Below are 42007 nucleotides of genomic sequence, written 5' to 3' on the forward strand. Positions count from 1 at the left end.
CGCCGCCTGACAACTACTGGAGAACACGATATGTTCAAGAACCTCCTTATTCCCACCGACGGTTCGGCCGTTTCGCGCCAGGCCATCAAGGCCGGCATCCAATTGGCGCAGGCGCTCGGAGCCAAAGTCACCGGCTACTACGGGATCGTCATGTTGGCGCCCTCTGTTTTCGGCGATGGCGATCTCATTGAAAAAAGCTTGGTGCGCAAGCTCGACCGGTTGGCGCGGGATACGGGAGAGAAGTATCTCGACGAGATCTCCCGGGCCGCTGCCGCCGCCGGGGTCGACTATTCAGGGGTCATCAGCAAGCCGGCATCGGCTTACGAAGGGATCATCGAGGTTACGAAGAAGAAGCGCTGCGACGCCATCTTCATCGCCTCACGGGGCCGCAGCGAGATCAAGAAGCTGCTGCTTGGCAGCGTCACGCAGAAGGTCCTGTCGCACGCGCAAGTGCCGGTGATCGTCTACCGATAACAGCGACGACTCTCCGGATTAGCCGTTGCACCCCCCAATGCCGATGGCAACCTCCGTGGCCCCCGCCTGCGTCGCCGGCGGTTCTGCCTAGCCGGCGACCCAGAGTATCCACGGGGTGCCGATGACCAGAAACACCAGGGTGCAAAAACCCGTCGTCGCCAGTCCCAGGCGATATAGTTCCCCCTGCTTGAGATAGCCGCTGGCGACGAAGATGATGTTCTGGCTGCCACCCTGCGGTGTAATGACCGAAAAGTAGCTGCTGGCAAACAGGAGCGCATAAGCCATCAAGGCGACGGGAACCCCGGACTTGACGCCGACATCGAGAAACACGCCGAGCAAGGCCAGCACCTGCGCGTTCTGGCTGACGAAACCAAAGTGCAGCAAGACATAGATGACCAGCAAGGCGACATAGGCGACCGGCCAGGCGAGCCCTTCGAGCCCCACCGCCAGTCGTTCCCCGACGTAGCCCATGAAGCCCATTTCGTTGAGCTGGCCACTCATGCCAAAAAGTACCGCCAGCCAGATGAACGTCACCAGCGTGCCGCCCTGCTTACTCATGTCGTCGAGTGTCAGAACGCCGGTGACCAGCAAGGTGGCAAGGCCGGCGAGTGCGATTGACGTCAGGTTCAGCTTGTAGGGAGCGGCGAGTATCCAGCCGGTGATCATGATGGCGAAGGTCACTGCCGTAATCCACTCGTTGCGCGACATCGGCCCCATTGTTCGCAACTCTTTGCGGGCGTGCTCCGGCGCATCCGGGGTGTTGGTGATTCCGGGGGGAAAAAGACGATAGAGCAGCAATGGCAGCAGGGCGATCACCACCAGACACGGTACCGAGGAGGCGAGCAGCCACGAGCCGAAATCGACCTTCAGCCCCTGCGCGGCGGCCAGCGATGCGCCGACCGGATTGCCCGAGGTGGCAGTGAACCACAGCGCCGACGAGATGGCCAGGCTGGACATGCCGCAAAACATCAGATAACCGCCGAGGCGCCGCTTGCTCTCGTCGTCGGGCGTCGAACCGCTGCTCTGCGCCAGTGACAGGATAATCGGGAAGAGCACGCCACCGCGCGCGGTATTGCTCGGGAAGCCAGGGGCGATCAGGGTATCGGTGATAAAGATGCTGTACGCCAGGCCGAGCGTCGATTTCCCGAATACCGAGACTACATAAAGGCTGATCCGCTTGCCTAGCCCGCTCTTGACCACCGCTTGCGAGACCAGGAAGGCGGTGACCACCAGGAGCACGATGGCATTGGCGAACGCGCCGTAGGCCTTGGCTGGGGTCAGCGTATTGGTGAGCACCACGATCGCGCAGGCGAGCAGCGCCGAAGTGAATAGCGGGAAGACATTGAGCACCACCGAGGCAATCGCTGACGCGAAGACGGCGAAGAGGTGCCAGGCCTCGATGGTCAGCCCCGCGGGAACCGGCGCAAACCAGAGGCCGAAGAACACCAGCAGGAGGCCCACCAACTTGACGATTCTTGCCGTTCCGAAAGCGCTTGCACTCATTGCTGACCTCCTGAAACGCTGGGAGCAACTACATCGGGTGAGGCCAGGCGCGCCCAGCCGTTCAGGCCGACGACTCGCCCGGTTAATTCCTCGCCGCCGAGATCACCGATGCGCTGCCATCTGAAGCTGTATTCGCCGACGATTCCGGCATAGCGACCGGTGCCGCCGGTAAACTTGCCTTCGATCAGCTTGCCGGGGCCAACTGCCTCACCGCGCAGGATGCTGAACGCCTGGTCACCATGCTCATCGGTCCACACACTGCGCCCCAGTAGTCCGGTAGTAGGGTCGGAGAAGCCGATCACTTCCGCCCTGAAAGCCAGATCCAGTCGCTGTTTGCCGCTCAGCATCATCGATCCGCTGAGCTTGAAAATACCTGACTGCTGTCCCGGCCCGACATCCAGGATTTGCCGGTTCCCTATGGCCGTCCAGTTGCCCGTGAACGGTCGTATCCCGTCGCTGGGCACCATCGGTGCAGGCGGCGTCTCCGGCTCGCCGCAGGCTGTCACCAACAGCACGCCGAACAGGGCGATGGCGCGCACGCAATGGCGTCTGCATGATTCGCTTGATGAACGCATGGTCATGCCTCCAGGCAGGCAAAGAAGGGGCAAGAAGCTAGCGTCGGCCTCGCCGCTATCTCGGCAGGTGGTCGCGATGGCCCTCAAGCGGCAGACTAGCACCTTGTTTTCGGCAAGGCCAAGATTTTTGCTACGACATTGACAACTTCCCTGCCGGTTGCCAATGTCGTAGCTAGTATTGACGGATCTTCCCTCGAAACAGGGCGTAGGTCGGTAGTCAGGACGATTCGGCATTCCACGCTTTCGTGGGCGAGTGCGTCGCAGGCACTATTTGCCGGTCATAGTCTTTGCGAAGTCACTATCATCACATCGATCCCAATGCCAATGGCGAGGATGGCTGCGCCGAGCGATAGGCCCCGATGAAGCCAGTAGGTGCCTCTGCCTGCGGCCATGCTCAGCGGCCACGCTGCCAGGGCGGACAAGGCCGCCATGCCCGTGATGGAGCCGATTCCGAAGACTGCGACGTAGGCCACGGCAATCAGCGGTTCCCGCGTCGCTGCGACGGCGAGTGCCAGCAGGCCCGCGGAGCCGGCGGCACCATGGACCAGGCCGACCACCAAGGCACGCAGCGGAAACGCGTCGGGGTGGCGGTGGGCGTGTGGATCTCGGGCGTGGGGCACGGTGGCGCGCTGGTGGCCGTGCGCGTGGATGTGCGGGTGGCCAACATCGTGCGTGTGAGCATGGAAATGCACCCGCTGCGCCCGCATCCGGCGCAGCGCATCCAGACCAAGCAGAACCAGCATCACTCCGACCGCGAACTCCAGGGCCGCGGCCATGGTGTCAGTCAGCGTCAGCCCGAACAGAATCACCACTGTGCAAATTGCAAACAGCGTGCAGGCGTGGCCGATACCCCAGACTGCTCCGCGCAGTATTGCACCGCGTGCGCCAGCCTGCCGGTCGACGGCCATTGCGCCCACCGCTGCCAGGTGGTCGGCCTCCAGGGCATGGAGCACCCCGATCAGAAACCCGAGCAGTAAAAAGCTCCCCATACTGTTCTGTCCTCCACGGCCAACCGGGTTCTCGACGAGCCTGGCGCCGATGGAAATCCCGGCTTTGCGGAGCCAAGCCGGTTCCCCGCAAGAAAACCGGCCAGCCAGCAGTGCTTTAGAACACTTCCGGGACGTACTTTACGGGATGGTCACTTTCCTGGTGCTTGCCGGCGCTTTGCCGCTTGGGCAGGGTGATTTTCGGTGCCGTCGGCACTTCGTAGGGGATGCTCTTCAGGATGTGCCTGATGATGTTCAGCCGCACCCGCTTCTTGTCGTCTGATCGCGCCGCGAACCACGGCGCCCATTCGGAATCGGTGGCCTCGAACATGGCGTCGCGGGCCCGCGAGTAGTCGTACCAGCGGCTGTAGGACTTGAGGTCCATCGGTGACAGCTTCCATTGCTTGCGCGGGTCGGTGATGCGCGCCTCGAGGCGGCGTGTCTGCTCGTCCATGTCGACTTCGAGCCAGTACTTGAGCAGGATGATGTCGTTCTTGCTGACCATGAGTTTTTCGAACAGCGGCGCTCCCTTGAGGAAGTCCTGCACCTGCTCGTCGCTGGCGAAACCCATGACGCGCTCGACACCGGCGCGGTTATACCAGCTGCGGTCGAAGATCACCACTTCGCCGGCTGCCGGAAAGTGCGGCAGATAGCGTTGCAGGTACATCTGGGTCTTCTCGCGGTCAGTTGGCGCAGGCAGGGCGACGGTCCTGAAGACGCGCGGACTGACGCGGCCGGTAATCGCCTTGATGGTGCCGCCCTTGCCGGCGCCATCACGGCCTTCAAAGACGATGATTACCTTGAGGCCCTTGCTGACCACCCATCGCTGCAGGTGCACCAGCTCGGCCTCGAGTTTTTCGAGTTCCTTCAGGTAGGCCTTGTTGGACATTTTCTTCGCTGGCACCGAGGTGTCACTGACGGCTGATGGTTCCCGCGTATCGGGGCTGGAGATGTGCTCGCGCTTGGCCTTCTTACCTCGCTTGGCTTTCTTGCTCATCTGTTTCTCCTGGTGATTGAAGGTGACGTGCTGTTGTGGGAGCCTGTGCGGTGAGCATCGCCGATTCTGGTTTCGCTCGCTGATCGGGAGGTTTGAGACGTCGCTGGAGCGGGGCCATGATCGCAACGGGCAGGATTAGCGTGTGGGGCCTGGATCCTGCGTGGCATCCTTGTCGGGCTTGCTGCTGGACATTTCCGCGGCCTCGTTCACCCAGCCGCCGCCCATCGCCAGGTAGAGGTTGATCATCGCCTGCAACTGCGTCTGCTGCGTCTGCGTGTATTGCAGTTGAACGTTGAACAGGCTGCGCTCGGCATCTAGGACTTCGATGTAGCTGGTATAGCCGTTGTCGTAGCGCAGTCGCGCGGTCGCTGAATACTGCTGCAGCGCCTGCACCTGCTGCCTTTGAGCGCGCAGTTGCTCGCGTGTCCGGTCCTGATTGATCAGGGCATCATTGACTTCGCGGAAGGCTTCCTGGATCGCTCGCTGATAGGCGAACAGCGCTTGCTGCTGCGCGGCCTCGGCTTCCTGCACCTGACCGGCGATGGCGCCGGCGGTGAAGATCGGCATGCTGATCGGTGCCGCGTATTGCCAGACCTTCGATTGGCTGTTGAACAGGTTGCTCAGGCCGTTGCTGGCGTAGCCGAGCAGGCCGGTCAGCGAGATGGTCGGAAAGTAGGCCGCTTTGGCCGCACCGATCAGCGCGTTGGCGGCGATCAGGTTCTGCTCGGCCAACTGGATGTCGGGCCGGCGTTCGAGGAGATCGGATGGCAGTCCGGCGGGGATGGTTGGCAGCTTGAGCTGGTCGATGTTCTTGCCGCGGGCGATCGGTCCTGGATTGCGACCGAGCAACAGGCTTAGGCCATTCTCCTGCTGGGCGATCGCTTTTTCGATCGGCGGGATGCTGGCCAGCGCCTCGTCGTACTGCGACTTGTTCTGGCTCAGTTCGAGCACCGAGATGACACCGCCCAGGTAGCGATCCTTGAAGACGTCGTACGACTCGCCGCGGCTTCTGGCCGTCGACTGCGCGATTTCCAGCTGACGATCGAGGTCGCGAAGATTGATGTAGGCGCCTGCGACGCGGCCGACCAGCGACAGGACAACCGCTCGGCGCGCATCTTCGCTGGCCAGCAGTTGCGCCTTGGCGGCTTCGTTCAAGCGGCGGATACGCCCCCAGATGTCGATCTCCCAACTGGCGGCGATCATGGCCTGGTAGCTGTTGTAGGTGGAAGGGCTGCTTGCTCCCGGAAGCGTACTGCGCTGCCGGCTGGCCTCGTAACTGGCACCCACCTGCGGGAAGAGTTCGGCGCGAACGATGCCATAGCGGCCGGCGAACTCCTCGATACGGGCGCTGGCGATCAGCAGATCGTGGTTGTTGCGCAGCGCGGTGGTCACCAGTTCGTCGAGGACCGGATCGTCGAACTGCTTCCACCAGGGGGTGTTGGCGAGGTCGTTGGCGGTCTGTTCGGTGAGGCGCCAGGCCGGTGGCGTCTCGACCTGGGGGCGAAGGTAGTCGGGGCCGATCATGCAGCCACTGGCGAGCAGGGCCAGCAGTGCCGCTAGCAAGGACTTACGCATGGCCGCCCCCTTCCGCTGTGGCAACCTTCTCGGCTGGCTGGGCGCTGCTGTCGCCGTCGCCATCGTCGTCAGGGTGACGATAGGGACCCGTATAGCCTTTGTGCGCCAGTTTCTCGACGACGTAGAAAGATACCGGGATGATGAAAACGGCGATACAGGTCGCCGCCAGCATGCCGCCGATGACCACGCCGCCCATCACCTGGCGTGAGATGGCGCCGGCACCGGTGGACAGGGCCAGCGGCACCAGACCGAAGATAAAGGCAAAGGAAGTCATCAGGATCGGCCGCAGGCGGAGCTGGGCACCCTTGAGCGTTGCCTCGGCCAGCGAGAGTTTGCCTTTCTCGTACTCCAGTTTGGCGAACTCGACGATCAGGATGGCGTTCTTGGCGGCCAGACCAATCAGCATCACCAGCCCGATCTGCGCATAGATGTTGTTTTCCTGGCCACGCAGCAGCAGTGCGGCGAAAGCGCCGGCAACGGCGATCGGGGTTCCCAAAAGGACCGAAAACGGCAGTGACCAGCTCTCGTATTGCGCGGCGAGAATCAGGAACACGCAGAGCAGAGAAAAGGCGAAGATGACCATTGGCGAAACGCCCTGCTGGGCGCGCTTTTCCTGATACGACATGCCCATGTAGTCGTAGCCCATTTCCTTCGGCATGGTCTCGGCGAATACGTCTTCGAGTGCCTTCATGACCTGGTCCGAGCTGTAGCCGGGCGCCGCCGAGGCATTGATCTGGGCGCTGCGGTAGAGGTTGTAGCGCATGGTGAACTCCGGCCCGGCGATGTTGCGAATCGACGTCAGCGCCGAAAGCGGCACCGTTTCACCTTTGGCATTGCGCACCGAGAACTGAGCGATATTCTCGATGTTGGTGCGGTAGTCCCCCTCGGCCTGAACGTAGACCTGCCACTGGCGTCCGAAGCGGTTGAAGTAATTGATGAAGCCGCTGCCCAGGAAACTCTGCAGCGTCTTGTAAACATCATCGATGTTGACCCCCTGTTTGAGCACCTTGTCGCGGTCTACGTCGATGAAGAGTTGCGGCACCGTGGGCCGGAAGGTGGTCGACACGCCAGCCAATTCGGGGCGCTTTTTCGCCGCTTCGACGAACTTGTTGGTCTGCTCGGAGAGAAAGGCGATGTCCTTGCCGGCGCGATCCTGGAGAATGAAGGTCGCGCCGCCCGAGGTGCCAACGCCGGGGATCGCCGGTGGTGGAAACGAGAAGCCAATGGCGGCGCTGACGCCGCTGAGCCGCTTGTTCAATTCGGCCTTGATCGCTTCGTACTGCTCTTCGGGTGCCTTGCGCTCGGCCCAGTCTTTGAGGGTGATGAAGAAGAATGCGCTGTAGGTGTTCTGAACCTGGCTCAGCATGTTGTAGCCGATCACCGTGGTCGTGTACTGGACGCCCGGCACCCCCATGATCAGCTCTTCTGCCTGCTTGGCGACCTCCCGTGTGCGTTGCAGTGAGGCTGCATCGGGGAGCTGTATGCCGGCGTAGACGTAGCCCTGGTCCTCGTCCGGCAAAAAGCCACTGGGCGTGATCTTGCCCAGGAACCCGGCGGCGACGGTAAGGCCGAGCAGGAAGAAGAGGCTGAGCACGCTCTTGCGGATGGCCATCCGGCAGGTGCCAACGTAGCCGCCGGTGAGCCGGTTGAAGCCCTTGTTGAACCAGTCGTAGAACTTCTGGAGCGGACCGGTTCCTCTGACCTTGGGCTTGAGCAGCAGGGCGCAGAGGGCAGGGCTGAGGGTCAACGCGTTGACCGCGGAGATGATCACCGACAGGGCGATGGTGACCGCGAACTGCTGGTAGAGCTGCCCGGTGATGCCCGGAATCATGGCCGTCGGCACGAACACCGCAGTCAGGATGACGGCGATGGCGATCACCGGGCCGGTGACCTCGTCCATCGCCTTCATGGTTGCCGCCTTGGCCGACAAGCCTTGCTCGATGTGGTGCTCTACCGCCTCTACAACGACGATGGCGTCATCGACCACCAGGCCGATGGCCAGCACCAGTCCGAACAGCGACAGCGTATTGATCGAGAAACCGAAAACCGGGAAGAGCATGAAGGTGCCGACCAGCGAGACCGGTACGGCCAGCAGCGGGATCAGCGTTGCGCGCCAACCTTGCAGGAAGGCGAAGACGACGATGATCACCAGGGCGATCGCCTCGAGTAGCGTGTGCTGGATGGCCTTGATTCCCTCGGTGACCGACAGGGTGGTGTCGAGGGCGACGACGTATTCGAGATCTGGCGGGAAACTCTCCTTGATGGTTTTCATCAGTGCCTTGGCACCATCGGCTGCCTCGAGGGCATTGGCGCCGGGCATCTGATAGATGGCAATCAGCGTGGCGGCCTTGCCATCGAGCCTGCCTTCCATGTTGTAGGTTTGGGCACCGAGTTCGATGCGTGCCACGTCGCGAACGCGAACGATCGAGCCGTCCGGGTTGGCGCGCAGCACGATGTTGCCGAATTGCTCTTCACTCTCCAGCCGACCCTGCGCGCGCACCGCGTAGGTAAATTCCTGCCCCTGCGGCACCGGTTCGGCACCTACCGTTCCCGCCGGATTGACCGTGTTTTGCGCCTTGACCGCGTTGACGATTTCCGGAATGGTGATGTTCAGCTTGGCCAGTTGATCGGGCTTGACCCACAGCCGCATGGCGTACTGGCCGGCGCCGAAAACGGTGACGCTGGCGACGCCCTTGACCCGCGTCATCTGATCGTTGATGTTGATGTAGGCGTAGTTGGAGAGAAAGACGCCGTCATAGGTGTTGTTCGGTGAGTAGAGCGCGAACATGACAAGGGGCGACGCGGTCGACTTCTGTACCGTGACGCCGAAGTTGCGTACGTCGGCCGGGAGCTGCGAATCAGCCTGGCCTTGCCGCATCTGGGTGAGGATTTGATCGGTGTTGGGGTCGGTGGCAATATCGAAGTTGACCGTCAGCGTCGACTGGCCGTTGTTGGCATTGATCGAATACATGTAGTTCATGTTGTCCACGCCCGACATCTGCTGTTCGATCGGGGTGGACACCGCCTGTTCAACGGTCAGCGCGTCAGCGCCGGTGTAAGAACTGTTGACCTTGATCTCTGGCGGGACGATGTTCGGGAACTGGGCGATCGGCAGTCCCGCCATCGCCACCAGGCCGATCAGCGTCATCAGGATCGAGAGGACCATGGCGACGATCGGCCGATTGATGAAGAACTTGGCCATGGCCGCTTACCCCTTGCTTTCGGACGCGGGGGCCGCGGGTTTTTCCCCGGCTTTGGCCGGTTTGGTTGCGGTGGCCGGTGCTGATGGCGCGAAGGGCTTCGGATTGACCGTGCTCCCTTGCCGGGCCTTCTGGGTTCCTTCGGCGATGACTTTTTCGCCAGGCTGCAGGCCGCTGGCGATGATCCAGTCCGAACCGATCCGCTCGCCGACGGTGACCGGACGGATGTCCACCTTGTTGTCGGCGCCGACCACGGCCAGCAGGTACTTGCCCTGGATTTCCGTGACCGCGCGCTGCGGTACCAGCAGCGCCCCCTCGTTGACCGACATCGTTGCCCGGACCCGGCCGTACTGGCCGGGGCGGAGCAGGTGGTCGGGATTCGGGAAAAGGGCGGCGGCCTTGAAGGTGCCGGTGGTCGGGTCTACCTGCCGATTGAGTACCGAGAACTTGCCCTGTTCGGGGTAGACTGAGCCGTCTACCAGGATCAACTCGAGCGGAACCTTACCGCGCTCGTGTGTGGGGCCTTCGGCGAGAATTGCCCGGGCCAGGGGGAGGTACTCGCTCTCGCTGAGGTTGAAGTAGACCTTGATCGGATCGACTGTGGACACCGTGGTCAGTTCCGTCGGCATGCTCGGGCTCAAGAGGTCGCCGATCTGGGCCTTGGCGATGCCGGCGATGCCGTCGATGGGCGAGGTGATGCGGGTGAAGCCGAGGTTGAGTTTCGCGGTCTGCAGGGACGCTTCGGCGGCGTCGAGCGATGCCTTTGCCGACAATTCGGCACCGGTACTGTCATCCAGATCTTTCTGGCTAACCGCATTTTTCGCCGCCAGAGGCTTGACCCGCGCCAGGGTGGCGCGGGTCGTTTCGTACAGAGCGCGCTGCTGGGCGCGCAGCCCCTTGGCCTGGTCAACAGCGGCCTCGAACGTGCGTGGATCGATCTCGAAGAGCAGCTGCCCCTTTTTCACCAGATCGCCTTCCCGATACTTCTGTTTGATCAGATAGCCGGTCACTTGCGGACGGATGACGGCGTTGACGTCCCCGTCCAGCGAGCCGATCCACTCAGCATAGATCGGCACATCCTTTTGTGCCACGGTCACCACTTCGACGATCGGTGGTGCGGGCGCTGCGGCTTTCTCCTTGCTGTCACAGCCTGTCGTGAGCAACAGGGCCACGCCGGCCAAGCCCGCGGCCGTGCAGCCGAGAGCATGGCGCACGCATGAAGAAGAAAATGTCTTGGAGGTCATGACGGCTCCTGCTTTGGGACTGTGGGAGTGGTGTGTTGCTGCTCGGAGAGTTCGCGAAGTGGACGAGAATAATCGGGCGCAGGGACGCCTCGCGCTCTCCGCTCGTTCGGGGAAAGTGAAGTTCCCGATTGCATAGGCGACGATTATGCCGGATGTGAGGTCGCGAATCCAGCCCGACAAGGTCGCCCAAGCGAACGGCCGGACAGGGGGGCTGCCGGCGAGGCGGGCCTTCCCGGCTGGTTGATGCCCGCCGGGAAGGCCCGTTCCTCACGCAAGGAAGAACTGCGGACTTACTTGCGCGTTTCGACCATCACCATCGGTTCATCCGCGACCACTGCCGTTTCGCGCTTGCGGCGGGGTTGAGGCGCCGGCTCAGTGCTTTCCGGTTGCCGCGCTTGAACCTTGTCTTTGCTCGTTTCAACCATCACCATGCCGCTGCTTTCGATCGCGGTCGGGATACCCGGTGACGCCGCTGCAGTCTCGACGCGTTCGATTACTGTGGCGACTACCTCCACCGCTGGGGCTTCGATGGCCTTCCGAACCGCGGCGCTGGTCGGCTCTTCAACTGCGGCGGGCTCTTCGACCACCGTCGGCGTGTCGACTGCTGCCGGGACCTCGTGGGCTACGGGAGCTTCGACGACCAGCGCTGCCAGGCCTTCCTCGGCCATGACTTGAGCTTCGCCAGAAACGGCAGTTGTTCCATCGGCATCGACAGTCGCAGCCGGTGTGGTGTCGATGGTTGGCGCTGGCGTTGCTGCTGGCGCCGTATCAGCCGCCATGCTGACCTGATCGGCCGTGTCCGCGAGCGGGGTGGCGCTTGTGGCTTGCTCTGGCGTGTAGACGGCAGTGGCCGCAGTTGCTGCCGCGACTCCGCTCTGCAGCAGGTCAAGTTGTTTCTCGGGGCTCTCCAGGGTCTCGGGGCTCTCGGTTTTCTCGCCGCGATCCCGGCGACCACCGCGACGGCCGCGGCGACGTGGGGCAGTGCCGGTTTCGTCGCCTGTCCGCCCGGGCGCGGGGCCATTGCCCGGGGACGGGGCCGGCGGCTGAACGTCGGCTGTTGCCTCGGCGACTGGCGCCGCGTTCTGGTCCTTGCGTTCGCCGCGCGGTTCGCCGCGCGGGCGACGGGGTGGACGCGGCTCGCGAGGTTTCTGTGGCTCGTTCCGGGCGTGCGCTGATGCCTGTGCCTGTTCCTGCTGCGGCGGCGTTTCTTTCTGCTCGCGGTTGACACCGTCGGCAGGTGCGTCACGCGTTTCGTCGCGGCGATTGTTGCGAGGGTTGCTCCGGCGGGGCTCGCGCCTCGCCTCACGCGGCGGGCTGCTGGCGCGAGCTGGCTTGGCGGCTTCCGGAGCGGCTGCGGGTTCGGGCTTGTGCTGGAACCAGGACAATATCCTGTTCAGGAAGCCGCCCGTCTGCACTCCAGGTTTCTCGACATCGCTTGCTGGCGTTTCGCTGCGCATCGGCGCTGGCTGGGACGGCGTGATGCCTTTGATCGCTGCTTCCGGCCGCGGCGCTTTCGCGTCACCGCCGGCTGCCGTCTCGCTGCCATCGGCTACCGTAGGCATTTCGACCATGCGGTAGGATGGCTGCTGCAGCTCGTCCTGGACCAGTTCGTCCTGGCGAACACGAACGATGGTGTGTTGCGGTGTTTCCAGGTGCATGTTCGGAATCAGCAGGACGGCGACCTTGTGCCGCAGCTCGACGGCCTGGACGTCGGTACGCTTCTCGTTGAGCAGGAAAGTGGCGACGTCTACCGGTACCTGTGCATGCACTGCCGCCGTGTTGTCTTTCATCGCCTCCTCTTCGAGGATGCGCAGGATGTGCAGGGCAGCCGACTCGGTGCTGCGGATGTGGCCCGTTCCCGAACAACGGGGGCAGGCGATGTAGCTGGTTTCAGCGAGTGCCGGGCGCAGGCGCTGGCGTGACAACTCGAGCAGGCCGAAGCGGCTGATCTTGCCGGTCTGCACGCGTGCGCGGTCGAAGCGCAGGGACTCGCGGACGCGATTCTCGACGTCACGCTGGCTGCGCGCGCTCTCCATGTCGATGAAGTCGATGACGATCAGGCCACCGAGATCGCGCAGACGCAACTGGCGGGCGACTTCTTCCGCGGCTTCGAGGTTGGTCTTCAGCGCCGTTTCTTCAATATCGGCGCCGCGTGTCGAGCGACCCGAGTTCACGTCGACCGATACCAGAGCCTCGGTATGGTCGATGACGATGGCGCCACCCGACGGCAGACTGACCTGGCGTGAATAGGCGGACTCGATCTGATGCTCGATCTGAAAGCGCGAGAACAAGGGCACATCGTCGCGATAGCGCTTGATACGATTGACTGTCCCTGGCATCACGTGTGCCATGAACTGTCCGGCCTGTTCAAAGACGTCATCGGTGTCGATCAGGATCTCGCCAATATCCGGTTGGAAATAGTCGCGGATGGCGCGGATGACCAGACTTCCTTCCTGATAGATCAGGAAGGCGCCCTTCTGCTCCTGTGCAGCGGCTTCGATCGCTTTCCACAACTGCAAAAGGTAGTTGAGATCCCATTGCAGTTCTTCGGCGTTACGTCCGATCGCCGCCGTGCGGGCGATCAGGCTCATCCCTTGCGGGACCTCCAACTGATCCATCACGTCGCGCAGTTCGGTGCGCTCACTGCCCTCGACGCGGCGCGAGACACCGCCGCCGCGCGGGTTGTTCGGCATCAGTACCAGATAGCGACCGGCCAGACTGACGAAGGTCGTCAGTGCGGCTCCCTTGTTGCCACGTTCGTCTTTGTCGACCTGGACAATCAGTTCCTGGCCTTCGCGCAGTGCTTCCTTGATGGTTGCACGACCCGCTTCGACACCAGGTTGAAAGAAGGCGCGGGAGACCTCCTTGAACGACAGGAAACCATGCCGTTCGGAGCCGTAATCGACAAATGCCGCTTCCAGGCTGGGTTCGATACGGGTAATGACCGCTTTATAAATGTTGCTCTTTTTCTGTTCCTTGGCGGCCGATTCAATGTCCAGATCAATGAGTTTCTGACCGTCGACAATGGCGACACGCAGTTCCTCGGCCTGTGTCGCGTTAAAAAGCATGCGTTTCATAATAAATTGGGCTCCCACGCGCTCTCACGGGGGAATTGCCTGCTCCAGGCAGCGACGGATTAGTTGTTTGGTGGGTTGCTTGAGAGGCTCTCCGATAGGGCAACTAATAGGGCTAGCTCGCCGACTTGATCAGTCGTCTGGCCTTTAAATTCAAGGACTCCGGAATCTGCCTGGGGCGGTCCGCAGGTGCTGGGCGCGCGCAGTTCAAGTAGTATCGCTACTTAGTGGTGAGCGTACTTAACCAGGTGAATTGCGTTGAGTGATCTTGCGCAGGTTGGCGCAAGCGAGGCGGCTGAGGCCTGCCGGAAAGTGCGTCGCAATTGCTTTAGAATTGGCGCCGCTCGACGGTCTCACGGGTCAGCGCCTCTTTCAACTCCAGACGCAAAACGAGCAAAGTATATTCAATATGGCCGAAGTTAGCAAAAACTCCGTGATCCATGAACTGATCACCGAGAACGAACACGGGCAGCGATTGGACAATTTGCTGCTGAAGAAGTGCAAAGGCGTGCCAAAGAGCCATGTTTACAGCGTGGTGCGTAGCGGCCAGGTGCGAGTGAATGGGCGGCGGGCAGCGGTTTCCTACCGTTTGCAGACTGGCGACGTGGTGCGCATTCCGCCGATGCGTACGGCCCGCGTCGAGCAGGAGGTGGTGGACGGGGCGGCACTGAAGGTGCAACTGCCCGTGGTCTACGAAGACGATGGCTTGCTGATCGTCGACAAACCGGCCGGCATTGCCGTGCACGGCGGCAGTGGTGAGAGCTTCGGCGTCGTCGAGGCGCTGCGCCGGCAGCGGCCGCAGGCTCGTTTTCTTGAACTTGCGCACCGGCTTGACCGCGAGACTTCCGGCCTGCTGCTGCTCGGCAAGAAGCGTTCGGTGTTGCTTGCCCTGCACGAGATGTTCCGCGCGGGTGCCCGCGGTGGTAGCGAACGCGGCGCGGACAAACGCTATCAGGTACTGGTGCTTGGGCGCTGGATGGACCCACTACGCAATGTCAGGCTGCCTTTGCACAAGTATCTGCTGGAGTCGGGCGAACGCCGCGTTCGTGTGGCGGAGGAGGGCAAGGCGGCACATACGGTGTTTCGGCTTTTGGCGCGCTGGGAGCGTTACAGTCTGCTGGAAGCGGAACTAAAAACGGGCCGAACCCACCAGATTCGCGTCCATCTTGCACACCTCGGTTATCCGATTGCCGGCGACGAAAAGTACGGTGATTTTGCGCTCAATCGGGCGCTCGCCCGGGAGGGGTTGAAGCGGATGTTCCTGCATGCCGGAAAGATCAGCCTGCCGCATCCGCAGGATGGTCGGGAGCTGGTGGTGGAAGCTGCCTTGCCGGGTGCCTTGGCGCAGTTCCTGCAAAAGCTTTCGACGAAGGAGAAACAGGACTATGGCGGCACGGTTTGATCTGTTGGTCTTCGATTGGGACGGCACCCTGCTGGATTCGGCCGAGGCCATCGTCGGCGCCATCAATGCCGCTTCCCGCGACCTGGGTTTGCCCCCACCCCCGGAGCAGCGAGCCCGCCATGTGATCGGGCTTGGTCTGCGTGAGGCGCTGCGCCATGCCTTGCCGGATTTGCCGGAAGGCCGTTATCCACAGATGGTCGAACGCTACCGCCATCACTACCTGTCGCATGATCACGAGTTGAAGCTGTTTGATGGTGCGGCGGCGTTGATCGCCGAACTTGCCGGGGCGGGTTTCCTGCTCGCGGTGGCGACCGGAAAGAGTCGGGCCGGTCTCGATCGCGCCTTGCAGATCAGCGGCCTTGGTGGTTATTTTCATGCCTCACGCTGCGCTGACGAGTGTTTTTCCAAGCCGCATCCGCAGATGCTCGAAGAGTTGATGGATGAGTTGTCGGTCGAGCCCGGGCGGACCTTGATGATTGGTGATACGACACACGATCTGCAGATGGCGAAGAACGCCGGTGTCGCCTGTCTGGCGGCGGCCTATGGCGCCCATCCGGCGGCGGCACTGGAGGCTCTGGCACCACTGGCGCAATTGGCGAAGGTCGAGGAGATGGCCGCATGGCTGCGGACGCACGCGTGATCTGTCTTTCGGCCGATTTGCTCGACGGCGGGCCGGGCGTTCGCTTCACCGTCCGTGTGCACGATATCGAAGAGCCGGCATTCGCCGTGCGCTGGCGCGGTCGTGCGGCGGCCTACCTCAATCGCTGTGGTCACGTACCGGTTGAGCTGGACTGGCAGCCCACTGAATTCTTCGATGATTCCAAGCTATACTTGATTTGCGCAACCCATGGTGCGCTGTACTCTCCTCAAGACGGTCGCTGCCTGGGTGGCCGTTGTAACGGTAGAGGCTTGACACCGCTGACCGTCGAAGAACGTGATGGCGCAATTTATCTTACCGCAAGCGAGCAGAAACCTTGACTACCCCAAGCCCTGAGAACGAACCCCAGTGGGAGCGACAGTTGTTGGAGAAACTGGCTTTGGCTGCGCTGCAGGAGCAGCGAGCGAAGCGCCGTTGGGGAATATTTTTCAAGCTGGCAGGCTTGTCCTACCTTGTCGCCGTGCTGGTTCTGTTCGTCGATTGGGGTGCTCCGGACGCGCTGGCCGATGGCAGGCATACGGCGGTTGTTCACCTCAATGGCACGATCGAAAGTGGTGGCGAGTCCAGTGCTCAGAATATCAACGAGGCACTGCGTTTCGCTTTCGGAGACAAGGGGACCGCAGGCGTCATCCTGCGGGTCAATAGTCCGGGCGGCAGTCCGGTGCAGGCGGGTATCGTCCATGACGAGATCCGCCGCTTGCGCGCCAAGCACCCGCAGATTGCCCTGCATGTGGTTGTCGAGGACCTTTGTGCCTCGGGCGGCTATTACGTCGCTGTCGCAGCCGACCAGATCTTCGTCGACAAGGCCAGTATCGTCGGTTCCATCGGCGTGCTGATGGACGGTTTTGGTTTCACCGGGACGATGGAAAAACTTGGCGTCGAGCGTCGGTTGCTGACGGCGGGAGTGAACAAGGGTTTCCTTGATCCGTTCTCGCCGCAAGACGCGAAGCAGAAAGTGCACGCCCAGGTCTTGCTTGGCGAGATCCACAAGCAGTTCATCGAGGTTGTCCGGCAGGGGCGGGGTGCGCGGCTGAAGGAGACGCCGGAAATGTTCAGCGGTTTGATGTGGACCGGCTCGCAGAGCGTCCAGTTGGGCCTGGCCGATGGCTTTGGGACCGTCGGATCGGTGGCGCGTGACGTGATCAAGGCCGAGAGAATCGTAGACTTCACGGTCAAGGACAACATCGCCGAACGTTTTGCCAGGCGTCTGCGTGCCGAAACGACCACGGGTGTGGCAGCGCTGCTTGGCGCAATCGGACTGCCGGCGTTGCGTTGACTGCCTTTCAGCCCGGCCGTGACTAGGCTTGCAAGAGAAATACCGTCGGTCGGCGATTAATTTCCGGTAGCGGTTGCCGCTGCCATGCCGAAACCTGGCGCGTCGTGATCTGCTCGCTGTCCAGTGTCAGGTCGGTGGCGACGCAGATTCTCGTAGCGGGGGCGCAAGTCTTGATCAGCGATTCAAGCATCTGCTGATTGCGGTACGGGGTCTCGATGAAGATCTGCGCCCGCTGCCCCTGTCGAGACTCCTTCTCGAGTTCGCGCAAGCGCTTTTCGCGCTCCCCTGGCGCACTTGGCAGATAGCCGTGAAAAGCGAAGCTCTGGCCGCTTAGCCCCGAGCCCATCAAAGCGAGCAGGATGGACGACGGGCCGGTCATCGGAACGACCTGGAGGCCCTCCTGGTGGGCCAAAGCGACCAGCGTGGCGCCAGGGTCGGCAACGGCCGGGCAGCCGGCCTCCGAGATCAGCCCGACATCCGTTCCCGCCATTAGCGGTGCCAGAAGGGCCGGGAGAGCCCCGGCCGGTGTGTGCTCGTTGAGTTCCTGAATTGCGATCTGCTGCAGAGGCAAGGTGCACGGCAGTGATTTGAGGAAGGCGCGTGCCGACTTGGCGTTCTCGGCGACGAAGTGGCCAAGCCCTTGTGCGCAAGCAATGACAGCCTGCGGCAGGACCGCGATCACGGCTGTCTTGCCAAGCGGAACGGGGATCAGATACAGCTTCCCTTTATTCATAATGTGCCTTAAATTGCTTCTGTAATATCAGGCTTTTAAAGGAAAAACATTTTCAATTCTCAGCAGGTCGCAAAGGGCTATGAGCGGCAGGCCGATCAGCGCATTGGGGTCTTCGCCTTCGATCTTGGCGATCAGAGCGATGCCCAGCCCTTCAGATTTGGCGCTGCCTGCGCAGTTGTAGGGTTGCTCCTTGCACAGATAGTTTTCGATTTCTTCGTCTGTGAGGTTGCGGAAGGTGACCCGTGTCGGTACGCCGCGTAAATGTGATGCGCCCGTTCTGGCATTCAGCAGACAGAGGCCGGTATAGAAATCGACGCAGCGGCCGCGCATTGCCTGCAGTTGGCGTACGGCATTCTCATGCGTTCCAGGTTTGCCGAAGATGTGACCGTCCAGGATGGCCACCTGATCGCTGCCGATGATCAGCGCGTCTGGAAACAGGCACGCGACCGCTCGTGCCTTTGCTTCCGATAGGCGCAGGGCGCTGGCTTCCGGCTGTTCGCCGGGCAGCAGCGCTTCGTCAACGGCCGGATTCGCGGTTTCGAAGGGCAAGTGAAGGCGGGCCAGAAGCTCGCGCCGGAACGGCGAGGTCGAGGCAAGAATGAGTGGTGTGCTGGGCATCTGATGACCGGTGGCGGCGTGACGATCCGGACGGCGCAGAAAAAAATCAGGAAAACTCTTCTTTTGCGACGTCACTGCTTTGACTTCAAAAGCCGAAAATAATATCATGCCGCCCTTATGTCGCGACGCGTCGTCATTGATAGTCTGGCTTTCGCAGTTGAAGGTAGGTCGCTGCGAGGCGAACTGCCGCTGTCCACGCTGAGCCGTTTGCTTGATCTGCTAACCGATCCCGACGGTTCTCTGACCTATGGGATCGATGGCGGCCTGGGACCTCGCAACAGGTCACAGCTGGTAGTCAAGGTTGACGGTGTCGTCTCCCTGTGCTGCCAGCGCTGCCTGGAACCGCTGGAGTACCCGTTACAGTTGTGCAGTCTGCTCGAGTTTGTCGACAGTGACAGCGATCTGACGCAGGATGAGCTGGAGGATGATTCCAGGGACTTTCTTCCCGCTCAGAAGGAGCTAGATGTGGCGCTTCTGATAGAGGATGAAATTCTTCTTGCACTGCCTGCGGCGCCGCGCCACGAAGACTGTGTCCTGCCCGGTGGTGGGCGAGCATCGGCAGTAGAGTCGCCTTTTTCAGTATTGGCCGGCCTTAAAGGCAAGGCTTAGTGAGTTTGATTTTAGGAGTTTGTCATGGCCGTTCAGCAGAACAAGAAGTCCCCATCCAAGCGTGGCATGCATCGTGCGCACGATTCGTTGAGCAACCCGGCACTGGCGGTCGAGCCGACGACTGGTGAAGTGCATCTGCGCCACCACGTCAGCCCGACGGGCCACTATCGCGGCAAGAAGGTCGGCAAGGGTTCCGGCGAGTGATTCCTCCTGATTGGGCAGGCAGGTTCCCCTGTTGGTGAACTGCCTGCCTTTTCTTTTGTTCCCACCGATATGACTATCACTGTCGCCATTGACTGCATGGGCGGAGATCATGGCCCTGGGGTGACGGTTCCTGCGGCGATCGAGTTCGTGCGCGATCATGCTGACGTTCATGTCATCCTGGTCGGTCTCACCGACAGCATTGTGCCGTTGGTCGGGGACGCCGCAATCGATCGCGTCAGCATTCGCCATGCCGCCGAGATGGTGTCGATGGACGAGTCGCCGTCTATGGCGTTGCGCAACAAGAAGGACTCGTCGATGCGCGTGGCGGTCAATCTGGTCAAGAACGGCGAGGCCGACGCCTGCGTTTCTGCCGGCAATACCGGTGCGTTGATGGCTATCTCCCGTTTCGTCCTCAAGATGCTGCCCGGTATCGATCGCCCGGCGATCTGCGGCGTTCTGCCAACCATTACCGGGCATGTCCACGTGCTCGATCTTGGCGCCAACGTCGACTGCAGTCCCGAGCATCTGCTGCAGTTCGGGATCATGGGTTCGTCCCTGGTTTCGGCGCTCGAGCACAGGGATCGACCGACGGTCGGTATCCTCAATATCGGTGAGGAAGAAATCAAGGGCAATGATGTGGTCAAACGTGCTTCAGAGTTGCTTTGGGAGTCGGGCCTGAATTTCGTCGGCAATGTCGAAGGGGACGGGCTGTACAAGGGTGCCGCAGACGTGATCGTCTGTGACGGTTTCGTGGGAAATGTCGCACTCAAGACTTCGGAAGGTCTGGCGCAAATGCTGGCCACCTTCCTGCGGCAGGAATTCAGACGCAACTTGTTTACCAAATTGGCTGCAGTGATCGCTTTGCCGGTCGTCAAGCGCTTCAAGAACCGGGTCGACCATCGGCGATATAATGGCGCCACCTTGCTGGGCTTGAAAGGTATTGTCGTCAAGAGCCACGGTTCGGCGGATGCCTTTGGCTTTGCCTACGCGCTGCGGCGTGCTGCGGAAGAGGCCAGAAGTGGCGTTCTGGCGCGGATCAGTGAACGAGTGGCGCAACAACAACCGCTTCAGGAGACCGCATAGCATGTTCTCCCGCATTACCGGTGTCGGCAGTTATCTGCCGGGTCAGGCCGTCAGCAACGATGATCTCGCGGGCCGCGGCATCGCCACCAGCGATGAGTGGATCGTCAGTCGAACCGGCATCAGGTTTCGCCATCTCGCAGAAGAGGGCGAGACGTCGAGTGATCTTGCTCTGCAAGCGAGCCGTCGGGCGCTGCTTGCCGCCGGGCTGGAAGCCTCGGATGTAGACTTGATCGTTGTCGCGACTTCGACACCGGACTACATCTTCCCGAGTACCGCTTGTCTGTTGCAGAGCAAGCTGGGAAATCATGGCGCGACAGCCTTCGACGTGCAGGCCGTCTGCAGCGGTTTCGTGTACGGGCTGACGATTGCCGACAAGTTCATCCGCTCGGGTAGTCATCGACGCGCGCTGGTGGTTGGCGCCGAGGTGTTTTCGCACATTCTCGACTGGTCTGATCGTGGCACCTGCGTGCTGTTTGGCGATGGTGCCGGCGCGGTGGTGCTGGAAGCCTCCGAAAGACCCGGCATTCTGGCGACCGCCTTGCATGCCGATGGCGCTCATCACGATATTCTTTCGGTCCCGGGCAGCGTTTGTGGTGGCAAAGTGACCGGCGATCCCTTCCTGCGCATGGATGGGCAGGCGGTGTTCAAGTTTGCCGTTCGCGTGCTCGCAGAGGTTGCCGGGGAATGCTGTGAGGCGGCAGGCGTTTCGCCATCCGATATCGACTGGCTGATCCCGCACCAGGCCAACACTCGTATCCTGGAGGCGACGGCAAAAAGGATGAAAATGCCGATGGACAAGGTCGTGGTGACCGTCGACCGGCATGGCAATACGTCGGCTGCGTCCGTTCCTCTGGCGCTGGACGAGGCGGTTCGCGACGGGCGTATTCGGGCGGGACAGAAGATCATGCTCGAAGGCGTTGGTGGTGGCTTTACCTGGGGTGCGGTTCTGTTGGAGTTTTAAGGGGGATACATGGCGTTCGCGTTTGTTTTTCCGGGTCAGGGTTCGCAATCGGTCGGCATGATGTCGGCCTATGGCGACTCGTCGGTGGTGCGAGCCACCTTCGACGAAGCATCGGTTGTGCTGGCCCAGGACCTGTGGCAACTGCTTGCCGATGGCCCGGCCGAGGCCTTGGCGCAGACCGTCAACACCCAGCCGGTGATGCTTACCGCCGGCGTCGCCGTCTATCGTCTGTGGCTTGACAAGGGCGGCAAGCTGCCGGCCGTCGTCGCCGGCCACAGCCTTGGTGAATACTCGGCGCTGGTCGCCGCCGGAGTGGTCGCTTTCACGGATGCGGTGCCGCTGGTCCGCTTGCGTGCGGCTGCGATGCAGGAAGCCGTGCCGGCGGGTGCTGGCGCGATGGCCGCGATTCTCGGTCTCGATGACGAGAAGATAGCCGCGGCTTGCGCCGAAGCGGTGGCTGCAGGCGATGGCGCGGTCGTTGAACCGGTCAATTTCAATGGGCCTGGGCAGACCGTGATTGCCGGCAGCAAGCTGGCGGTCGAACGCGCCTGCGAAGCCTGCAAGGCGCGTGGCGCCAAGCGGGCAGTACTTTTGCCGGTTTCTGCACCTTTCCATTCGTCGCTGATGCGTCCGGCAGCAGACAAGCTGGCCCAGCGGTTGGCTGAGCTGAACTTCGCCGCACCGCAAATACCGCTGATCAATAACGCCGATGTGGCGATCGAGTCGGACCCGGCGCGGATCAAGGATGCCCTGGTTCGGCAGGCTTACTCGCCGGTACGTTGGGTCGAGACGATGCGCAAGATGGCGGCAATGGAGATCGGCACAGTCGCCGAATGTGGGCCCGGGAAAGTCCTGACGGGTCTTACAAAACGCTGTGCGGATACCCTGACCGGCGTCGCACTCGCTGATCTGGCCGCAGTCGACGCCGCCATCGCCAGCCTGGAGCACGGATGAGGCTGGACGGAGAAATTGCCCTGGTTACCGGTGCGTCTCGTGGCATCGGGCAGGCCATAGCCCTCGAACTGGCCAGCCTCGGGGCAACGGTCGTCGGAACGGCCACCAGCGCCGAGGGTGCTGCCAGTATCTCGGCTGCCCTGAGCGATGCTGGCCACAAGGGTGAGGGCGCTGTCCTGGAAGTGCGTGACGCGACGCAGGTCGACGCGTTGATCCGCCTCATCGAGACAAGCTACGGTAGCGTGTCGGTACTGGTCAACAATGCGGGCATCACTCGCGACAACCTCTCGATGCGTCTGAAGGACGATGAGTGGGACGCAGTCGTCGACACCAATCTGAAAGCAGTCTTCCGCCTTTGCAAGGCGGTCATGCGCGGAATGATGAAAGCTCGGCGCGGTCGAATCATCAACGTCACTTCAGTGGTCGGCCATGCGGGAAATCCGGGTCAGGCCAACTACTGTGCGGCCAAGGCCGGGGTCGCCGGGATGAGCCGGGCGCTGGCGCGCGAACTGGGTAGCCGCAACATTACCGTCAATTGCGTGGCGCCAGGCTTGATCGACACCGACATGACGAGAGCTCTGGAGGACCAGCAGAAGGAACTGCTGCTGGGCAGCATTCCACTCGGTCGTCTTGGCTCGCCGCAGGATGTCGCTTCGGCGGTCGCTTTCCTGGCTTCGGCGGGCGCCGGCTATGTCACGGGAACGACGATTCACGTCAACGGCGGCATGTTTGTCGGCTAAGCCGGCCTGGCACCAGCAAGTGTCCTGTCGGTACTGTGCGATGATTGGTAAGTTCTGGTCATTTTGCTAGAATGGCGCATTTCTGTTTTATCCATAGACTTTGGGAAGGAGCACTTTGATGGAAAATATCGAGCAACGTGTGAAGAAGATCGTCGCCGAGCAACTCGGCGTCAATGAAGCGGACATCAAGAACGAATCGTCGTTTGTCGACGATCTCGGCGCTGATTCGCTGGATACGGTAGAACTGGTGATGGCTCTGGAAGAAGAGTTCGAGTGCGAAATTCCGGATGATGAAGCCGAGAAGATCACGACCGTTCAGCAGGCTATCGACTACGTGGTCGCGCACAAGAAGTAATTCGCTGATCCGGTATCCCTGCGGTCGGACGCTCAGGGAGCGCGCATGTCCGTCAGGGAGAGTGACCGTGAAAAGCTATCTCTCGCTTCCCGAATCTTCTATCCTCGGAGCACAAGTTGGCACGTCGTAGAGTCGTTGTAACTGGTCTCGGTATTATTTCCCCGGTGGGTAATTCCGTTGACGAAGCCTGGCAGAATGTCCTTGCCGGGCGCTCCGGGATCGACCGGATTACCCGTTTCGATGTTTCCACCTTCCCCGTGAAGATCGCTGGCGAGGTGAGGGGTTTCGATCTTGGCCGCTACCTTTCGGCGAAGGAGGCGCGCCGACTGGATGTTTTCGTCCATTACGGTCTTGCTGCAGGCATCGAGGCGATCCGCGACGCTGGCCTCGAGGCACACCCGGTGGACGCGGAGCGAGTGGGAGTTTCGATTGGTTCGGGGATCGGCGGTTTGCCGATGATTGAAAGCAGTTGTGACGAATTTGCCGCGGGTGGCGTGCGCAAGGTTTCGCCTTTCTTCGTTCCCAGTTCGATCATCAACATGATCTCGGGCAATCTGTCGATCATGTACGGTTACAAGGGCCCCAATATGTCCTTGGTGAGTGCCTGCTCGACCGGCACCCACAGCATTGGTGATGCCGGGCGTTTGATCGAATACGGGGATGCGGATGTGATGATTGCTGGAGGAGCGGAGGGCTGCATCTCGAATCTTGGGCTGGGCGGCTTCTGCGCTCCGCGTGCCTTGTCGACGCGCAACGATGATCCGCAGACAGCGAGCCGACCCTGGGACCGTGATCGCGACGGGTTTGTCCTCAGTGAGGGTGCTGGCGTCGTGGTACTCGAAGAATACGAGCATGCCAAGGCACGTGGTGCGCGGATCTACTGCGAGCTGGTGGGCTTTGGCATGAGTGCCGATGCCCATCACATTACCGCGCCGTGCGAGGACGGTGATGGTGCTTCCCGTTGCATGGCTAACGCCCTGCGCAATGCGGGACTGAACCCCGAAGACGTCCAGTACGTCAATGCGCACGGCACATCGACTCCCTTGGGCGACAAGGCCGAGACCGTCGCCATTAAGCGCGCTTTCGGCGATCACGCCAAAAAGCTGGTGGTCAATTCGACCAAGTCGATGACCGGTCACCTGCTGGGCGCTGCCGGTGGCGTCGAGGCATTGTTCACGGCGCTGGCAATCTATCATCAGGTGTCGCCGCCCACCATCAATATCGTCAATCAGGACGAGTCCTGCGATCTCGACTACTGCGCCAACGAGGCGCGCCCACTCAAGATCGATGTCGGGATTTCCAACTCCTTCGGCTTCGGCGGTACCAACGCCACGGTTGCCTTCAAGCGCATGTAGCGTCGCAGTTCCGACCTGGATTGCAATTCCCGATCCACATCGAGCTGCGCCGCTCGCGTCTCCTGTCAGCTCTGACGGTCTTGCTGCATGTTGTCGCTGCGGCGTCGCTGCTGTTTCTCCCCTGGCCCTCCGCGCCGCGCTACCTGCTGCTGGTGGTCGTTGCGCTGTCGGCAGGGTTCGCGCTGCGGAGGTCGCCCTTCGTCGGCCTGCGCCTGCTGGACAACGGCGCCCTGGCTTGTCGGCTGGCCAGTGGCGAGCACCTCGCCGTAGCGGTGCAGCCAGACAGCGTCGTATTCAGCCCCTTGATCGTCTTGCGCGTGCGGGATGGCGACACCGGTCGACGCTACAGTCTTGCACTACTACCCGACAGTATGCCGGCCGAGCAATTTCGTTTACTCCGCCTGTGGTTGCGTTGGCGGACAGATCCTAGCGATCGGGTCGAAGGCGGCGTTTGAGCGTCGTGTTCCGGGCGTGGGTCAGGGTTTCCGGGTAATTTCGGCTGGAGTGCAAGCCGCGGCTTTCGTGGCGCCGTAACGCGCAGCGGATGATCAAGTCGGCGGTCACGACGAGGTTGCGCAGTTCGATCAGATCGTGGCTGACCCGGAAGAGCGAGTAAAAATCATCGATTTCACGCATCAGCAGGCGGATCCGGTTCTGCGCGCGCTGCAGGCGTTTGGTGGTGCGGACGATTCCGACGTAGTCCCACATGAAGCGGCGCAACTCATACCAGTTGTGGGCGATGACGATCTCCTCATCGGGATCGCTGACGCGACTGGCATCCCATGGTGGTAGCTCGGGCAGCTCGCCTTCAGGCTGTTCAAGAATGTCCGTGGCCGCCGCTTCCGCGAAAACCAGACATTCGAGCAGTGAGTTGCTGGCCAGGCGATTGGCGCCGTGCAGGCCGGTACAGGACGCTTCGCCGGCGACGTAGAGCCCCGCGATGTTGGTGCGCGCGCGCAGGTCGGTGACGACACCGCCACAGGTATAGTGCGCGGCGGGAACCACCGGGATCGGTTGGCGGGTGATGTCGATACCGAGTTCCAGGCACCGCGCCTGAATGTTCGGAAAATGCTCAGCGAGAAAGGCGGCCGGTTTGTGTGAGATGTCGAGATAGACGCAGTCCAGTCCGCTTTTCTTCATTTCGAAATCGATGGCCCTGGCCACCACGTCGCGGGGCGCGAGTTCCGCGCGTCGGTCGTGCGCGGGCATGAATCGCGTGCCGTCCGGCAGAAGGAGTCGTCCTCCCTCACCGCGGACCGCTTCGGAGATCAGGAAAGACTTGGCCTGCGGATGGTAAAGGCAGGTCGGATGAAACTGGATGAACTCCATGTTCGCTACCCGGCAGCCGGCACGCCAGGCCATCGCGATGCCGTCGCCGGTCGAGGTGTCGGGATTGGTCGTGTACAGATAGACCTTGCCGGCGCCGCCGGTGGCGATCACGGTGTGCCGGGCGCCCAGAGTCAGCACTTCGCCGCTGACGGTATCCAGCACGTAGGCGCCGTGGCAACGCCCGTCGGTCAGTCCCAGCTTGTCGCCGGTGATCAGGTCGACGGCGATGTGGTGTTCGAGACTGAGGATGTTCGGATGTTGGCGAACCTTGTGCGTCAGCGTGGTCTGTACGGCCAGTCCGGTGGCATCGGCGACGTGGATGACGCGACGGGCGCTGTGACCGCCCTCCTGGGCCAGGTGGTAGCCAGCTTCATCACGCGTAAAAGGGACGCCCTGCGCGATCAGCCAGTCGACCGCTCGCCGACCGTTTTCGATTACGAAGCGGGTGGCCCGTGGGTCGTTCAGGTGGGCGCCAGCGCTGATCGTGTCACGGATGTGGGCTTCGATCGAGTCGTGATTGTCGAGTACCGCGGCAATCCCGCCCTGAGCCCAGCTGGAGGCGCTATCTTCCAGCGCGCGCTTGCTGATTAGCGCCACCTTGCGTGTCTGCGCCAGGCGTAGCGCGGCCGCCTGTCCGGCCAGGCCGCTGCCGATGATGAGAACGTCGAAGCGAAGCGTCACGATCGATGGCCGGCCAGAAGGGGGCTGCAACTATAGCACGCGCACGGCGGCGCAATGACGCCGTGCACAGCGGAACCATTCCCCGCCAGATACCGTCACAGCCGATGCTCACGCACTGTTACGATGACAAGTGAACGCTTGCGCTATACTTTCGCGCAAAACACGATACCGTCTTCGACAGGATAAGCAGAGAGCATGAGTGAACGCGAAATTGACCAAGTATTGGTCGAGCGCGCACAGGCCGGCGACAAGCACGCTTTCGAGATGCTGGTCGAGAAATACCAGCGCAAGCTGACGCGCTTGTTGTCGCGTTTCGTCCGCGACCCGGCAGAGGTCGATGACGTCGCGCAGGAGGCGTTCATAAAGGCGTATCGGGCCTTGCCGGCGTTTCGTGGCGATAGTGCGTTCTATACCTGGCTCTATCGAATTGGCATCAATACCGCCAAGAACTATCTCGTTGCCCAGGGGCGCCGCCCACCGACATCGACCGACTTTGACTCTCACGATGCCGAGAATTTCGAGGATGCCGGCCTGTTGCGCGACATCAATACGCCAGAGAGCCTGCTGCAGTCCAAGCAGGTCGCCGAAACGATCAATGCGGCGATGGCAAGCCTGCCGGAGGAGTTGCGTAACGCGATAGTCCTGCGCGAGATCGACGGCCTGAGCTATGAGGAAATCGCCGAAGCGATGACTTGTCCGATCGGCACGGTACGTTCGCGGATTTTCCGTGCTCGCGAGGCCGTGGCCGAGAAGTTGAGGCCGCTGCTCGATACCTCTGCTGATCGCCGGTGGTAGCCATGAGTGAACAGAGGTCGGCATTGTGGGATGACGGAACGGCCGAAACTGGCCTTCAAGGTGTCCATTTTGCCCGCAGCCAGACAGGGCGCGACGGCGATCACCGCCGATGTACGGCGGTGTAGGGTATCAGAACCGTCGCCAGATCCGGCAGGCCAGGCCTGCCGATAGCCCGGCCGCAGCGGCAGGCAATTGCTGACCAGGGATGTGACCCGGAGGTGATCAAATGATGACCAGTGCGTGGGGGACAATCGCTGCTGTCGATGGCGAGGAGGCTTTGGTACGCATGGACGATAGCGGCTGCGGTCGTTGCCGGGAGCCGGGGGGCTGTGGCGGCAACAATATCGCCAAGCTGTTGTGCGGCACGCCGCGCACCTTGCGGGCGCCGAACCCCGACCGCCACGTCGTTGGCGCACGTGTGCGCGTGGGCGTTGTCGCGGGTTCGCTTCGCCGCAGTGCATACCATGCCTATGCGTTTCCCTTGCTGGCCTTGTTGGTCGGTGCCTTGGCCGGGTCGGCGTTCGGCGGCGAAGCCGGTGCGATCGGTGGGGCGATTGCCGGTTTGCTGGTCGGTTGGCTGGGCTTGCGGCGTGCCCAGTCGCACAATGCACGTGACCCGCGCTTTCAGCCGTCGATCCTGCCTTGATTTTTCTCCCGGCCGTCCTCAAGTCTTGGTTGTGGTCCGATCTTCGGTGACACTCAGGAGGTATGTAGTGCCATGAAACAGTTTCTTGCGGCTTTTGTTCTTTCCGTTTTCTCTCTCGCAGCGCCCGCTCAGAATCGAGGATTGCCCGATTTCACCGAGCTGGTGGAAAAGCAGGGGCCGGCGGTCGTGAATATCAGTACCATGCAGTCTGCTCGTGGCAGTGGAAGCGGTCGGGGTGCACAGCCCTTTCCGTTCGATGAAAATGATCCGATGTACGAGTTTTTTCGTCGTTTCATTCCTCGCCAGCCGGGAATGCCTGGACTCCCAGGGCCGCCGCGTGAATTCGAGAGCAAGTCCCTTGGCTCCGGGTTTGTCGTCAGTGCCGATGGCTACATCCTGACCAATGCCCATGTCGTCGATGCTGCCGACGAGATTCTCGTTCGCCTGACTGATAAGCGAGAACTGAAGGCCAGGGTCATCGGTGCCGACAAGCGCACCGATGTGGCACTGATCAAGATTGAAGCGACGGGCTTGCCGACCGTTCGTTTTGGTGACCCGAACGTACTCAAGGTCGGCGAATGGGTAGTCGCGATTGGTTCGCCGTTTGGTTTTGACAACAGTGTCACGGCGGGCATTGTCAGCGCCAAGGGGCGCTCGCTGCCGCAGGAGAACTATGTCCCCTTCATTCAGACCGATGTGGCGGTCAATCCGGGTAATTCGGGCGGGCCGCTGTTCAACCTGAAGGGCGAGGTAGTCGGTATCAACTCGCAAATTTACAGCCGCTCGGGTGGTTTCATGGGAATCTCGTTTGCCATTCCGATCGACGTGGCGATGGAAGTTCAGGCGCAGTTGCGCGCAACGGGCAAGGTGAGCCGTGGTCGAATCGGTGTGGTCATTCAGGACGTGACCAAGGAGCTGGCTGAGTCGTTTGGCTTGAGTCAGGCTCTTGGTGCCGCGGTGAATGCGGTAGAGAAAGGTGGCCCGGCCGAGAAGGCCGGAGTCGAAGCCGGAGACGTGATCCTGAAGTTCGACGGCAAGACCGTCAGCGGTTCCGGTGATCTGCCACGCATCGTCGGTGCTACCAGGCCGGGAAGCAGGGTGGCGATACAACTCTGGCGGCGCGGAGCGAGCAAGGAAGTGACGGTGGTGGTCGGTGAAATCCCGGAGGAAAGGACGACCGCGCGCGGCAGCAGGAGCAGCAAGCCGGCCGAGCGCGCTGCCAATCGACTCGGTCTGGTGGTTTCCGAGCTTACTGTCGAGCAAAAGCGTGAACTCGACGTCAATGGCGGTTTGCTCATCGAGGATGTTCGCAGCAACGCCGCGCGAGCTGATCTGCGGCCCGGCGATGTCATCCTGGCGATCATTGCGCGTGGTGAGAGTACCGAGATCAAGAGTGTTGAACAGTTCAATCGTTTGCTCGGACGCTTCGACAAGTCCGCCAACGTGACCCTGCTGGTGCGCCGTGGCGATCTGCAGACCTTTGTCACCATCAAGGGTCTGCCTGACGGACGCGCTGAGTGATTCGGGCGACCGGATGACGACGCTGACGCTGCTTTCGCGTCGTTATTGTCACCTCTGCCAGGACATGGAAGTGGCGCTCGGACGATTGGCGTCCGAGCTCTCCTTCAAGCTCGAGGTGCTCGATGTCGACGCCGATGCAACGCTCGAGGAGCGCTACGACGAACTGGTGCCGGTGCTCCTGCATCGCGGCCAGGAACTGTGTCACTACTTCCTCGATGATGCCAAAGTCCGTGATTATTTGAGCGAAATCCGCTAAAATCCGCGCCTTCATGCAGTTCGGCCAAGGGTGCCCACCGGCACCTTTTTTTTCAGGGATGGCGCGGTCGAGACGGCGCCGACACGATGTTCATGCAACACATCCGCAATTTTTCCATCATCGCGCATATCGATCACGGCAAGTCGACGCTCGCCGACCGCATCATTCATCTCTGCGGTGGCCTTTCCGACCGGGAGATGGAGGCGCAGGTGCTGGACTCGATGGACATCGAGCGCGAGCGCGGGATCACCATCAAGGCGCAGACGGCGGCGCTGCAATACCGGGCGCGCGATGGCCAGATCTACAACCTGAACCTGATCGACACCCCGGGCCACGTCGACTTTTCCTACGAAGTCTCGCGCTCGCTTTCCGCCTGTGAGGGTGCCTTGCTGGTGGTCGACGCCTCGCAGGGTGTCGAAGCACAGACCGTCGCCAATTGCTATACGGCGATCGAACTGGGTGTCGACGTGCTGCCGGTGCTGAACAAGATTGATCTGCCTTCGGCCATGCCGGACAAGGCGCGTCAGGAGATCGAAGACGTGATCGGCATTGACGCCACGGAAGCGGTCCTGGCCTCGGCCAAGACCGGCCTCGGCGTCGAGGATGTCCTGGAAGCAGTCATCGCGCGCATTCCGCCGCCGAAAGGTGATCCGGAAGCGCCGCTCAAGGCCCTGCTGGTGGACTCCTGGTTCGACAACTACGTCGGCGTGGTGATGCTGGTGCGGGTCTTCGACGGCACGCTACGGCCCAAGGACAGGATTCGCCTGATGGCCGCCGGCTCAGTGCACCTCTGCGAGCAGGTCGGCGTGTTCACCCCGAAAGCGGTGCCCCGTGATGCCTTGCGCGCCGGCGAGGTCGGTTACATTATCGCGGGGATCAAGGAACTGCAGGCGGCCAAGGTTGGCGATACGGTGACCCGCCTGGACCGGCCGGCCAGCGAAGCCTTGCCCGGGTTCAAGGAAATCAAGTCGCAGGTTTTCGCTGGCCTTTATCCGGTCGAATCCAACCAGTACGACTCCCTGCGCGAGTCGCTCGAGAAGCTGAAGCTCAATGATGCTTCCTTGCGTTACGAACCCGAGGTCTCGCAGGCCCTCGGGTTTGGTTTTCGTTGCGGTTTTCTCGGCTTGCTGCACATGGAGATCGTGCAGGAACGCCTCGAGCGTGAGTTCGATCAGGACCTGATCACCACCGCGCCAACGGTGGTCTATGAAGTGCTGCTACGTGATGGCAGCCTGGTCAATGTGGAAAACCCGGCCAAGCTACCGGATCTGTCGAAGATCGAAGAAATCCGCGAGCCGATCATCACCATTACCGTTTTCGTTCCACAGGACTATCTCGGCAACGTCATTACCCTGTGCAACCAGAAGCGCGGTAACCAGGTGGACATGACCTATCACGGTCGTCAGGTGCAGCTGGTTTACGAAATGCCGATGGCCGAGGTGGTGATGGACTTCTTCGATCGCCTGAAGTCCGTCTCGCGTGGCTATGCCTCGCTCGATTACGAATTCAAGGAATATCGGGCGTCCGATGTCGTCAAGCTCGATATCCTGATCAACACCGAGCGGGTTGATGCGCTGTCTGTCATCCTCCATCGTGCAAGCTCCATCTATCGTGGACGCGAGCTGGCGGCCAAGATGCGCGAGCTGATCCCGCGTCAGATGTACGACGTTGCCATCCAGGCTGCCATTGGTGCCAACATCATTGCCCGAGAGAACGTCAAGGCGATGCGCAAGGACGTGCTCGCCAAGTGTTACGGCGGCGACATCTCGCGCAAGAGAAAGCTGCTTGAGAAGCAGAAGGCGGGCAAGAAGCGCATGAAGCAGGTCGGCTCCGTTGAGATTCCACAGGAGGCTTTCCTTGCTGTGTTGCGGGTCGGCAAGTAAAGGAGGAATGAGCCAGTGAATTTTGCATTGATCCTGTTGATCCTGTTGCTGGTCAGTGGCGCGATCTGGGCGACCGACGCCTTCGTCTTGCGCAAGCGTCGTCCGGCCGACGCCAAGGAGCCGTGGTGGGTGGAGTATGGGGCAAGTTTTTTCCCGGTCATCCTGGTCGTTTTCGTGTTGCGTTCCTTTATCGTCGAGCCGTTCAAGATTCCATCGGGTTCAATGATTCCGACCTTGCTGGTCGGCGACTTCATTCTGGTCAACAAGTACACTTATGGCATCCGCCTGCCGGTCGCCAACTTGAAAGTGATTGACCTCAACAGCCCGCAACGCGGTGACGTCATGGTCTTTCGCTACCCCGAGGATCCTTCGCTCGACTATATCAAGAGGGTGGTTGGCATCCCCGGTGACCGAGTGGCCTATGAGAACAAGCGGCTGACGATCAATGGCCTGCCGGTACCGGTGGTACAGGTCGAGGATTATCTACACCCGGAGCGCCTGTACTATTCGCAGCAGTATGTCGAAACCATGAGTGAGGGAGAGCATCGCGTGCTCAATGATGAAGGTGCGCCGCCTTTCGTCACGCATCCTGCCCAGTTTCCGAATCGCGACAATTGCTCCTACAATAGTGCCGGCGTGATCTGTACGGTGCCGCCCGGCGAGTACTTCGTGATGGGTGACAACCGCGACAACAGTCGCGACAGCCGCTTCTGGGGGTTCGTTCCGGAAGAGAATATCGTGGGCAAGGCTTTTTTCATCTGGTTGAATTTCGGTGATTTCAAGCGAATTGGCTCGTTCAGCTAGGGAGTGGCGACAATGAATGGTCAACGTGGTGTGGCGCTTACGGGCTTGTTGCTCTGGGGCCTGGTGATTACTCTGGTGGCCATTCTCGGCATCCGGGTCACTCCGGAAGTGATCGATTTCTACAAGATCCGCCATGCGATCAAGGCCACGGCGGGCAAGTCCGCCGGCATGACGGTTGGGGAGATTCGGCATACTTACGGCCAGTATGCGGAAGTGGAGCATATCAAGACCATTACGCCGGCTGATCTGGACGTGTTCAAACAGGATAACGATGTCGTCATCGCTTTTGCCTACGAAAAGCGCATTCCACTGGCCGGCAATGTCAGTCTTCTCATCGATTTCCAGAGCTCGGCGTCGGCGCGCGGTTCCGGGCAATGACCGACCCCGGGCTCGAGCGGGCGTTTGGCTACAGGTTTCAGGATCGCGAACTCCTGCAGACGGCGCTGACGCATCGCAGCTACTGTTCACCGCACAACGAGCGTCTCGAGTTTCTCGGCGATTCCATCCTCAATGCGGTTATTGCGCGCCACTTGTTCGAGCGCTTTCCGAAGCTTCCGGAAGGTGATCTGTCGCGATTGCGCGCCAATCTGGTACGCCAGGACAGCCTGCATCAACACGCTCTGGCGCTCTCCCTGGGTAGCTTTCTGCGCCTTGGCGAGGGAGAGCAGAAAAGCGGAGGGCATCAGCGTCCATCGATCCTGGCCGATGCCCTCGAGGCCTTGTTTGGCGCGGTCTGGCTGGACGGCGGATTCGCTACTGCCAGCGAAGTCATCGTCCGCCTGTATCAGGGGATGGTCGATCAATTGACTCCCGGACAGGAAATCAAGGACGCCAAGACGCGCTTGCAGGAATACCTGCAGGGCAGGCGACTCGCCTTGCCTCAGTACTCACTGACCGGCACCGAGGGCGAGGCGCATGCGCAGCAATTCCGCGTTACCTGTGTGATCGATTCAATGCACATCCGCAGCGAAGGCAATGGCGGAACTCGCCGCGCTGCAGAACAGATGGCCGCCGCGCGCGCGCTGGAAAGCCTGGCCACAGCATGAGTGAAATAGAGATCCGCTCCGGGCAGATTGCCATCGTCGGCCGTCCGAACGTCGGCAAGTCCACCTTGCTCAACGCTTTGATTGGTGAAAAGGTCAGCATTGTCTCGCAGCGCGCGCAGACCACCCGTCATCGCATCATGGGCATCCTCACGACAGCGGATGCGCAATACGTCTTCGTCGATACGCCTGGTTTCCAGACCAAGTACGCCAACGCGTTGAATCAGATGATGAATCGCGGCGTCCGGCAGGCACTGGCCGAGGTGGATGTCGTTCTCTTCGTGGTCGAGGCCGGTCGGTTCGACGAGCGGGACCGTGCGGTGCGCAAGCTCGTCCCGGAGGGTTGTCCGGTGATTGTCGTCGTAAACAAGATCGACCAGATCAAGAACAAGGCAGACCTGCTGCCGTTTCTCGGGCAACTCGGCAGCGAGGGCGATTTCGCGGCGATGATTCCGCTCAGCGCTACCCGCCGGGCGCAACTTGATGTCCTGCTCGGCGAGACGCGCAAGCACTTGCCGAACCATGAGCTGCTTTACGGTGAGGACGAGATCACCGACCGCAGCGAGAAGTTTTTGGCCGCCGAGTACATCCGCGAGAAGCTCTTTCGCCTGATCGGCGACGAACTGCCGTATGGCGCTGCCGTCGAGATCGAAAAATTTGTCGTCGATGGTGAACTGCGCCGCATCAGCGCGGCCATTGTCGTCGATCGATCCGGGCACAAGGCGATCATCATCGGCCGGGGCGGCGAGGTGGTCAAACGGATAGCTTCCGAGGCGCGGCAGGACATGGAGCGGATGTTCGGCGGTCCGGTTTTCCTGGAAGTGTTCGTCAAGGTCAAGTCCGGCTGGGCCGATGATGCGCAACTGCTCAAGAGCCTCGGCTACGAATAGGCAATGGGCTGGTCAGCGGCTGGCGAGCGGATGGGGCAGTGAATCAGCGGCACAAGGTCGATGCGCAGCCGGCTTTTGTGCTGCACGCCTACCCGTATAGCGAAACCAGCCTGATTGTTGATGTCTTCTCGCGCGACTTTGGTCGTGTTGCCCTGCTCGCACGCGGTGCGCGTCGCCCACGCTCGGTGTTGCGCGGCGTGCTGCTCGGTTTTCAGCCGCTGGAAGTGGGCTGGGCGGGCAGGGGTGAGGTGCAAACGCTGATCAAGGCCGAGTGGCGGGGAGGGCAGCCGTTGCTGGCCGGCAAAGCCTTGTTCTTTGGCTACTACCTCAACGAGCTGCTGATGCACCTGCTGCCCCGTGAGGATGCGCATGTGCGACTGTTCTCCGTCTATGCCGAGACCTTGCGCCGCTTTGCCGATGGTGCGCAGGAAGCGCACTTGCGCTGCTTCGAGCGGGCACTCCTGCAAGAGCTGGGTTACGGTCTGCTGCTGGAAACCGATGTGGACGGTCTGGCGGTGGACGTCAACGCATACTATGGCTATGAGATCGAGCGGGGTCCGGTCCGGCTGGCGGAACGCGGTAGTTCGGCGCTCTCGGTCAGCGGCAGGACGCTGTCCGACCTGGCGCGAGATGATTTCTCGGATCCGCGCTCGCTGGCGGAAGCCAAGCAGCTGATGCGCACGCTGATCGGTCACTATACAGGCGGCAGGCATCTGGCAAGCCGCAGGGTTTTCAGGGAGCTACAGGAACTATGATCGAACTGGGCGTCAATATCGACCACGTGGCGACGATCAGGCAGGCGCGCGGCACCTACGAGCCGGATCCGGTCTGGGCAGCCGTGGAAGCACACCTCGGCGGTGCCGATGGCATCACTATCCACCTGCGCGAGGATCGGCGACACATTCAGGACGCCGACGTCGAGAAGCTGCGCGATCTGGCGCAGATCAAGCTCAATCTCGAAATGGCGGCGACCGACGAGATGGTCGCCATTGCCTGTCGGGTCAAGCCGCAAATGGCCATGCTGGTGCCTGAAGGCCGGCACGAGGTGACCACCGAAGGGGGGCTCGATGTTCTGGCGCAGGAAGCCAGGCTTCGCCAGACCGTGGCCAGGCTCGCCGATGCCGGCATCGTCAGCAGCGTCTTCATCAATGCCGAGCCGGCACAGGTCGAAGCTGCCGCGCGGATCGGCGCGCGCGTTTGCGAAATTCATACCGGTCCCTATGCGCACGCCTTCTACACCCAGGGACGGGATCCCGAGAGCGCGGCGGTGCTGGCCGAAATCGACAGGATTCGGCTGGCCGGCGAGTCCGTTCGCCAGCTGGGCATGCGTTTCAACGCCGGTCACGCGCTCAACTACTTCAACGTCCAGCCGGTGGCGCAGCTCGCCGGTATCCGCGAACTGCACATTGGCCACGCGATCATCAGCCGTGCCGTGTTCGTCGGCCTGCGCGAAGCCGTGCGTGAGATGAAGCGCCTGATTCGCGAAGCGCAGGCGCTGCCGCTCACGCCTGCGCCATGATCACCGGCATCGGCACCGACATCGTCGCCATCGCCCGTTTCGGCACCCTCTACGAGCGGCACGGCCAGCGCGCGCTGGCGAAACTGCTATCCCCGCGCGAGTGTGCCGAGTTTACCGGTACGCGACAGCCGGCACGTTTTCTCGCCAAGCGTTTTGCTGCCAAGGAAGCACTTGGCAAAGCGCTCGGTATCGGTCTCGCCACACCAGCCACCTTGCCGAACATCGGTGTCGGTCATGACCCCCTGGGCCGGCCGGTGTTCGAGTACGCGGAACCGCTGGCTGCTCATCTCGCGCAGCGCGGGCTGGTCGCCCACCTCTCGATCAGCGATGAGCAGGATTTCGCCATCGCCTTCGTGGTCCTGGAGCAGGCATGAATGCCACGACTTCTCCCGTACAACTGCCGCTTGGCCCGCTGATGATCGACGTCGCCGGACTCACCTTGTCGGAGGTCGAGCGCCAGCGTCTGCTCCACCCGCTGGTCGGTGGCCTGATCCTCTTCGCCCGCAACTACGAATCGCCGGAACAGCTGGAGCGCTTGACGGCCGCGGTACATGCCCTGCGCACGCCGCCGCTGCCGATTGCCATCGACCACGAAGGCGGCAGGGTGCAGCGCTGCCGAAAAGGCTTTACGCATCTACCGCCGATGCGCCGTCTCGGCGAGTTGTGGGACGATGACCGGCAAGTCGCGCTGAGCACAGCGTCTGAACTGGGGTATGTCCTGGCGGCCGAATTGCGCGCTCGCGGCGTCGACCTGTCGTTTACGCCGGTGCTCGATCTCGACTGGGGACGCAGCAGCGTCATCGGCGACCGCTCTTTTCACCGCGACCCTGCGGCGGTGGTCGAACTGGCCGGCGCCTTCATCGAAGGTCTGCGCCGCGCCGGCATGGCCGCCTGCGGCAAGCATTTCCCGGGCCATGGCTGGGCCGAAGCCGATTCACATGTCGATCTGCCGGTGGACCAGCGCGGTCTGGACGAACTGGCGCCCGACCTCGAGCCCTACCGCCGGCTGCGTCTGGACGCGGTGATGCCGGCGCACGTGATCTATCCGCAGGTGGATCCTCGTCCGGCCGGTTTTTCGCCGGTCTGGAACCGCCTGCTTCGCGATCAAATCGGTTTTGCCGGCGTGATCTTCAGCGACGACCTGTCGATGGCCGGGGCCAGTGTTGCCGGCGACATCATCGCGCGCTGCTCGGCAGCCTGGGAAGCCGGCTGTGACATGCTGCTGGTGTGCAACACGCCGGAAGCGGTCGGCGAAGTGCTGGCCAATTGGCGGCCTGTTGCCGATCCATTGCGGGCGCAGCGTGTCGAGCGCCTGTCAGCGGCGATCGGCGCAGTCGACTGGTCGGACCTGCAGAAAGACGCCAGCTACCAGTCCGGTGTCGCCTCGGCGATGCGACTGTCGGCCTGACGCCGACGAAAACAGGCAGCCCAGGCTGCCTGTCGGATGACGATGCGCGTGCGACCGCGCTGCCGGAGGCGATGCTGAATCGACCGCTAAGCGACCGCTAATCGACCTCTATTTGGCGCGCGAACGGTATTCGTTGGAACGGGTGTCGATCTCGATCTTGTCACCGATCTCGACAAAGGCCGGCACCGGCAGCTCGAAACCGGTGGCCAGGCGGGCGGGTTTCAACACTTTGCCGGAGGTGTCGCCCTTGACCGCCGGCTCGGTGTATATCACTTCGCGGACGACGCTACTCGGCAGCTCGATCGAGATCGCCTTGCCGTTGTAGAACACCGCTTCGCAGGGCATGCCGTCCTCAAGGTAACTCAGCGCGTCAGTCATGCACTCGGCTTCGATTTCGTACTGGTTGTATTCGGCATCCATGAAGACATAGAGCGGCTCGGCGAAGTACGAATAGCTGACTTCCTTGCGCTCCAGCTGGATGACATCGAACTTGTCGTCAGCGCGATAGACGGTTTCGCTCGGCGAGTCGGTGAGCAGATTCTTCATCTTCATCTTGACCACCGAAGCGTTACGCCCCGATTTGACGTATTCGGACTTCAGAACCACCATCGCGTCGTTGCCGACCATGAAGACGTTGCCTGCGCGAAGCTCTTGTGCGGTTTTCATAGGGCGTTCCGGAAAACAGTTGGGGACAACAGACGATTATAACTTGGAACGCGCGAAGGTCGCCAGGCGGCTGCTCAGATCCTCCTGTCGGGCGAGTTCTTTCTGCCACTGCAGGGCGTGTTTGCGCAGCGTCGGAAGAGCGGCTGCAAGTTCTTGCCAGTGCGCCTTTTCGACTCTGCCACCATTGATTCTGCCACCCTTGACTCGGCCACCATTCCATGCGTGCCAGAATTCGCACAAGGCTGTTGCGGCCGCCGCCGACAGCCCGGCGCAGTAGATCCCCAGAAAGGCGTCCAGCTTGGCGACATGCGCAGCTTCCTCCTGCGGGTAGATGTGCCAGACCAGCGGTCGCGCCGCCCATTGCGCGCGCACGAAGGAATCCTCGCCGCGGACGAAGTTGAGATCGCAGAGCCACAGCAGGCGGTCATAAAGACCCTCTTCCAGGAACGGCAGGATGCGGATTTCCAACGCGCCACGGCGAAGCACATCGCCGGCCCTGAGCGACCGGCCGGCGTAGCTCTCGATTGCTGACCGCGTGCGCGATAGCGGTGCCATGCAGCACACCGGCACGGCCGAGGCTTCCCAGAGCGCCAGCAGATCGCCGATGGCGGGGTTCTCGTAGGCAAACAGCGAGGCCAGCAAGGTGCCGGCGGCCGGCGCCGGGAGCCCGCTCTGGCGCCAGAAGTCGGCCTGCAAGCCCGCGCTGCCGGCAAACTCCTGCCGCCGGGCCAGCAGGTCTGCCTCGCGCAGCAGACCCCCGGTGTCGGCCGTAAAGCCGGGAAAGAAGAAAAACTTGTCGAGCGCCAGCCGCGGGTGCGGCGACGGCAGCGCATGAAATCCTGCCACCCATTGTTCGGCGCTCAGATAGTCGAGATTGATCCACAGCGGGCGCGGCGACTGTCGCGCCATGGCTTCGACGAAGGGCTCGGGAATGCGGCAGGCGAAGGTTTCCAGCACCACCGCGGCCGGCTCCAGCGCGGGAAACGGTATTTCCCAGCGGCGGACTTCGATTCCCTGCACTTCCTGGCTGGACAGCGTCGGGTCCACCTGCGCGCAGAGCAGCGTGAAGGTTTCGAGCCGGTCGACCCACAGGCGCACGCGCACGTTGCGCTCGCCCGCCAGTTGCCGGGCCAGACGCCAGCAGACGGCGATATCGCCGAAGTTGTCGATAACGTGGCAGAAGATGTCCCAGTCGGGTCGAGCGGAAATAGGTGGCACGGACGGTGCGAAGGGGCGTGATAACATCGAAGCCGCTATCCTACGTCAGCCGGCGGCCACCGCGAATGCCCATGCAACAACCCTTCGACGCCAAGTCCCTGCTGGCCACGCTGACCGAACTGCCCGGGGTCTATCGAATGCTCGATAGCGCGGACACGGTGCTCTATGTCGGCAAGGCGAAAAACCTCAGGAAACGGGTCGCCTCGTATTTTCGCGACCGCCATCCGAGTCCGCGCATTGCGCTGATGGTGGCGCAGATCGCCCGCGTCGAGACCACCGTAACGCGTTCGGAGGCCGAGGCACTGCTGCTCGAGAACAACCTGATCAAGAGCCTCTCGCCGCGCTACAACATCCTCTTTCGCGACGACAAGTCCTACCCCTACATCGTCCTGACCCACGACCCCTATCAGCGCCTGGGCTTCTTCCGCGGGGCGACCGATCGGCGGGCCGACTACTTTGGACCTTTTCCATCGACACAGGCGGTGCGCGAGAGCATCCAGCTGCTGCAGAAGATGTTTCGCCTGCGCACTTGCGAGAATGCGGTGTTCAACAATCGCTCGCGGCCATGCCTGCTCCACCAGATCAAACGCTGCTCAGCGCCCTGTGTCGGGCTGGTCGAAGCCGAGCGCTACGCCGAAGACGTCGACATGGCAGCCCTGTTTCTGCAGGGGCGCCAGCAGGACGTCATCGGACGCCTGTCGGCAGCGATGGATCAGGCAGCAGCGAAACTCGCCTTCGAGCAGGCCGCCGTCTACCGTGATCAGATTCAATCCCTGCGGCAGGTGCAGGACAAGCAATACGTCGACAGCGACAAGGGCGGCGACGTGGACATCGTCGCCGCGGTGGAAGAGCAAGGCATGCTGTGCGTCAACCTGGCGATGGTGCGCGGCGGCAGGCATCTCGGCGACCGGCCCCAGTTTCCCGTCAATGCCGCCGATTCGTCGGCGCCCGAAGTGCTGACCGCCTTTCTCGCCCAGCACTATCTCGCGCACCCCATTCCGACGCGCATCCTGGTCAATTTGGCGCCACTGGATGGCGAGCTGGCCGATTGGCTCAGCGCGGCGGCCGGGCGACCGGTCAGGGTCGCCGAGGCCAGGCTGACCGCGCAGCGGGTGTGGGTCGAAATGGCCGAACAGAACGCCAGGCTGGCGATCACCGCGCGACGCAGCGCGCTGTCGCGGCAGGGCGCGCGGCTCGAAGCGCTCTGCAAGACGCTCGATCTCGACCTGGAGGAGGGCAGCGAGGCACGCATCGAGTGCTTCGACATCAGCCACACGCAAGGCGAGTCGACGGTAGCGGCGTGCGTCGTCTATCAGGGTAGCGGCATGCGCAAGTCGGAGTATCGCCGCTTCAACATCCGGGACATTACCCCGGGTGACGATTACGCGGCGATAAGGCAGGCGGTACTGCGTCGCTACGAAAAACTGCTGAGCGGGGATGGCGCTGCGCCGACGCTGATCCTGATCGACGGTGGCAGGGGGCAGGTGAGCGCTGCGGTGTCGGCACTCGAGGAACTCGGGCTGGGGCAATTGTCGCTCCTTGGCGTGGCCAAGGGAGAGGCGCGCAAGCCGGGATTGGAAACGCTGGTTTTCGCGGATGGCCGCGAGCCGTTACAATTGCCGTCTGAACATCCCGCGTTGCATCTGATCCAGGAAGTTCGCGATGAGGCGCACCGCTTTGCGGTGTCCGGACATCGCGCCAGGCGTGGCAAGGCCACACGGACTTCGCGGCTGGAAGAGATCAGTGGCATCGGGCCAAAGCGGCGCAAGGCGCTGATTTCCCGTTTTGGCGGCCTGCAAGGCATTTCCGATGCCGGGATTGACCAACTGACCGCGGTTCCAGGAATCAGCCGGGAACTCGCCGAGACCATTTACGCGGCTTTGCACTGATGCCACTGAACATACCGATTCTGCTGACCTGGCTACGGATCATCCTGATCCCGCTGATGATCGCCATCTACTACGTTCCCGAGTCATGGGTTCATGTCGTCGGCCGTGATCTGGCGGCGACGGTGGTTTTCCTGGTCGCCGCGCTCACTGACTGGCTGGACGGCTATCTCGCGCGTCGCTGGCAGCAGACATCCGCGTTCGGTGCCTTCCTCGATCCGGTGGCCGACAAGCTGATGGTCGCCGCGGCGCTGATCGTCCTCGTCCAGTTGGGCCGGCTTGACGCCATCCTGGCGGCGATCATCATCGGTCGCGAGATCACCATTTCCGCCTTGCGTGAATGGATGGCCCGGATTGGTGCACATCGCAGCGTGGCCGTATCGATGATCGGCAAAATCAAGACCACCGCCCAGATGATCGCCATTCCGATGCTGCTTTATCACGCCTCATTGGCGGGCCTCGACGTCTTTCTGGCGGGCACCTGGCTGATCTACATCGCCGCCGTGCTGACGCTGTGGTCGATGGGATATTACATGCGAATGGCCTGGCCGCACCTGATCGAAGCGGACCGCAAGCGCTAGCCGAGTGCCTGAATGGCATGCGGAGAAAGCGCCGGACGTGAAGAAGGCGTTGACAGTAATGGGCAGCCCTTTATAATGCGCACTCGCTCCACGCGGGAGTAGCTCAGTTGGTAGAGCGATACCTTGCCAAGGTATAGGTCGAGAGTTCGAGACTCTTCTCCCGCTCCAGATTTCCTGCCCAGCGGTCGGTTTTTCCGCACTCAAGGGCAGCCCCCGCCGCCAGGCGGGTTCGGCGCGATAGCAAAGCGGTTATGCACCGGATTGCAAATCCGTTCAGCCCAGTTCGACTCTGGGTCGCGCCTCCA

General features: G+C 61.8%; 42 protein-coding genes and 2 tRNA genes. 31 read left to right on the plus strand and 13 right to left on the minus strand.

What is annotated here, in order from left to right:
* On the plus strand, positions 1 to 474 hold a 474-nt coding region (locus tag RUW20_RS20185), incomplete at its 5' end, for a universal stress protein (protein ID WP_313954009.1).
* An 87-nt stretch (positions 475 to 561) separates the two neighbouring features.
* On the opposite strand, the gene RUW20_RS20190 is transcribed toward RUW20_RS20185, so the two are convergent.
* From RUW20_RS20190 to RUW20_RS20225, 8 genes are all read right to left on the minus strand, one after another.
* Positions 562 to 1977 (minus strand): DASS family sodium-coupled anion symporter, encoded by a 1416-nt coding sequence (locus RUW20_RS20190; RefSeq protein ID WP_313954010.1) that lies wholly within the window; start codon positions 1975 to 1977, stop codon positions 562 to 564.
* The gene (locus RUW20_RS20195; protein WP_313954011.1) at positions 1974 to 2516 is read right to left on the minus strand and encodes a hypothetical protein; all 543 of its coding nucleotides are present in this window, start codon (positions 2514 to 2516) and stop codon (positions 1974 to 1976) included. Before RUW20_RS20195 ends, RUW20_RS20190 begins: the two co-directional genes overlap by 4 nt.
* A gap of 314 nt (positions 2517 to 2830) precedes the next feature.
* Positions 2831 to 3541, minus strand: a complete 711-nt coding sequence (locus tag RUW20_RS20200) for a high frequency lysogenization protein HflD (protein WP_313954012.1) — start codon at positions 3539 to 3541, stop codon at positions 2831 to 2833.
* Positions 3542 to 3656: 115 nt separating this feature from the next.
* Positions 3657 to 4427 carry a polyphosphate kinase 2 gene (ppk2, locus tag RUW20_RS20205; protein WP_313954051.1) on the minus strand — a complete coding sequence of 257 codons (771 nt, stop codon included), beginning with the start codon at positions 4425 to 4427 and terminating at the stop codon, positions 3657 to 3659.
* A 243-nt stretch (positions 4428 to 4670) separates the two neighbouring features.
* Positions 4671 to 6110: an efflux transporter outer membrane subunit gene (locus RUW20_RS20210; RefSeq protein WP_313954013.1), complete on the minus strand. Its 1440-nt coding sequence runs from the start codon at positions 6108 to 6110 to the stop codon at positions 4671 to 4673.
* On the minus strand, positions 6103 to 9312 hold the full coding sequence (locus tag RUW20_RS20215; protein ID WP_313954014.1) for a multidrug efflux RND transporter permease subunit: 3210 nt from the start codon (positions 9310 to 9312) through the stop codon (positions 6103 to 6105). Before RUW20_RS20215 ends, RUW20_RS20210 begins: the two co-directional genes overlap by 8 nt.
* 6 nt (positions 9313 to 9318) lie before the next feature.
* Positions 9319 to 10554, minus strand: a complete 1236-nt coding sequence (locus tag RUW20_RS20220; protein ID WP_313954015.1) for an efflux RND transporter periplasmic adaptor subunit — start codon at positions 10552 to 10554, stop codon at positions 9319 to 9321.
* Positions 10555 to 10844: 290 nt separating this feature from the next.
* Positions 10845 to 13631: an Rne/Rng family ribonuclease gene (locus tag RUW20_RS20225; protein ID WP_313954016.1), complete on the minus strand. Its 2787-nt coding sequence runs from the start codon at positions 13629 to 13631 to the stop codon at positions 10845 to 10847.
* 406 nt (positions 13632 to 14037) lie between these two features.
* Between RUW20_RS20225 and RUW20_RS20230 the strand changes: the two genes are divergently transcribed.
* The 4 genes from RUW20_RS20230 to RUW20_RS20245 are packed head-to-tail and all read left to right on the plus strand — an operon-like array spanning position 14038 to position 16964.
* The gene (locus tag RUW20_RS20230; protein WP_313954017.1) at positions 14038 to 15030 is read left to right on the plus strand and encodes an RluA family pseudouridine synthase; all 993 of its coding nucleotides are present in this window, start codon (positions 14038 to 14040) and stop codon (positions 15028 to 15030) included.
* Entirely contained in the window at positions 15014 to 15670 is a 657-nt protein-coding gene (locus tag RUW20_RS20235) for an HAD-IA family hydrolase (RefSeq protein WP_313954018.1), read from the plus strand. Before RUW20_RS20230 ends, RUW20_RS20235 begins: the two co-directional genes overlap by 17 nt.
* A complete protein-coding gene (locus tag RUW20_RS20240; RefSeq protein ID WP_313954019.1) occupies positions 15649 to 16008 on the plus strand; it encodes a Rieske 2Fe-2S domain-containing protein in 360 nt (119 codons plus the stop codon). The genes RUW20_RS20235 and RUW20_RS20240 overlap by 22 nt, the downstream gene beginning before the upstream one ends.
* Positions 16005 to 16964 (plus strand): S49 family peptidase, encoded by a 960-nt coding sequence (locus tag RUW20_RS20245; protein ID WP_313954020.1) that lies wholly within the window; start codon positions 16005 to 16007, stop codon positions 16962 to 16964. Before RUW20_RS20240 ends, RUW20_RS20245 begins: the two co-directional genes overlap by 4 nt.
* A gap of 22 nt (positions 16965 to 16986) precedes the next feature.
* Here the strand turns inward: RUW20_RS20245 and RUW20_RS20250 are convergent, their stop codons facing one another.
* Entirely contained in the window at positions 16987 to 17697 is a 711-nt protein-coding gene (locus RUW20_RS20250) for an SAM-dependent methyltransferase (RefSeq protein ID WP_313954021.1), read from the minus strand.
* A 27-nt stretch (positions 17698 to 17724) separates the two neighbouring features.
* A complete protein-coding gene (locus RUW20_RS20255) occupies positions 17725 to 18315 on the minus strand; it encodes a Maf family nucleotide pyrophosphatase (protein ID WP_313954052.1) in 591 nt (196 codons plus the stop codon).
* Positions 18316 to 18432: 117 nt separating this feature from the next.
* On the opposite strand from RUW20_RS20255, the gene RUW20_RS20260 reads away from it, so the two are divergent.
* The 9 genes from RUW20_RS20260 (at position 18433) to RUW20_RS20300 (ending at position 25031) form a co-directional block, all read left to right on the plus strand.
* Positions 18433 to 18924 carry a YceD family protein gene (locus RUW20_RS20260; RefSeq protein WP_313954022.1) on the plus strand — a complete coding sequence of 164 codons (492 nt, stop codon included), beginning with the start codon at positions 18433 to 18435 and terminating at the stop codon, positions 18922 to 18924.
* A gap of 24 nt (positions 18925 to 18948) precedes the next feature.
* Positions 18949 to 19128, plus strand: coding sequence for a 50S ribosomal protein L32 (gene rpmF, locus RUW20_RS20265; protein WP_313954023.1), 180 nt, complete (start codon positions 18949 to 18951; stop codon positions 19126 to 19128).
* A 69-nt stretch (positions 19129 to 19197) separates the two neighbouring features.
* The gene (gene plsX, locus RUW20_RS20270; protein WP_313954024.1) at positions 19198 to 20211 is read left to right on the plus strand and encodes a phosphate acyltransferase PlsX; all 1014 of its coding nucleotides are present in this window, start codon (positions 19198 to 19200) and stop codon (positions 20209 to 20211) included.
* A gap of 1 nt (position 20212) precedes the next feature.
* Positions 20213 to 21172 (plus strand): beta-ketoacyl-ACP synthase III, encoded by a 960-nt coding sequence (locus RUW20_RS20275; RefSeq protein ID WP_313954025.1) that lies wholly within the window; start codon positions 20213 to 20215, stop codon positions 21170 to 21172.
* A 9-nt stretch (positions 21173 to 21181) separates the two neighbouring features.
* Entirely contained in the window at positions 21182 to 22126 is a 945-nt protein-coding gene (fabD, locus tag RUW20_RS20280; RefSeq protein ID WP_313954026.1) for an ACP S-malonyltransferase, read from the plus strand.
* A complete protein-coding gene (gene fabG / locus RUW20_RS20285) occupies positions 22123 to 22866 on the plus strand; it encodes a 3-oxoacyl-ACP reductase FabG (RefSeq protein ID WP_313954027.1) in 744 nt (247 codons plus the stop codon). Before fabD ends, fabG begins: the two co-directional genes overlap by 4 nt.
* Positions 22867 to 22984: 118 nt before the next feature.
* The gene (gene acpP, locus RUW20_RS20290) at positions 22985 to 23221 is read left to right on the plus strand and encodes an acyl carrier protein (protein WP_291992740.1); all 237 of its coding nucleotides are present in this window, start codon (positions 22985 to 22987) and stop codon (positions 23219 to 23221) included.
* A 116-nt stretch (positions 23222 to 23337) separates the two neighbouring features.
* Positions 23338 to 24576 (plus strand): beta-ketoacyl-ACP synthase II, encoded by a 1239-nt coding sequence (gene fabF / locus RUW20_RS20295; RefSeq protein WP_313954028.1) that lies wholly within the window; start codon positions 23338 to 23340, stop codon positions 24574 to 24576.
* A gap of 20 nt (positions 24577 to 24596) precedes the next feature.
* Positions 24597 to 25031, plus strand: coding sequence for a protein YgfX (locus RUW20_RS20300; RefSeq protein WP_313954029.1), 435 nt, complete (start codon positions 24597 to 24599; stop codon positions 25029 to 25031).
* Here the strand turns inward: RUW20_RS20300 and nadB are convergent.
* Complete coding sequence (gene nadB / locus RUW20_RS20305; RefSeq protein ID WP_313954030.1) at positions 25003 to 26586, minus strand: L-aspartate oxidase; 1584 nt, start codon at positions 26584 to 26586, stop codon at positions 25003 to 25005. The two genes, RUW20_RS20300 and nadB, sit on opposite strands and share 29 nt — an antisense overlap.
* 195 nt (positions 26587 to 26781) lie before the next feature.
* Between nadB and rpoE the strand changes: the two genes are divergently transcribed.
* From rpoE to nagZ, 13 genes are all read left to right on the plus strand, one after another.
* Positions 26782 to 27381: an RNA polymerase sigma factor RpoE gene (gene rpoE / locus RUW20_RS20310; protein WP_313954031.1), complete on the plus strand. Its 600-nt coding sequence runs from the start codon at positions 26782 to 26784 to the stop codon at positions 27379 to 27381.
* Positions 27382 to 27607: 226 nt separating this feature from the next.
* Positions 27608 to 28027 (plus strand): SoxR reducing system RseC family protein, encoded by a 420-nt coding sequence (locus RUW20_RS20315; RefSeq protein ID WP_313954032.1) that lies wholly within the window; start codon positions 27608 to 27610, stop codon positions 28025 to 28027.
* Positions 28028 to 28099: 72 nt separating this feature from the next.
* Positions 28100 to 29548, plus strand: coding sequence for a DegQ family serine endoprotease (locus RUW20_RS20320; protein WP_313954033.1), 1449 nt, complete (start codon positions 28100 to 28102; stop codon positions 29546 to 29548).
* A gap of 13 nt (positions 29549 to 29561) precedes the next feature.
* Positions 29562 to 29804: a glutaredoxin family protein gene (locus tag RUW20_RS20325; protein WP_313954034.1), complete on the plus strand. Its 243-nt coding sequence runs from the start codon at positions 29562 to 29564 to the stop codon at positions 29802 to 29804.
* 92 nt (positions 29805 to 29896) lie between these two features.
* Positions 29897 to 31687, plus strand: coding sequence for a translation elongation factor 4 (gene lepA, locus RUW20_RS20330; protein WP_313954053.1), 1791 nt, complete (start codon positions 29897 to 29899; stop codon positions 31685 to 31687).
* 15 nt (positions 31688 to 31702) lie between these two features.
* A complete protein-coding gene (gene lepB, locus RUW20_RS20335) occupies positions 31703 to 32491 on the plus strand; it encodes a signal peptidase I (RefSeq protein WP_313954035.1) in 789 nt (262 codons plus the stop codon).
* Positions 32492 to 32503: 12 nt separating this feature from the next.
* Positions 32504 to 32869: a DUF4845 domain-containing protein gene (locus RUW20_RS20340; protein ID WP_313954036.1), complete on the plus strand. Its 366-nt coding sequence runs from the start codon at positions 32504 to 32506 to the stop codon at positions 32867 to 32869.
* On the plus strand, positions 32866 to 33537 hold the full coding sequence (rnc, locus tag RUW20_RS20345) for a ribonuclease III (protein WP_313954037.1): 672 nt from the start codon (positions 32866 to 32868) through the stop codon (positions 33535 to 33537). The genes RUW20_RS20340 and rnc overlap by 4 nt, the downstream gene beginning before the upstream one ends.
* Positions 33534 to 34424 carry a GTPase Era gene (gene era / locus RUW20_RS20350; protein ID WP_313954038.1) on the plus strand — a complete coding sequence of 297 codons (891 nt, stop codon included), beginning with the start codon at positions 33534 to 33536 and terminating at the stop codon, positions 34422 to 34424. The genes rnc and era overlap by 4 nt, the downstream gene beginning before the upstream one ends.
* 38 nt (positions 34425 to 34462) lie before the next feature.
* Positions 34463 to 35179, plus strand: a complete 717-nt coding sequence (gene recO, locus RUW20_RS20355; RefSeq protein WP_313954039.1) for a DNA repair protein RecO — start codon at positions 34463 to 34465, stop codon at positions 35177 to 35179.
* Positions 35176 to 35943 (plus strand): pyridoxine 5'-phosphate synthase, encoded by a 768-nt coding sequence (locus tag RUW20_RS20360; protein WP_313954040.1) that lies wholly within the window; start codon positions 35176 to 35178, stop codon positions 35941 to 35943. The genes recO and RUW20_RS20360 overlap by 4 nt, the downstream gene beginning before the upstream one ends.
* A complete protein-coding gene (gene acpS, locus RUW20_RS20365) occupies positions 35940 to 36317 on the plus strand; it encodes a holo-ACP synthase (protein ID WP_313954041.1) in 378 nt (125 codons plus the stop codon). The genes RUW20_RS20360 and acpS overlap by 4 nt, the downstream gene beginning before the upstream one ends.
* On the plus strand, positions 36314 to 37351 hold the full coding sequence (gene nagZ / locus RUW20_RS20370; protein WP_313954042.1) for a beta-N-acetylhexosaminidase: 1038 nt from the start codon (positions 36314 to 36316) through the stop codon (positions 37349 to 37351). Before acpS ends, nagZ begins: the two co-directional genes overlap by 4 nt.
* Before the next feature lie 108 nt (positions 37352 to 37459).
* Here nagZ and efp read toward each other — a convergent pair whose 3' ends face one another.
* Complete coding sequence (gene efp / locus RUW20_RS20375) at positions 37460 to 38017, minus strand: elongation factor P (RefSeq protein ID WP_313954043.1); 558 nt, start codon at positions 38015 to 38017, stop codon at positions 37460 to 37462.
* 36 nt (positions 38018 to 38053) lie between these two features.
* On the minus strand, positions 38054 to 39262 hold the full coding sequence (gene earP, locus RUW20_RS20380) for an elongation factor P maturation arginine rhamnosyltransferase EarP (protein ID WP_313954044.1): 1209 nt from the start codon (positions 39260 to 39262) through the stop codon (positions 38054 to 38056).
* 44 nt (positions 39263 to 39306) lie between these two features.
* Here earP and uvrC point away from each other — a divergent pair, with 44 nt between their 5' ends.
* The 4 genes from uvrC to RUW20_RS20400 all read left to right on the plus strand — a co-directional run bounded on the left by uvrC (position 39307) and on the right by RUW20_RS20400 (position 42007).
* The gene (gene uvrC, locus RUW20_RS20385; RefSeq protein ID WP_313954054.1) at positions 39307 to 41124 is read left to right on the plus strand and encodes an excinuclease ABC subunit UvrC; all 1818 of its coding nucleotides are present in this window, start codon (positions 39307 to 39309) and stop codon (positions 41122 to 41124) included.
* A complete protein-coding gene (pgsA, locus tag RUW20_RS20390; RefSeq protein WP_313954045.1) occupies positions 41124 to 41702 on the plus strand; it encodes a CDP-diacylglycerol--glycerol-3-phosphate 3-phosphatidyltransferase in 579 nt (192 codons plus the stop codon). The genes uvrC and pgsA overlap by 1 nt, the downstream gene beginning before the upstream one ends.
* Positions 41703 to 41794: 92 nt before the next feature.
* Positions 41795 to 41870: transfer RNA gene (locus RUW20_RS20395), tRNA-Gly, on the plus strand.
* 63 nt (positions 41871 to 41933) lie between these two features.
* Positions 41934 to 42007: transfer RNA gene (locus RUW20_RS20400), tRNA-Cys, on the plus strand.

The sequence above is a fragment of the Accumulibacter sp. genome, from assembly GCF_032229525.1.
GTDB lineage: Bacteria > Pseudomonadota > Gammaproteobacteria > Burkholderiales > Rhodocyclaceae > Accumulibacter.

Bases quoted from the DNA above. Each gene is read 5' to 3' on its own strand.
- uvrC (WP_313954054.1), top strand. From the start codon at position 39,307: ATGCAACAACCCTTCGACGCCAAGTCCCTGCTGGCCACGCTGACCGAA.
- RUW20_RS20315 (WP_313954032.1), top strand. From the start codon at position 27,608: ATGATGACCAGTGCGTGGGGGACAATCGCTGCTGTCGATGGCGAGGAG.
- RUW20_RS20360 (WP_313954040.1), top strand. From the start codon at position 35,176: ATGATCGAACTGGGCGTCAATATCGACCACGTGGCGACGATCAGGCAG.
- nagZ (WP_313954042.1), top strand. From the start codon at position 36,314: ATGAATGCCACGACTTCTCCCGTACAACTGCCGCTTGGCCCGCTGATG.
- RUW20_RS20325 (WP_313954034.1), top strand. From the start codon at position 29,562: ATGACGACGCTGACGCTGCTTTCGCGTCGTTATTGTCACCTCTGCCAG.
- RUW20_RS20220 (WP_313954015.1), bottom strand. From the start codon at position 10,554: ATGACCTCCAAGACATTTTCTTCTTCATGCGTGCGCCATGCTCTCGGC.
- RUW20_RS20240 (WP_313954019.1), top strand. From the start codon at position 15,649: ATGGCTGCGGACGCACGCGTGATCTGTCTTTCGGCCGATTTGCTCGAC.
- RUW20_RS20190 (WP_313954010.1), bottom strand. From the start codon at position 1,977: ATGAGTGCAAGCGCTTTCGGAACGGCAAGAATCGTCAAGTTGGTGGGC.
- RUW20_RS20320 (WP_313954033.1), top strand. From the start codon at position 28,100: ATGAAACAGTTTCTTGCGGCTTTTGTTCTTTCCGTTTTCTCTCTCGCA.
- RUW20_RS20215 (WP_313954014.1), bottom strand. From the start codon at position 9,312: ATGGCCAAGTTCTTCATCAATCGGCCGATCGTCGCCATGGTCCTCTCG.
- RUW20_RS20340 (WP_313954036.1), top strand. From the start codon at position 32,504: ATGAATGGTCAACGTGGTGTGGCGCTTACGGGCTTGTTGCTCTGGGGC.
- RUW20_RS20275 (WP_313954025.1), top strand. From the start codon at position 20,213: ATGTTCTCCCGCATTACCGGTGTCGGCAGTTATCTGCCGGGTCAGGCC.
- RUW20_RS20200 (WP_313954012.1), bottom strand. From the start codon at position 3,541: ATGGGGAGCTTTTTACTGCTCGGGTTTCTGATCGGGGTGCTCCATGCC.
- acpP (WP_291992740.1), top strand. From the start codon at position 22,985: ATGGAAAATATCGAGCAACGTGTGAAGAAGATCGTCGCCGAGCAACTC.
- fabD (WP_313954026.1), top strand. From the start codon at position 21,182: ATGGCGTTCGCGTTTGTTTTTCCGGGTCAGGGTTCGCAATCGGTCGGC.
- rpmF (WP_313954023.1), top strand. From the start codon at position 18,949: ATGGCCGTTCAGCAGAACAAGAAGTCCCCATCCAAGCGTGGCATGCAT.
- fabG (WP_313954027.1), top strand. From the start codon at position 22,123: ATGAGGCTGGACGGAGAAATTGCCCTGGTTACCGGTGCGTCTCGTGGC.
- RUW20_RS20255 (WP_313954052.1), bottom strand. From the start codon at position 18,315: ATGCCCAGCACACCACTCATTCTTGCCTCGACCTCGCCGTTCCGGCGC.
- RUW20_RS20260 (WP_313954022.1), top strand. From the start codon at position 18,433: ATGTCGCGACGCGTCGTCATTGATAGTCTGGCTTTCGCAGTTGAAGGT.
- acpS (WP_313954041.1), top strand. From the start codon at position 35,940: ATGATCACCGGCATCGGCACCGACATCGTCGCCATCGCCCGTTTCGGC.
- ppk2 (WP_313954051.1), bottom strand. From the start codon at position 4,427: ATGTCCAACAAGGCCTACCTGAAGGAACTCGAAAAACTCGAGGCCGAG.
- RUW20_RS20225 (WP_313954016.1), bottom strand. From the start codon at position 13,631: ATGAAACGCATGCTTTTTAACGCGACACAGGCCGAGGAACTGCGTGTC.
- efp (WP_313954043.1), bottom strand. From the start codon at position 38,017: ATGAAAACCGCACAAGAGCTTCGCGCAGGCAACGTCTTCATGGTCGGC.
- pgsA (WP_313954045.1), top strand. From the start codon at position 41,124: ATGCCACTGAACATACCGATTCTGCTGACCTGGCTACGGATCATCCTG.
- earP (WP_313954044.1), bottom strand. From the start codon at position 39,262: ATGTTATCACGCCCCTTCGCACCGTCCGTGCCACCTATTTCCGCTCGA.
- era (WP_313954038.1), top strand. From the start codon at position 33,534: ATGAGTGAAATAGAGATCCGCTCCGGGCAGATTGCCATCGTCGGCCGT.
- rpoE (WP_313954031.1), top strand. From the start codon at position 26,782: ATGAGTGAACGCGAAATTGACCAAGTATTGGTCGAGCGCGCACAGGCC.
- lepA (WP_313954053.1), top strand. From the start codon at position 29,897: ATGCAACACATCCGCAATTTTTCCATCATCGCGCATATCGATCACGGC.
- RUW20_RS20230 (WP_313954017.1), top strand. From the start codon at position 14,038: ATGGCCGAAGTTAGCAAAAACTCCGTGATCCATGAACTGATCACCGAG.
- RUW20_RS20210 (WP_313954013.1), bottom strand. From the start codon at position 6,110: ATGCGTAAGTCCTTGCTAGCGGCACTGCTGGCCCTGCTCGCCAGTGGC.
- rnc (WP_313954037.1), top strand. From the start codon at position 32,866: ATGACCGACCCCGGGCTCGAGCGGGCGTTTGGCTACAGGTTTCAGGAT.
- plsX (WP_313954024.1), top strand. From the start codon at position 19,198: ATGACTATCACTGTCGCCATTGACTGCATGGGCGGAGATCATGGCCCT.
- RUW20_RS20250 (WP_313954021.1), bottom strand. From the start codon at position 17,697: ATGAATAAAGGGAAGCTGTATCTGATCCCCGTTCCGCTTGGCAAGACA.
- RUW20_RS20235 (WP_313954018.1), top strand. From the start codon at position 15,014: ATGGCGGCACGGTTTGATCTGTTGGTCTTCGATTGGGACGGCACCCTG.